Annotated in this window: 52 protein-coding genes and 1 pseudogene (2 of these 53 cut by a window edge); 14 read left to right on the top strand and 39 right to left on the bottom strand. The window is 61.8% G+C overall.

Annotated elements, in window-relative coordinates; genetic code table 11:
• Together ABD742_RS07795 and ABD742_RS07790 are read left to right on the top strand one after the other, a co-directional pair.
• Positions 1 to 963: the 3' portion of a hypothetical protein gene (locus tag ABD742_RS07795; protein WP_234752263.1), read on the top strand. 336 nt of this gene lie to the left of the window's left edge; the window shows 963 of its 1299 coding nt (coding positions 337-1299); its start codon lies beyond the left edge, outside the window; it ends in the stop codon at positions 961 to 963.
• A gap of 510 nt (positions 964 to 1473) precedes the next feature.
• A complete protein-coding gene (locus ABD742_RS07790; RefSeq protein ID WP_344787596.1) occupies positions 1474 to 2085 on the top strand; it encodes a hypothetical protein in 612 nt (203 codons plus the stop codon).
• A 305-nt stretch (positions 2086 to 2390) separates the two neighbouring features.
• Here the strand turns inward: ABD742_RS07790 and ABD742_RS07785 are convergent, their stop codons facing one another.
• From ABD742_RS07785 to ABD742_RS07775, 3 genes are all read right to left on the bottom strand, one after another.
• The gene (locus ABD742_RS07785; protein ID WP_234752259.1) at positions 2391 to 3842 is read right to left on the bottom strand and encodes a DEAD/DEAH box-containing ATP-dependent helicase; all 1452 of its coding nucleotides are present in this window, start codon (positions 3840 to 3842) and stop codon (positions 2391 to 2393) included.
• Entirely contained in the window at positions 3835 to 5607 is a 1773-nt protein-coding gene (locus ABD742_RS07780; RefSeq protein WP_234752257.1) for an ATP-dependent nuclease, read from the bottom strand. The genes ABD742_RS07785 and ABD742_RS07780 overlap by 8 nt, the downstream gene beginning before the upstream one ends.
• 1532 nt (positions 5608 to 7139) lie before the next feature.
• Positions 7140 to 7718 carry a TetR/AcrR family transcriptional regulator gene (locus ABD742_RS07775; RefSeq protein WP_234752255.1) on the bottom strand — a complete coding sequence of 193 codons (579 nt, stop codon included), beginning with the start codon at positions 7716 to 7718 and terminating at the stop codon, positions 7140 to 7142.
• A gap of 124 nt (positions 7719 to 7842) precedes the next feature.
• On the opposite strand from ABD742_RS07775, the gene ABD742_RS07770 reads away from it, so the two are divergent.
• Complete coding sequence (locus tag ABD742_RS07770; protein WP_234752253.1) at positions 7843 to 8592, top strand: SDR family oxidoreductase; 750 nt, start codon at positions 7843 to 7845, stop codon at positions 8590 to 8592.
• A 355-nt stretch (positions 8593 to 8947) separates the two neighbouring features.
• Here the strand turns inward: ABD742_RS07770 and ABD742_RS07765 are convergent.
• The 3 genes and pseudogenes from ABD742_RS07765 to ABD742_RS07755 all read right to left on the bottom strand — a co-directional run bounded on the left by ABD742_RS07765 (position 8948) and on the right by ABD742_RS07755 (position 11188).
• A pseudogene (locus ABD742_RS07765) lies at positions 8948 to 9600 on the bottom strand (cation:dicarboxylate symporter family transporter).
• Complete coding sequence (locus tag ABD742_RS07760; RefSeq protein ID WP_234752251.1) at positions 9564 to 9947, bottom strand: cation:dicarboxylate symporter family transporter; 384 nt, start codon at positions 9945 to 9947, stop codon at positions 9564 to 9566. The pseudogene ABD742_RS07765 and the gene ABD742_RS07760 overlap by 37 nt, the downstream one beginning before the upstream one ends.
• A gap of 74 nt (positions 9948 to 10021) precedes the next feature.
• Positions 10022 to 11188 (bottom strand): mandelate racemase/muconate lactonizing enzyme family protein, encoded by a 1167-nt coding sequence (locus ABD742_RS07755; protein WP_234752249.1) that lies wholly within the window; start codon positions 11186 to 11188, stop codon positions 10022 to 10024.
• Positions 11189 to 11414: 226 nt separating this feature from the next.
• Here ABD742_RS07755 and ABD742_RS07750 point away from each other — a divergent pair, with 226 nt between their 5' ends.
• Entirely contained in the window at positions 11415 to 12116 is a 702-nt protein-coding gene (locus tag ABD742_RS07750; RefSeq protein WP_234752247.1) for a GntR family transcriptional regulator, read from the top strand.
• Positions 12117 to 12202: 86 nt separating this feature from the next.
• On the opposite strand, the gene ABD742_RS07745 is transcribed toward ABD742_RS07750, so the two are convergent.
• The 5 genes from ABD742_RS07745 to ABD742_RS07725 form a co-directional block, all read right to left on the bottom strand.
• Positions 12203 to 13663 (bottom strand): MFS transporter, encoded by a 1461-nt coding sequence (locus ABD742_RS07745; protein WP_234752245.1) that lies wholly within the window; start codon positions 13661 to 13663, stop codon positions 12203 to 12205.
• Positions 13660 to 13875 carry a hypothetical protein gene (locus ABD742_RS07740; protein WP_234752243.1) on the bottom strand — a complete coding sequence of 72 codons (216 nt, stop codon included), beginning with the start codon at positions 13873 to 13875 and terminating at the stop codon, positions 13660 to 13662. The genes ABD742_RS07745 and ABD742_RS07740 overlap by 4 nt, the downstream gene beginning before the upstream one ends.
• Positions 13876 to 14190: 315 nt before the next feature.
• The gene (locus ABD742_RS07735) at positions 14191 to 15510 is read right to left on the bottom strand and encodes an MFS transporter (protein WP_344787591.1); all 1320 of its coding nucleotides are present in this window, start codon (positions 15508 to 15510) and stop codon (positions 14191 to 14193) included.
• A gap of 573 nt (positions 15511 to 16083) precedes the next feature.
• Entirely contained in the window at positions 16084 to 16638 is a 555-nt protein-coding gene (locus tag ABD742_RS07730; RefSeq protein ID WP_234752239.1) for a VOC family protein, read from the bottom strand.
• 15 nt (positions 16639 to 16653) lie between these two features.
• On the bottom strand, positions 16654 to 17331 hold the full coding sequence (locus tag ABD742_RS07725) for a GntR family transcriptional regulator (RefSeq protein WP_344787589.1): 678 nt from the start codon (positions 17329 to 17331) through the stop codon (positions 16654 to 16656).
• A 150-nt stretch (positions 17332 to 17481) separates the two neighbouring features.
• On the opposite strand from ABD742_RS07725, the gene ABD742_RS07720 reads away from it, so the two are divergent.
• The 4 genes from ABD742_RS07720 (at position 17482) to ABD742_RS07705 (ending at position 24355) form a co-directional block, all read left to right on the top strand.
• A complete protein-coding gene (locus tag ABD742_RS07720) occupies positions 17482 to 19698 on the top strand; it encodes an alpha-ketoacid dehydrogenase subunit alpha/beta (RefSeq protein WP_234752235.1) in 2217 nt (738 codons plus the stop codon).
• Between the two features lie 26 nt (positions 19699 to 19724).
• Positions 19725 to 21038 (top strand): dihydrolipoamide acetyltransferase family protein, encoded by a 1314-nt coding sequence (locus ABD742_RS07715; RefSeq protein WP_234752233.1) that lies wholly within the window; start codon positions 19725 to 19727, stop codon positions 21036 to 21038.
• A 58-nt stretch (positions 21039 to 21096) separates the two neighbouring features.
• On the top strand, positions 21097 to 22782 hold the full coding sequence (locus ABD742_RS07710) for a thiamine pyrophosphate-dependent enzyme (RefSeq protein WP_234752230.1): 1686 nt from the start codon (positions 21097 to 21099) through the stop codon (positions 22780 to 22782).
• A gap of 70 nt (positions 22783 to 22852) precedes the next feature.
• Complete coding sequence (locus ABD742_RS07705; protein WP_234752228.1) at positions 22853 to 24355, top strand: NAD-dependent succinate-semialdehyde dehydrogenase; 1503 nt, start codon at positions 22853 to 22855, stop codon at positions 24353 to 24355.
• Positions 24356 to 24469: 114 nt separating this feature from the next.
• Here the strand turns inward: ABD742_RS07705 and ABD742_RS07700 are convergent, their stop codons facing one another.
• Positions 24470 to 25009: a nuclear transport factor 2 family protein gene (locus tag ABD742_RS07700; protein ID WP_234752226.1), complete on the bottom strand. Its 540-nt coding sequence runs from the start codon at positions 25007 to 25009 to the stop codon at positions 24470 to 24472.
• Between the two features lie 233 nt (positions 25010 to 25242).
• A complete protein-coding gene (locus ABD742_RS07695) occupies positions 25243 to 25959 on the bottom strand; it encodes an NADPH-dependent F420 reductase (RefSeq protein WP_234752224.1) in 717 nt (238 codons plus the stop codon).
• A 153-nt stretch (positions 25960 to 26112) separates the two neighbouring features.
• Here ABD742_RS07695 and ABD742_RS07690 point away from each other — a divergent pair, with 153 nt between their 5' ends.
• Complete coding sequence (locus ABD742_RS07690; protein WP_234752222.1) at positions 26113 to 26463, top strand: ArsR/SmtB family transcription factor; 351 nt, start codon at positions 26113 to 26115, stop codon at positions 26461 to 26463.
• A 2-nt stretch (positions 26464 to 26465) separates the two neighbouring features.
• On the opposite strand, the gene ABD742_RS07685 is transcribed toward ABD742_RS07690, so the two are convergent.
• The 7 genes from ABD742_RS07685 to ABD742_RS07655 all read right to left on the bottom strand — a co-directional run bounded on the left by ABD742_RS07685 (position 26466) and on the right by ABD742_RS07655 (position 34333).
• Positions 26466 to 26993 (bottom strand): NUDIX domain-containing protein, encoded by a 528-nt coding sequence (locus tag ABD742_RS07685; protein WP_234752220.1) that lies wholly within the window; start codon positions 26991 to 26993, stop codon positions 26466 to 26468.
• A 35-nt stretch (positions 26994 to 27028) separates the two neighbouring features.
• The gene (locus tag ABD742_RS07680; RefSeq protein WP_234752218.1) at positions 27029 to 27568 is read right to left on the bottom strand and encodes a flavin reductase family protein; all 540 of its coding nucleotides are present in this window, start codon (positions 27566 to 27568) and stop codon (positions 27029 to 27031) included.
• Between the two features lie 74 nt (positions 27569 to 27642).
• Positions 27643 to 28392: an SDR family NAD(P)-dependent oxidoreductase gene (locus ABD742_RS07675; RefSeq protein WP_234752215.1), complete on the bottom strand. Its 750-nt coding sequence runs from the start codon at positions 28390 to 28392 to the stop codon at positions 27643 to 27645.
• Positions 28393 to 28649: 257 nt separating this feature from the next.
• On the bottom strand, positions 28650 to 30350 hold the full coding sequence (locus tag ABD742_RS07670; protein ID WP_234752213.1) for a flavin-containing monooxygenase: 1701 nt from the start codon (positions 30348 to 30350) through the stop codon (positions 28650 to 28652).
• A 246-nt stretch (positions 30351 to 30596) separates the two neighbouring features.
• Positions 30597 to 31745 carry an FAS1-like dehydratase domain-containing protein gene (locus tag ABD742_RS07665; RefSeq protein ID WP_234752211.1) on the bottom strand — a complete coding sequence of 383 codons (1149 nt, stop codon included), beginning with the start codon at positions 31743 to 31745 and terminating at the stop codon, positions 30597 to 30599.
• Complete coding sequence (locus ABD742_RS07660; protein WP_234752210.1) at positions 31742 to 33868, bottom strand: acetate--CoA ligase family protein; 2127 nt, start codon at positions 33866 to 33868, stop codon at positions 31742 to 31744. Before ABD742_RS07660 ends, ABD742_RS07665 begins: the two co-directional genes overlap by 4 nt.
• Positions 33869 to 34333, bottom strand: coding sequence for a VOC family protein (locus ABD742_RS07655; protein ID WP_234752208.1), 465 nt, complete (start codon positions 34331 to 34333; stop codon positions 33869 to 33871).
• Between the two features lie 249 nt (positions 34334 to 34582).
• Here ABD742_RS07655 and ABD742_RS07650 point away from each other — a divergent pair, with 249 nt between their 5' ends.
• Entirely contained in the window at positions 34583 to 35404 is an 822-nt protein-coding gene (locus ABD742_RS07650) for an IclR family transcriptional regulator (RefSeq protein WP_234752206.1), read from the top strand.
• Here ABD742_RS07650 and ABD742_RS07645 read toward each other — a convergent pair.
• The 5 genes from ABD742_RS07645 to ABD742_RS07625 form a co-directional block, all read right to left on the bottom strand.
• Positions 35390 to 36916, bottom strand: coding sequence for a CocE/NonD family hydrolase (locus ABD742_RS07645; RefSeq protein ID WP_234752303.1), 1527 nt, complete (start codon positions 36914 to 36916; stop codon positions 35390 to 35392). The two genes, ABD742_RS07650 and ABD742_RS07645, sit on opposite strands and share 15 nt — an antisense overlap.
• A 76-nt stretch (positions 36917 to 36992) precedes the next feature.
• Positions 36993 to 37478, bottom strand: a complete 486-nt coding sequence (locus tag ABD742_RS07640) for a M24 family metallopeptidase (RefSeq protein ID WP_344789308.1) — start codon at positions 37476 to 37478, stop codon at positions 36993 to 36995.
• Positions 37370 to 38248 carry an aminopeptidase P family N-terminal domain-containing protein gene (locus ABD742_RS07635; protein WP_344787582.1) on the bottom strand — a complete coding sequence of 293 codons (879 nt, stop codon included), beginning with the start codon at positions 38246 to 38248 and terminating at the stop codon, positions 37370 to 37372. Before ABD742_RS07635 ends, ABD742_RS07640 begins: the two co-directional genes overlap by 109 nt.
• Positions 38249 to 38271: 23 nt before the next feature.
• Positions 38272 to 38400 (bottom strand): hypothetical protein, encoded by a 129-nt coding sequence (locus ABD742_RS07630; RefSeq protein WP_268819298.1) that lies wholly within the window; start codon positions 38398 to 38400, stop codon positions 38272 to 38274.
• A gap of 95 nt (positions 38401 to 38495) precedes the next feature.
• Positions 38496 to 39332, bottom strand: a complete 837-nt coding sequence (locus ABD742_RS07625) for a crotonase/enoyl-CoA hydratase family protein (protein WP_234752202.1) — start codon at positions 39330 to 39332, stop codon at positions 38496 to 38498.
• A gap of 172 nt (positions 39333 to 39504) precedes the next feature.
• On the opposite strand from ABD742_RS07625, the gene ABD742_RS07620 reads away from it, so the two are divergent.
• Positions 39505 to 40380, top strand: coding sequence for an isocitrate lyase/PEP mutase family protein (locus ABD742_RS07620; protein ID WP_234752200.1), 876 nt, complete (start codon positions 39505 to 39507; stop codon positions 40378 to 40380).
• A gap of 168 nt (positions 40381 to 40548) precedes the next feature.
• On the opposite strand, the gene ABD742_RS07615 is transcribed toward ABD742_RS07620, so the two are convergent.
• The 12 genes from ABD742_RS07615 to ABD742_RS07560 all read right to left on the bottom strand — a co-directional run bounded on the left by ABD742_RS07615 (position 40549) and on the right by ABD742_RS07560 (position 51849).
• Entirely contained in the window at positions 40549 to 41364 is an 816-nt protein-coding gene (locus ABD742_RS07615; protein ID WP_163163285.1) for an enoyl-CoA hydratase/isomerase family protein, read from the bottom strand.
• A gap of 207 nt (positions 41365 to 41571) precedes the next feature.
• Entirely contained in the window at positions 41572 to 43194 is a 1623-nt protein-coding gene (locus tag ABD742_RS07610; protein ID WP_234752198.1) for an FAD-dependent monooxygenase, read from the bottom strand.
• On the bottom strand, positions 43191 to 44111 hold the full coding sequence (locus ABD742_RS07605) for an SDR family NAD(P)-dependent oxidoreductase (protein ID WP_234752195.1): 921 nt from the start codon (positions 44109 to 44111) through the stop codon (positions 43191 to 43193). Before ABD742_RS07605 ends, ABD742_RS07610 begins: the two co-directional genes overlap by 4 nt.
• Complete coding sequence (locus ABD742_RS07600; protein ID WP_234752192.1) at positions 44104 to 44733, bottom strand: nuclear transport factor 2 family protein; 630 nt, start codon at positions 44731 to 44733, stop codon at positions 44104 to 44106. The genes ABD742_RS07605 and ABD742_RS07600 overlap by 8 nt, the downstream gene beginning before the upstream one ends.
• Positions 44734 to 44736: 3 nt before the next feature.
• Positions 44737 to 45927, bottom strand: coding sequence for an acetyl-CoA C-acetyltransferase (locus tag ABD742_RS07595; protein ID WP_308193866.1), 1191 nt, complete (start codon positions 45925 to 45927; stop codon positions 44737 to 44739).
• A gap of 42 nt (positions 45928 to 45969) precedes the next feature.
• Entirely contained in the window at positions 45970 to 46713 is a 744-nt protein-coding gene (locus ABD742_RS07590; protein WP_234752190.1) for an NADPH-dependent F420 reductase, read from the bottom strand.
• A 77-nt stretch (positions 46714 to 46790) separates the two neighbouring features.
• Entirely contained in the window at positions 46791 to 47714 is a 924-nt protein-coding gene (locus tag ABD742_RS07585) for an SDR family NAD(P)-dependent oxidoreductase (protein WP_234752188.1), read from the bottom strand.
• 43 nt (positions 47715 to 47757) lie between these two features.
• Positions 47758 to 48516 (bottom strand): SDR family NAD(P)-dependent oxidoreductase, encoded by a 759-nt coding sequence (locus tag ABD742_RS07580; protein ID WP_234752179.1) that lies wholly within the window; start codon positions 48514 to 48516, stop codon positions 47758 to 47760.
• 17 nt (positions 48517 to 48533) lie between these two features.
• A complete protein-coding gene (locus ABD742_RS07575; protein WP_234752177.1) occupies positions 48534 to 49484 on the bottom strand; it encodes an isocitrate lyase/PEP mutase family protein in 951 nt (316 codons plus the stop codon).
• Positions 49481 to 49999: a cupin domain-containing protein gene (locus tag ABD742_RS07570; protein ID WP_234752175.1), complete on the bottom strand. Its 519-nt coding sequence runs from the start codon at positions 49997 to 49999 to the stop codon at positions 49481 to 49483. Before ABD742_RS07570 ends, ABD742_RS07575 begins: the two co-directional genes overlap by 4 nt.
• A 35-nt stretch (positions 50000 to 50034) precedes the next feature.
• Positions 50035 to 51237 (bottom strand): LLM class flavin-dependent oxidoreductase, encoded by a 1203-nt coding sequence (locus tag ABD742_RS07565; RefSeq protein ID WP_234752170.1) that lies wholly within the window; start codon positions 51235 to 51237, stop codon positions 50035 to 50037.
• Between the two features lie 75 nt (positions 51238 to 51312).
• On the bottom strand, positions 51313 to 51849 hold the full coding sequence (locus ABD742_RS07560; RefSeq protein ID WP_234752168.1) for a flavin reductase family protein: 537 nt from the start codon (positions 51847 to 51849) through the stop codon (positions 51313 to 51315).
• Positions 51850 to 52108: 259 nt separating this feature from the next.
• Here ABD742_RS07560 and ABD742_RS07555 point away from each other — a divergent pair, with 259 nt between their 5' ends.
• Positions 52109 to 53155: an AraC family transcriptional regulator gene (locus ABD742_RS07555; protein WP_234752167.1), complete on the top strand. Its 1047-nt coding sequence runs from the start codon at positions 52109 to 52111 to the stop codon at positions 53153 to 53155.
• Here ABD742_RS07555 and ABD742_RS07550 read toward each other — a convergent pair.
• Positions 53152 to 54945: a glycoside hydrolase family 15 protein gene (locus tag ABD742_RS07550; protein WP_234752165.1), complete on the bottom strand. Its 1794-nt coding sequence runs from the start codon at positions 54943 to 54945 to the stop codon at positions 53152 to 53154. The genes ABD742_RS07555 and ABD742_RS07550 overlap by 4 nt on opposite strands.
• A 68-nt stretch (positions 54946 to 55013) precedes the next feature.
• On the bottom strand, positions 55014 to 55163 hold the full coding sequence (locus tag ABD742_RS07545; protein WP_234752161.1) for a hypothetical protein: 150 nt from the start codon (positions 55161 to 55163) through the stop codon (positions 55014 to 55016).
• A gap of 328 nt (positions 55164 to 55491) precedes the next feature.
• Between ABD742_RS07545 and ABD742_RS07540 the strand changes: the two genes are divergently transcribed.
• Together ABD742_RS07540 and ABD742_RS07535 are read left to right on the top strand one after the other, a co-directional pair.
• Complete coding sequence (locus ABD742_RS07540; RefSeq protein ID WP_234752159.1) at positions 55492 to 56538, top strand: AraC family transcriptional regulator; 1047 nt, start codon at positions 55492 to 55494, stop codon at positions 56536 to 56538.
• 283 nt (positions 56539 to 56821) lie between these two features.
• Positions 56822 to 57671 carry the 5' portion of an MFS transporter gene (locus ABD742_RS07535; RefSeq protein ID WP_234752157.1) on the top strand. Its footprint extends 602 nt past the window's final position, so 850 of the gene's 1452 nt are visible here — the first part of the coding sequence; its start codon is at positions 56822 to 56824; the stop codon falls past the right edge of the window.

Raw genomic sequence — 57671 nt, 5'->3', positions numbered from 1 at the left:
AAGCTCGAGATAAAGAGCGTCGGGTCATGGCAGAGCCCAAAGTACGAGGCACACTGGGCGCGTCATTTCCCTGATGATGTCCACGAGCGCCCGGTCCCGATTCCCGACTCAGTGGGTAAATATCACCCGGTCGCCAAAGTTTTCCGGGACGGCACACCGGGGGTGTCCAAAGAGCACGTCGCCCGGGCAGCCAAACTGCTGCACGCACTGGCCACGGAAAGCACGGCCCGCGGTTATGAAGTCACGCTCCCGTCGAGCCACAAACGCACCGACACTCGGAGACCCACAACCCTGGATGGCGACATCGCCATCACGATCGGCTCAACCACCGTTCCGTTGGAAATGCGGGAACTCCCACCGAACGGCGGAGCCGCAAAGCCATACAACCCCAAATACAACTCCCGCAACCAGTCCTGGACACTTGTAAACAGCACCGATTTCGTATCGACGGGGCGGCTCCAGCTGGAGTTGACAGAAAAATACTCAACCCACGGGCGCCAGGAGCGGTTTCGCGACGGCAAGCGACAGCAACTCGACACCGCCCTGCCGGCCATACTTCGCGAGATCGAAATTCAACATCTAGAAAATGAGTGGAAGCGCGAGCAAGCACGCCTCAAGGAGGAGGAAACGCAGCGACGGTGGGAAGCAGCCATGGAGCGCGCCCGCATACGAATCCAGGACCACCACAAGGCCCAGCAGCTGAAGATTCAGGCGGACGCCTGGGCAGAAGCCGGCATGCTGCGCAAGTACGTGGCTGCCCTGGAGGCGAGGCTGTCCTCCGAACGGGATGTAGAGCTGGTCAATCGCGGGCTTGCCTGGCTGGCATGGACGCGCGACTACATCGACGCCAAGGATCCCCTGCTCCGCCCCATCGAGGTTCCCGTCCTGGCAGACTATCGGGATGAAGATCTTGTGCCGTTTCTCGACGGTTGGAGCCCGCATGGTCCACATGGGATGAGGTAGACGCTTCATCGCTTTTGGTATGCGCTGATTTCTGCCGGTTCCCGGCCCTCCCAGGACACCGCACTTGACCAACATCGTGCCGCCGCCCTGCGGACTCGTGCGAGTCAGTGACCAGGTAGATGCCCTGGGCATCTCCTGATCCCTTACCTCAAATTCACGCTTCTATCGGTCAGGAACTGAGCCGGAGGTCAAAGGTCGCGGCCGCGGGATTCAACCGAATGGGCCGGAAGCGGCTTAGCATTTTCCTGTGCCATATGACCTACATGCGGAAACGCTGTCTGACCGCGACCTCACCTTGATGAAGCAAATAGTCATCGGCCTTGTGCCCGAAGCAGAGAAGCTGACGCGCCTCTCAGCAGGCCAGGCCACGAGGGAGGACTGCCGGGCACAGCAGTTTCAGGATGACGTACTCTGTCAGGCACATCCAACAGCCGGCACGCATCTGCAGCATGCTCAACACGCTGTTTTGGCTTCTACGCCACCGCGGGCTTCGACCATATGCGGGCGTTCGTGACGGTGCTCAAGACCGGGCGTCACATCTTCCCGCTGGCTACCTTGACCAGGGGTGCCGTGGAAGCCTTTGCGAAAGCCAACTATCTGCTCGGGTCTGCGTCTGCCGCGGACCTGCTCCTTAGATACGTGGGCCTCGCATGTTCCGAGCTGCGCTTTTCGGTGCGGCACAGTGACTTCGCGCTCCTCGACGGAACGCAGGTCGACGGCAAGGCTCACCTCGAAGCACTCAGCGGGCTGCCCGCTCAGTTTGGCCTTGGGCAAGCAGCACAGGCATCCCTGACAAACTTGGCATCGGACTTGCTCAGCGAAGGCGCTCCCGGTGTATCCGGCCGGGAATTCTACTCGCAGCTCTCCTCGGTGGCCCATGGAGAGACCTCAGGCGTGACGATGTTTATCGACGCCGGTTTCGAAGAAGGACTCCGGTTTTTTCACAGGCGAGAAGTCCTTGTCCCGTACGCGGGCATGCTCTTCGCCACTTGCCGGACTGTCATGAACAAGGTGGTCGACCATTTCGGAATAGAGCAGGACCACCGCGACAGGTGGCGCGGAGTGACAGAACGGGCCGAGCTGTGGATCGAAGAGCTGCGCAACTCTGACCCACGCCTTTAACCGTCGTCATCCCGACAGAGGGATCAGTAAGCTTTGCCGTGGCCTGTTGAGGGAACTGCGGGGCCTTGCGCTCCGCTCTGAGTCGACTGAGGTCGACACTAGACACCCCGTCGTCGCCGTACAGTCTGGAGTCGGGAAGCTCCCACTCCGTTGTGATCAATGGTTTCCAGGGGAAGGCTTGCTGATCGTCGACCCCGTCAAAAGGTCCGGCCTTCGTGGAGTTCCGCGACTTACCGTCTACCACTTCATAGGTGCGACCTAGGACGGCTGCGCGTTCACCAAGCCACAGGCCATCACGTTGCGGGTTACTGGGTTGCTGCGCTTGTAGCCATCTTGGCTGACGGGAGGATCACGGAGTCGCTGATAACCGTGACGGACTTCGACCCCCTGGTGAGCGCAACGTACAGCTCTTGGGCGCTGTAACTCGCTGGATTCAGGATGACGACGTGGTCGTACTCCAGGCCTTTGACGAGCAACGGTCGTGACACCACGCGTGCCGATTGCCTGCGTCCGACGACTCGAGCGTGGTTTCGCGTTCGCTGGAGCGCATCAGACACCGTGCAATCGTCGGAAATGGCAGTGGCAATTGAGCGCGTGATCTCGTTCCACGCCTCACGGCAGTGGATGGTCACGCCGGGCAGCGTGGCCAGGAGGCTGAACGCGTTACGCACAGCATGTGGTTTAGGCGCACTTCGCACCAGAACGATAGCCGCGTAGGCAGGCTTCAGGACGTCATTTCTCGTCGTAAACGACTTGCCTTCACCGAGCTGCTTCCGCTTGGTGGCAGAGATGTGACTTGCGATGCCGCTGCTGCATTTGACGGCGAAGTCGACGATGGCCTCCGCGACTTCTGGGCCACTTTTTGAGTCAATCTTGGCGGCCAAGATCAACGGCACCCTCTCGTCAATAGCCTCCATGACTGTGTATGAGCCGCCCAGGCTGCCGGCGGCGTTGACGCAGTCCGGTCGGAACTGCCCCAGCACGGCAACCGTGCCGTCGAGTTTCAAGGCGGAGTAGCAGACATTGACGAAGGTCCGCTGGTCACGCCTCTGCACCCAGCGGACCGGCGTCGCGGTGAGATCGATCGGCAGGCCGCCGCGGAGGTCATCCCGGACGCTCACAAGCCATGCGCCAAGGTCTTGATGATTCGGGTCCCACCTGCGCGGCCTGTGCGATACATCGACAGCGGGGAAACTCGCCGAAACGTCCACATCCCAGTCGACCGGCTGGTTCGTGCCGAAGTTGAACAGGCTCTGCAACGGATCTCCGAGCACCACCGTGGGCAGGACAGCAGACAGGGCGAGCGCGAGCGCGTGCTGGTCGATCAAGCAGTCCTGATACTCGTCAATGAATAGGTTCGTGTAGCTGACCTTGAGCATTCGTCCCACAGCCTTGGTGCCCACGGAAATAGCCGCGGCACGATGGTAGTCCCCGACCTTGCTCCAGTCAGGGGTAGCGGAGACAGTAATCCCCGCCAGCGTCGGAAAGTGCGCGATGAGATCGTATGACCACGAGTCGATCGTGCGGACGACGACCTGGTCACTCGAGACACCGAACTTCTTCATGCGCCGCCGGAGGACGTCTACGCCCGCGTGCGTGTGGGTCAGCACAAGGCTCACGCCTCCCTGATTGGCGACCTTGGCCACGGCGGCGGCAATGAGCTCCGTCTTGCCTGCGCCCGCCGGGAGTGTCACCGAGCACCGCAACGAGCTGAGCACCGCCTGAACGGCGTCCTCGACGCGGGGGTCTTCAGTCATCTGCGGCCGGTTCCCCCGGTTCGGATTCCATTGGGTCGGGCGCGGTCGGGTACGCGAACGCCCTAAGCTGACCGATCACCTTCATCAAGTGGGTCTCTTCCAATCCGGCCCAATGGGCAATGACTACGGTGGCCAGCTCCTCCCCCCGATCTTCGCGCTTGAACCACTCGTTATGTTTGGTCTTGGCAGCGCCCGCTATTGCTGTACGGATCTTCTGTGCATCGATCCCGGTTTGTGCCTGCCAGCGGTCGACAACGATTCCCGTGAGCGGCGAGTGCCCGAGCTTTGCTCCCACCGTGGCCAGAATCGATTGCGCGCCTCTGATTTCCACAGCAAGGTCGACAACCGCTTGCAGGCCCTCGGCCGGCAGGGCGCGCACTACCTCATCCTCGAGTGCGCTGCCGGACGTCCAACGGCACACCTCGACGCCAACGGCTTCGGCGTCCTTGACCGAGTGGTCAATGCTGCGGTCGTCGTTGTCGATGAGCATGCAGGTCGGGTAGCCAAGGTTCCGAAAGATTTGGGCACGCTGCGTTGATTGGGTCCCGCCGCCACCATTTACTACAACGGTGCCAATTGCCGCCGAGGGTGCCTGGTCGGCGGCAATCCGCTCTGAGTCCCAGTGGCGGAGCAGGCCGCGGAGGAAGCCCACCTCGGTAGCGCCTTCCCCTACGAGCACTCGCCGGCCAAGGAGTGCTTCGGGCGCACTGCGGAACGTCCCTTGGACGGTGTCGAGATCGTCGGGGACGGGGTAACAGGTCGTGGCTCCGGCACCATCAGCATGTACAACGACGAAATCGCCCGCGCTCAGGGATTTCACCGTGATGGGCGAGTGAGTCGTCATGATCACCTGCAGGCCATCAGCGCTGGTGCGCTTCTTGAGGTGGTGCAGCGCCTGCGCCAGCCGGTGCGGCTCGAGCCCGTGCTCGACCTCGTCTATCGCAATGATCGAGCCGTCCTCCGTCGCCTGATCCTGAATAGACAAGCTCGTCAGCCGACGAGTGCCCAGCCCGAGGCTCGACAGCGGCACTTCGCCATCGTGGAGCACCAGAGCGTGCGCGGACGTTGCAGAGCTCGGCTCTAGGCCTGGACGTAGTTTGCCGAACTTCGCTGCACCAAAATTTCCCGCCGCCCTCTGCGCCGTCGCGGCGGCCGCGTGCAAAGCGTTCGGCTGAGTGTTGAAAACCGCTGCCCGAGCTTCTCGATGCGCACCGAGAATAACGGAAGCCGCACCATTGCCGCCATCTATCAGGTTCGACAGCGCCGATCCACGTGCCCAGCGCAGATGGAAGTCTGGTAGATCGCCCAAGCGGAAGAAGCCGAGCTGTCGTCGTTGGCCGGCGGTGATAGGGCGCGCATCGTCAGATTCAGGTCTTACGACTTCCCACGTCGGCTCGAGCTCCGGTGTCACGGTAAGCCGGACGACAAGGCATTCCTCGGCTCCATCGACAGGATCGTGTACGAGAGTTCCGTCAGGCATGATCCCCGAGCGGTCCTTGCCGAGCTGGCTCTCCTTAACGAGGTTGTCCGGGAGGTCGCTGATCGCCGCCTCGATCACGACGTTCTTTGTCAGGTCGAGGCCAAAGAAGTCAGCATCCGTAAACTGCGGGCTGTAGTTTGGGTTGAGCACTAACCCGATCGCGTCGAGCAGTGTTGTCTTAGTGCTGTCGCCCGCACCCACCAGACCGATCAAGCGCCGGTTGATCGTCCATTCTGCGGACTTGATGCCACGAAAGTGTTCGATCCGAAGTCGCCGTAGCATCATGAAACAAAACCTCACTGTCAAGCCTCTGGTGTGTGCGTGCAACCTAGCCTTCAAGCAACGCTTGCCTTCACAACTGTCCGAACCAGCATGCCACTAGCAAAGGTACAGCCAACGGAGATCGCACCGTGGCGCAGCGCCAATGTCACAGCAGGGGCCAGGTTCCATGACCTTCGAGGTGCCATATTGGCATTCGGCGAACAGGCGCTGCTGCCTCCGGTGAATGTCCCGCCCATATTTGACGGCGAGTCGGAAACCCATTTATGTGTGGCTTCAAGCATCCACCGTTAAGGACATAGACCCGGGGGTGTATGTGAGGGGTATGTTTTCGCTCTTATACGAGGAGACAAGATTCCTGCTAAATCAGCACAAGCAGCCCCATCTCACTGCGATCACCACATGTTCACTAACTGTCGAGCTCCGACAGCACACGCCGGCCAAACTCGCCGTCGAGGGCGAAGGAAAGAGTTGGTGGTGCATCCGCGTAGGTTCCTGGAACTGAAGGCTCGTCCCTGGTTCGCCGCCGGTCGGACTTCAGTGGTCACAGGAGGCCAGCGGGCAGAGCGCTCCGACGCCGTTACCCGAGGTTTTCCACATACACCAAGACTCCCCTACCAGCAGCCGGCCGTTGATGCTGCACTGGACCCATGCTCAGCTACGAAGACATCATCCTGCTCGGAGAGGAACGAGTTTTCGTCATCCAGGAGCACAAGGATGGCCGCTGCTGGTGCGGCGAGACTTGGGATTGGCCGGCACCGCCGAGTCATCCAAGTGTTTAGGTTCGTGGCCGCTTCCCAGCACGGTGCTGGTCCGGTCTAAAGCAAACACCGTCGATGCGCGGCCAGAGACGGACGGGAATGTCGATGATCAGGAAGTCCAGAGGTCCATGATCGTCGGGACACGTGGGTGGCGGCGATCGCTAGGCCCTGTGTTGTAGCGAATCCCTCCGTTCACTTGGGATCGACGAGGTCCTGCAATGCCCGCTCGATGGCTCTACCCAGCGCCGCGTGTATGTGCCGGATCCAGGTGGTTGCCTCCTGGGCATCCGCATCCCCGGTTTCAAGAACCCGAGAAGCCTGGGACTGTCATACTCCCGCTGGTAGTGGAAAATCTGATTGCGAAAGCGGCTCAAATCATCGACACGGTCATCGCCAAGGAGCTCATCGATCTCCGAATCGGAGATCCCTGCATTGCGCCACCCTTGGATCACAACGTAGACCGTCGCGTACCAGAGACTTAGGGCGATCGAGTCGTCCATCGAGGTGGCGAAGTCGACCTCGGCCGGAGACTGCTCTCGATTTATCGGGCGCATGAACACTCCCGTGACTACGGGATCCGGGAGAAGGTCTATCAGTACCTGCTCCACGCAAAACTGGAGTGAACCGCTTCCCTGCCGGCGGCGTCGTCGTGCCGTAGCCGTCGCAGCCGTAGGTTTACGGAAGGTCCATTATCGTCTGAAAGGTAATCTACGCCGAAAATCGCGGAGCCAACCTCGAGAACCCTCACGCTGTCGTCGCAAGGCTGGTAATAGTCGGTTACGGATTGGGTGCACCAGCGCGCAGCCCGTCCATGACGAGGTCCAGGAGCCAGGTCAACCGTGGTTGCCAGTCCGTGTGGGCGTCGAGTTGCCACAGGCCGGCGACGGCGAGGAAGAAGTCATCCGCTGTGACTCCGGGGCGGATGGTGCCGGACTGCTCGCCGGCGCGCAGCAGCCGGTCGGCCGCGGCGAACATCGGGGCGTATCCGGGCTTCTCCCGGCTGCTCGGTGCGGAGGTGGCCTGGCGGACCGCGTCGGCCAGGCCGGCTTTAGCGATGGCGTACCGGGCGAGGTGATCCATCCATTCCCGCAGGGCTTGATCCGCCGGTCGGGTTTTGAGCAGGTCTGCCGCGACGTCTGCGACCTGTTCCATCCCGTGGCGGTAGACCTCCAGTATCAGCGCCTCACGGTCCGGGAAGTGCCGGTAGATCGTGCCCTGCCCTACGCCTGCCTTCTTCGCGATCACGCTGAGCGGGACGTCTGCCGAACGGGTCAGCTCAGCGTATGCCACTTCGAGGATGCGGTCACGGTTCAGTTGTGCATCCGAGCGTATCGATGCGTCTTTCGGCTCCGGCACCAGACCTCCTTCACGAGGGTTTATTACAGTCAACCTTGCTAAGCGGACAACTGTCCGCTAACGTCATCTCCGAAACGGACAGCTGTCCGCTTCATCGAGAATATCTTAGCGAGAGAACAACTCAATGAAAACTACGGGAAACACAATCCTGATCACCGGCGGCACCTCGGGCATCGGGTACGGCCTTGCCCGACGCTTCCACGAGGCCGGCAACACGGTCATCGTCGCTGGTCGGCGCAAAGAGCTGCTGGACCAGATCACTACCGAACACCCCGGTATCGAGGGCATCATCCTCGACGTCGCCGACCCTGCCTCGATCACCCGGGCCGCCGAGACCCTTGCTGCCAGCCACCCGCAATTGAACGTCCTGGTCAACAACGCCGGCATCATGCTGCACGAGAACGTGTTGGACCCAGCCGCGCTGCAGATCGCCGAGGACCACATCACTACGAACCTGCTCGGCGCCATCCGGATGACCTACGCCTTCCTGCCGCACTTGGTGACCAAGGACGACGCCGCCGTCTTGAACGTCACGTCCGCGCTGGCGTTCGTGCCGTTCCCAATCACCCCGACCTACAACGCCACCAAAGCCGCCCTGCACTCCTTCACCACGAGCCTGCGTGTCCAACTCGCCGATACCGCAGTCCAGGTCATTGAGGTAGTTCCGCCCGGCGTGCGGACGACGCTGCTGGGCCAGCAGGACGACGAGAACGCCATGCCGCTGGACGAGTTCCTCCTGGAAACTATGGCCCTGCTCAACGCCCGGCCCGACGCCAAGGAAATCGTGGTGGAACGCGCCAAGTTCCTCCGCGACGCCGAAGCCGAGGGCCGGTACGAAAACGTCCTCGACATGCTCAGCGGCGTTGGCGCCTGAGCCTCCTCAGCACCGGCTGCTACAGGTGCTTACGGTGTTGACCCTGGGCGCCTGCCGGGTCGCCAGGACGAGTGGAGGCCTTGGTGTCCGGCGAGCAAAGTCCGGCAGCTAGGTCGACTTTGAGCCTTCAGTTGATTCGTCGAGGACGAGTGCCAGGAGGCCGGGAAAGCGTCGATCGAGTTCTTCGCGGCGGAGCCAGTTGCGGTGCCTGTTTCCCTGCACCTCCTGCTTGATGAGACCTGACTCGCGCAGAATGCGCCAGTGGCGCGTGAGCGCGGACTTGGAGACAGCTGGGTTTAAGGTTTGCGCTGCTGGCCCGCCGCGGGGGTGCGCGGCGGCCCTGCCCGATGCGGTGTTAGTGGACGTCGACCTCGTCCGCTTCCACGGTGGTGGGTGTCTTTGATTCGATTTCGTTCCTTTTCTGGCCTGCGGCCTGCAGGGCTTGGCGGGCCTGTTCCGGGTCGAAGTCCCTTTCCCATTTGCCGACGACGACGGCTGCCATCGCGTTTCCGAGGACGTTGATGAAGACGCGGCCTTCGTTCAGCAGCCGGTTGATGCCGACGATGAGGGCGAGTGCGGCCAGCGGGATGCCGCCCACGGTGCTGAGTGTGCTGGCCAGGACGGTGAACGCGCCGCCGGCGATACCTGCAGTGCCTTGCTGGTGAGCATCATGACGCCGACCATGACCAGCTGCTGTTCCCAGGAGAGGTCCATGCCGACGGCCTGGACCAGGAACACGGAGGCCATGGTCAGGTAGACGGCGGATCCGTCGAGATTGAAGGAGAATCCGGAGGGGATGACGATGCCGACGGTGGATTTGCCGACGCCCATGTTTTCGAGCTTCTTGATCAGCTGCGGGAGGAGGACCGCTTGGCTGGAGCAGGTGCTCAGGGCAATCAGCAGTTCTGCCTTGAAGTAGCGCATTAGAGTGAAGATGTTCAGTCCGCAACTACGGGCGATACTGCCCAGAACTACCAGGACGTAGAGGATGCAAGTGCCGGTGAACAGCAGGACGAGGTAGCCGAGTTGCTGCAGGCTTTGGGTGCCGTAATTGGCGACGGCGGCCAGCCGGCTTTGCGCAGGCTGTCCATCGAGGCGATGCCAAGGGACCCGACGCAGAACACCACGGGAATGACGATCATCTTCACCAGAGCGATGAACCAATCGCTGAGCGGTGTGAGCTGTTTACCGACGGAGGGCAGGAGCAGTCCGACGGCGATGCCCAGGACTGCGCCCAGGACGACTTGGAACCAGAGTTCGCGCAGCAGCCGGCCGAACCGGGATCGCTGCTTGGGCGGGCGGAATGGTGCGGGTTCTGCATGGTATGGCTCGACATCTTGGGTGCTCCTTTGCACGACAGACAGTGAAAATTCGAGAGGTGCGGTCCCGGGCCGTGGTGCTGCCCGGGACCACGGCACTGCGGAATTGGTTAGTTGTGCAGTGCGCGCAGGACCTTGTAGAACTCGGCCTTGCCTTCGAGGCCGATGCCGGGCAGGTCGCTGGGGGCAACCCGGCTGTTGACGACGACAGCGTCGTCGGTAAAGCCGCCGGTGGGCTGGAACTCGCCCGGGTAGGACTCGTTGCCGCCCAGCTTGAGGGCTGCTGCGATGTGCAGGGAGAACTGGTGTCCACCATGAGGGATGCAGCGGCGTGAGGACCAGCCGTGCTGGGCGAGCATGTCCTGGATCCGGCGGTATTCGGTCAGGCCATAGCTCAGGGCCGGGTCGACCTGGATGAAGTCGCGGTCCGGGCGCATCCCGCCGTAGCGGACCAGGTTGCGGGCGTCCTGGAGGGAGAACAGGTTCTCTCCCGTGGCGATCGGGTTTTTGTAGTGCTCGGACAGGGTGGAGTTCAGGGCGTAGTCCAACGGGTCGCCGACTTCCTCGTACCAGAACAGCCCGTAGTGGTCGATGGCTTTGCCGTATTCCAGCGCGGTCTCCAGGTCGAACTTGCCGTTGACGTCCACCATGAGGCGGGAAGCGTCGCCGTCGAGGACCTCGACCACGGCTTCGATGCGGCGAAGGTCTTCGACGAGGTCGGCGCCGCCGATCTTCATTTTGACCACGTTGTAGCCCTTGGCGAGGAAGCTGCGCATTTCGTTCTGCAGGTCTTCGAGGCTCTTGCCGGGGGCGTAGTAGCCGCCGGCGGCGTAGACGAAGACGTCCTTGTCCGGGTTGCCGTCACCGTAGTGGTCCGAGATCCACCGGTAGAGCGGGACGCCGGCGATCTTCGCGGCGAGGTCGTGGAGGGCCATGTCGGCCACGCCGACGGCGACGGAGCGTTCGCCGTGTCCTCCGGGCTTTTCGTTGGACATCATCAGGTCCCACGCCTTTTCCGGCGAGAGCTGGCCGTCCTCATCAAGAAGGTCTTCGCACGGGGCATCCATGATGCGCGGAAGAATGCGGTCCTTCAGGATGCCTGTCGCGTTGTAGCGGCCGTTGGAGTTGAAGCCATAGCCAACCAGGGGCTTGCCGTCGACGAAGACATCTGAGACTAGCGCGATGATCGTGCAGTCCATCTTGGTGAAGTCAATGAAGGCGTTCCGGATCGAGGAACTGATGCGGATGGTGCCGACATGGGCGGAAACGATTTTCATCTGTGATTCTCTCTTGGGTGGTGTCTTATTTCTTATAAGATGCAGGGCCGGGATCAACCCGAGGCGCAAGGGGACAAGCGCATCGCTCGATCGAATATCTTATAAGATCTGCGTTCAAGGCTAGCGGGGCGCGACGGGGCGCACAAGTCTTCTGGTTGAATTTCTTATAAGATGTTCCGAGGGAGCGGGATTGGCCGCACATTCAGTAAGAGATTCGGAGCGTCAGATGAGCACCACGAACGTCTTTTCCAGCAAGGGCAGTCTGGCGTACAGCGAACTCCGCCAGCTGATCCTCTCCGGCGGCCTCGCCCCCGGCTCACGCGTCTCCCAGTACGAACTGGCGGACAAGATGCAGATGAGCATCACTCCCCTGCGCGAAGCGATCCGCCGACTCTCAAGCGAAGGCCTGATCATCATGGATACCCACCGGGACTCCCGTGTGGCTGACGTGAGTGCTTCGGAGGCCCGCGAACTGCTTGAAGTCCGCCTCTCGCTGGAGCCCTCAGCGACCGAGTTGGCAGCACACCGCCGGACCGAAGCTGACATCGTCGCCATGAGGACCGCAGCGAAGAAACTGCTTCCGGTCACCCGGGTCTGGGGCGAGGACGCCATCACGGCACACCGCGATTTCCACCGGGCCGTCTACACCGCCTCCCACAACGCCAGCATGATCAAGCTCCTGGACGACCTGTGGGACAAGTCCGACCGCTACCGCCGCCTCGGCCTGGAACTCCCATCCGGCGATGAACCCCGGACCATAGACCTGAACCAGCACCACCAGATTCTTGAACTTGTAGCCTCCGGCGATGGTCCCGGCGCAGCCGAACTCGCACGGACCCACATCGCCAACAGCCTCACAGCCTCAGTAACCGGAGCCCTGGAGGAACGCGAGAACGTCCAGCCGGGAACCACGGAGAAAACCGCCTAGTATCCGGCGCCACGGATTCCAGTATCCGACGGAGCCTCGGCCGCGGTTCGATATGACATGTTCGCAGAACTATGGAGCCAAGCGTCCTAACCATGTGAGGAGAACGCATTGGCCTCGGCCGATGCCTCGAGAGTGTTGCTCTCGTCGTCAACCGCGGGCATCGCGATAACGGCGACAACAGTGAGTATGGCACTGACCAGTACGGCCACGAAGACAGCAGTAGTCGCAGACACAATTGTCTGGGGGTCGGAATCGCCGCCGGGGACGCCGGCATATATCGAGTTAGCTACTGCCCCGAAAACGGCGACGCCGATGGAGCTTCCAATCGAACGGGCGAAGAGATTAGTACCCGTGACTACGCCGCGCTCATTCCATTCGACGCTTGACTGGGCGGCAATGAGGATCGGGGTCGCCACCAGCCCCAGTCCCAGTCCGACGACGAAACAACACACCGCCACAACCGGAACGTTGGGAGAAGAGGCCGTGAGCGTAAGGACCGATGTACCGATGACAGCGACCATGACACCGATAAGTGCCGTCCTCCGATAGCCAATCCGGAAATAGAACCGGCCAGCCTGTGAAGCACTGATCGGCCAGCCGATGGTCAATGCTGCCACGGCGAGCCCTGCCAGAACCGGGGAGGTCGAGAGGGATCCTAAGAGGAACGTGGGCACGTAGGAAGTAAGGCCGAACATGATTGCACCAATGCCGAAAGAAATCATCGACGTCGTGGCCAGCAGACGCCGGGACACTACCCACGGCGGCAGCACTGGCTCTGCTGCCCTCCTCTCGACCAGAACGAACACCGCGAAGAGGAGTGTCCCGACTCCAAACACGGAGATGCTGGTGAGGGAGTTCCAAGCCCATGCCAAGCCGCCCTCGAGAGCCCCGAGGATAAGCAGGCTGAGGGACAGAGTTAGCAGTACCGCCCCTAAATAGTCCACCCGGTGCTTGGCGCGCTCGATACGTTCGTGGAACGCTCGGATCAGCATCCACCCGGCCAAGAGGCAGAGCGGGATGTTTAGAAGGAAGATCCCACGCCAGATGCCGACCGACGCGAACAATCCGCCTAACGTTGGGCCAGTGACTGACGAAAGTGCCCACACACTGGCAAGATAGCCTTGCACTTTAGCCCGTTCAGTCGCCGTGTAGATATCGCCGACGATGGTCATAGCCATCGGCAGGACTGCTCCCGCGCCCAGGCCTTGGAGCACGCGGAACGCAATGAGGGCCGGCATGCTCCACGCCACTCCGCAAAGGATCGAACTGAGCAGGAAAAGAGCGATACCGCTAAGGATGATCGGCTTACGGCCAACGACGTCCGAGAGTTTCGCGTAGACCGGCACGGAGACAGCCTGCGCCAACAGATAGGCCGAGAAAAGCCATGGAAAGGATGTGAAGCCGCCAACGTCTTGCACGATCGAAGGTACAGCCGTCGCCACAATCGTCGAATCAATCGCCACCAGGCCTGACGAGACCATTAAGGCAATAAGAATGGGGCCCCGCCGGGACCGAAACCCGACTCCGTCGGCAGTCGCTGTCGTCACCGCCAGCTCAATTTCTCCATGGTTGTGCCGTACGGGACTTTTTCACTCAGGCTGACGGTAAAGGTCTCCGGGCTGCTACGCGTCACCAGCATGCCCTGCTTCCGCGTTTTCGCATTCTCAAGCCGTTTGCCCACCGCATTGTCGAGTCGCTGCTCCAATTCGGCGCGCTTCTGGACGGTCAAAGTGATGGAATTCTCCGAACTGTAATTCATTGCCGTCGAAATACCTTCCAAAAGTGATGTTGCTCTTCAAACCGAGCATGGCGGGTTATGGCAGAACGGACAAAGGTGGAGCACCGGATCCTGGTCAGCCCCACAACAAAGCCCGGCTTTGGTGGCAGTGCGATGGTTGTCCCGCTAAGCCTCGTTCTCATATAAGGCTAAAAGCGACGCGCCCGGGCCGCTCATAGCCATCCACGCCAACAACACCCGAAAATACGCCACTTTGTGCCACACCGATCCGCTCCTGGTCCGGGTTCTGCCCGCTCCCAGCGGGAGCGCGCAGAGCCGGCGACAGGTGACAGAGGGTCAGTGTGTCAGGTCTCGCCCCGCTGTTTCGGTCAGGAAGAATACGCTCGCTGCGGTAATGAGCCCGGCGATGACGAGGTAAATGGCGACCGACCAGGAAGCCAAAGTTGCTGCATACAGGCCGGTTGCGATCAGGGGGGAGAACCCACCCCCCAGGGTCTGCCCGAGCTGATAACCCATCGAGGCACCGCTGTAGCGGAACTTGGTGGCAAAGAGCTCACTAATCAACGAGGCCAGCGGACCGTAAATCATGCCGCTTAGGGTCAGGGAGACGGCCATCGCCACCACGATGAGTACGGGACTCTTGGTGTCCACCATGGCGAACATCGGAAATGCCCATACCCCGTAAGCAATTCCACCAGTGAGGATGACCGGGCGTCGGCCTACCCGGTCGGAAATCGCAGAGCTCACCCAGTCACTGATGCCATAGAAAACATAGCCAATTACCAGGGCAATCAACCCCAGGCCCGCACCAACCTTGAGGTCCACAGCGGTGTAGCTCAACAACCAACCCAGCACGACGTAGTTGAGGGTGCCAAATCCGAAACTGATTCCCGCGGCCAGGAGAAGTTGCTTGGGATTGGTCTTAATCACTTCGAGGATGGGTTTACGGGTGGTTTTTCCCTTTACCTCTGCGTCTTTGTATACCGGCGTCTCTTTGAGCCGAAGCCGAATGATGAGCCCAGTCACGACGAGGATAATCGATAGCAGGAACGGGATTCTCCAGCCCCATGCCTCGAAAGTTTCCGGCGGCAGAAGACTCACGGCGAAAAGTACTACAGTCGAAAGCAGGCCACCGAGCGCTGATGATGCCGGTATGAACCCTGTGTAGAAACCCCGCTTTTCCCGAGGGGCCGTCTCACTCACCATCAAAATGGCGCCTCCGTATTCGCCGCCGAAGGAAAAGCCCTGCACGAAGCGCAGTATGACAAGGAAAATCGGCGCCCAGATCCCGATGGCAGCATAGGTCGGAAGAAGCCCGATTGCGGTAGTCGAAATGCCTGCGATGAGCAACATGGCGACCAGGACGCGCTTCCGGCCATGAAGGTCCCCAACGTGCCCGGCTACCAGGCTCCCGAGCGGGCGCGCAATAAATCCAACGGCCTGCGTCGTGAACGCGGCAATCAGGGCGACAGTCGGGTCGAAGCTTGGAAAAAACAACTTTCCGAAGATTAGCGCGGCCGCTGATGCGTACAGAGCGAAATCGTACTGCTCCAGGATGTTTCCTACAGCGCTGCCCGCGATGGTCCGGCGCAACAACTTCCTCTGCTGCGGCCCAAACTCCGTGGGTGTTGCCGGGGATAAAACGGTGGTATCCATGTGTTGCCCCGTGATCGGTTCAACAGCCTTTACGACCTGCGACTTCGTTGTCCGCATGTGTGCTCCTGGGTGCTCGCGCCGGCGCCAAGGCTGCCGGGTTACAGGTGACATCCCGCCCGAGGTTTCTTCTTGATCTGTCCGGGTCGGTATGGCGACGCTACTTCCCTGGTGGTGCGTGCGTCAAGGAAAACTTTCGCATCACTTAGCAAGCGTTCGTAATGTGAAAGTTTGCGTTCTTGCAGACGTGCGAACATTCTCATTAGTGAGCACGGGAAGGTTGGACCATCCGCGACATCCTGGCGCACGGAGTCATCGACTACCACCCCACCCCCGTAGGCACGGCGGCCGTTACGGCGGACCACATGCAGGAATGGTTCGAGGCGGGGGCAGTGGATGGTTTCTGGGTATCGGTGGACATCTATGAGGATGGAATCGACACTTTCGTCGACGAGGTTGTTCCGATACTGCAGGAACGGGGCCTGCTGCACTCCGACTACGAAGGCAGAACCTCCGCGCACACCTCGGCGTCCCTGAACAGTACGGCCTCGACCCGAGATTGCGGTAGCGGCTTCTCTAGGGCATCCAGAGCCGCAGTGGGGTTTGCGATTCGTACGCTTTTCCTTGGGGAAAGGACACGAGTTCGAATTGCATTCCCCACGGCGCCAGGAAATAGACCCAGCGCTGGCCCTCGCTGGCTACTGAACTCGAGGTCGGTTCCCCAAGCACCTGGATCCCGTGGTTTTTGAGATGGCAAACAGCTACGTCGAGGTCCTCGACGTAGAAGGCGAGGTGATGACCGCCAATGTCACTGTTGCGGGGCTGTTCTCGCCGCTGATCCGGGGACGAGTAGTTGAAGACCTCAAAATTCGCCCCGTTGAAGCAGCGGTAGAAGCGTATCTCCGCCAGTGTTGCCTCCGGGTGGACGTTAAGCCTTGTCTGCATCAACTCGGGGTCCTGCGGGTACGGCCCCAGCGAGTAGACATGCTGGCACCCTATGACGTTGACGAAGAATTCGTGGGCTTGCTCCATGTCGGGCACTGTGAACCCGATGTGGTCCGTTCCACGGATACCCGGCAGTCCACGCCGTTCCCTGAGGGCAATGTCTTGCTGTTCAGCGTCCTGGTTCATGTGGTTCTCCAGCAACTATTTCTGGCGATCGAATATCTCAGGGTGATCAAGCAGGGCCATGCGTGTTTTGCGGACATGCATGGCCAGCAATTCCTCAGCAGAACGGGTGTCACGACGGCGGATGGCCGCCACGAGGAGCCTATGCTCCAAATGCGTGTCGGCCAGTCCATCGGGACCGATCAGCTGCACGTACGCGCGCCGGTAATGCTGGGTGGTGTTCCAGAGCCGCTCGACCATCTCCAGCAAGGTCGGCATGCCCGCATCTTGAAAGCTCAACAGGTGGAATTCGCGGTCCAGTTCGACGAAGTCCTCCACCACGCGGCAGTTCTCCATCTCGCTGGTCAACTGAACGAGCCGATCCAAGGTTTCAATGCCGACGTTATCGATGGCCTGTCCCAGCGCGAGCGGCTCAAGCCGTTCGCGGATCAGGTACGTCTCCTGGCACTCAGCGAGGTTCATGGAGCTGACCCAGGCCCCGGAGGACGCAACAAGTGTGACGAGCCCGTGCGATTCAAGGATTCGCAAGGCTTCACGGATCGGCAACCTGCTGACGCCGAAGTCTTCTGCGATCTGCTCCTGTCGGATCCTCGTGCCCGGCGCAAGGTCCCCGTCCAGGATCCTCTGACTTAGTTCGTCTGCGATGCGCTGGCTGGCAGCGCCCGATTTCTTCAAAAGAACAGCTTGGGTGGACATACCTAAAGCATACCGACTCCGGCCGAATGGATCCATTGGTGGACAGTTGGGCGCACAAAAGGGGGGTGAACTCCTTGCATTGGATCCATTCCCCCGCTTATGGTGGAACGAACGCAAAAACGATGCACGTACGCCCCATGGGAGCCAAAGATGTCAACCACTACGCCCTTGACCTACTCGACTGAGTGCACAGAGCTGCGCGCAACGCGCGACGACTGGGACGCAGCAGCTCCGGAGTTGCTCGAATCCATGCTTGTGCAGATGCACACCATCCGGATTTTTGAGGAAGTTGTCCTGCAGCTGGCGGCAGAGGGTTTGGTACACGGCCCCGCCCACTCCAGCATTGGCCAGGAGGGAGCAGCGGTGGGATCCGTATTGGCGCTGCGGGGAGCCGACGGCGTGAACGGCACCCACCGTGGCCATCACCAGTTCCTGGCAAAGGGTCTTGCCTATCTGTCCCCGCACGGCATGTCCATCATCGACGGGATAAAAAACGACCAGGTCACGGAATTCATCCGACGGACGATGTCCGAGATTTTGGGTCTCAGGGCCGGTTTTAGCGGTGGCCGGGGCGGGTCGATGCACCTGCAGTGGCTTGAGGCCGGAGCGCTGGGCACCAACGCCATTGTGGGTGGCGGAGTGCCGCTTGCCGCTGGCAATGCTTGGGCACAGCGCCATGACGCAGAAATCCAGGACGACGGCGGCCAGGCAGATGGGATGGGGGTCACCGTAACCTATTTCGGTGACGGCGCCTCGAACATCGGGTCAACGCTTGAGACCATGAACCTGGCCGCTGCATGGCGCCTGCCGCTGTGCTTCTACATCGAAAACAATCTCTACGCTGTCTCGACCCACGTATCCGACGTAACAGGGGAACCTCGGCTGGCGGCTCGTGGGCCCGGCTTCGGCATCAGGTCCTGGCGCGTGGACGGCATGGATCCCCTCGCGGTCTACCTTGCCCAGAAGGCAGCCGTGGATTACATGCGCGCTGGCAAGGGAACAACCCTTATAGAGGCGGAAACCTACCGTTATTTCCACCAGAACGGCCCCTTCCCCGGCAGCGCCTTCGGTTACCGGACCAAGGAGGAGGAGAAGCAGTGGCGTGAACGCGACCCCTTGGCCAAACTGGCCGCAGAGATGACCCGGCGCGGACTCCTCACGGACGAACAATTGAGTGATCTCACGTCGCACATCACCGAGCAAATCACCCGGATTGTGGACGAAATCACGGAGAAGGACCCGGAAAGCGCGAAAGGCGCCCGCCGGATCCGCCCCACTCTTTGGCCGGATCCGGCTGCCGTGGATACCGACATCAGGAGCGAACCGGCATTGACCGGCACAGAACCCGGCGAACCAACCGAAGACGGCACCGTGGAGCGCCGCTTCGTTGATGCCATTGCAGATGTCCTCGGCCGCCGGATGGACGTGGACCCGGGCGTGCTGGTCCTCGGCGAAGACGTGCACCGGCTCAAGGGCGGCACCAACGGGGCTACGCGCGGGCTGAAAGATGCTTATCCAGACCGGGTCCTGGGCACACCAATCAGTGAAAACGCCTTCGCGGGCCTGGCAGGCGGCCTGTCCATGACCGGACGATACAAGCCGGTCGTGGAGTTCATGTACTCCGACTTCCTGTGGGTAGCCGCTGACCAGATTTTCAACCAGATCGGCAAGGCCCGGCACATGTTCGGCGGCCAGTCCTCCATGCCTGTGGTGCTCCGGTCCAAGGTCGCAATGGGAGCCGGCTATGGCTCGCAGCATTCCATGGATCCGGCAGGGATCTTCGCCAACAACCCGGGCTGGCGCATCGTAGCGCCGTCAACACCGCAAGACTATATCGGGTTGATGAACACAGCCTTGGAACTCCAGGACCCGGTGCTCGTTCTTGAGCACGTAGACCTCTACGGGACCAAAGGAAACATACCCGCGGAGAATCTCGACTACCAATTGCCGGTGGGCAAAGCGGCCGTGCGGCGGGCGGGCGAAGGCGTCACTGTCCTGAGCTACCTGAACATGGTGGATGTATCGCTTCAGGCCGCCGAGCGCCGTCTTGATCTCGATCCCGAAGTCATCGATCTGCGGTGGCTCGACAGGGCATCCCTGGACTGGGAAACCATCGGCGCCTCAATCCAGAAAACCAACAACGTCCTGATCGTCGAACAGGGTGCCCGCGGCACGTCATACGGCGGCTGGCTCTCTGACGAGATCCAGCGCAGATTCTTCGATTACCTCGACCAGCCCATCCAACGCGTTACGGGCAAGGAAGCCGCGCCGAGCATCTCGAAAGTCCTTGAGGCTGCAGCCAACGCCGATCTCAACGACGTCCTTGCCGGCTTCGACGAAATAGCCCGCAATCTCGGCCTTTCCTGAACCGGATCCATCAAAGGACATTCATCATGGCAACCATCATCACCATGCCGGCCGTCGTCGCAGACGCCACCGAGGCAGCTCTCCAGGACTGGCTCGTAAAAATAGGCGACACCATCGCAGCCGGTCAACCCATCGCCGAAATTGAAACTGAGAAGGCCACCGTTGAACTGCAGGCTGAGTTTCCCGGAACTGTCGGGAGACTGCTGATCCGGCCGGGAACCTCCGTAGGTGTCGGCGAGCCCATTGCCGTGCTCGTCGAAGCAGGCGAGGATGAAGCGTCCATCGACAAGCAGATAGCCTCCGCCGGCGGTGCTTCGCACAGCCTTGCAGAGCATCCCGTGCCCGAGGATACTGAAGCACCAACAACCAGGCGGGATACGCGGCCTGCGGCTCTGGACGCGGGCCTGGAGCCGTCCAGCCATGCTCAGGGACGGGACTCGCGGGTATTCGGGTCACCCTTGGCCCGGAAGCTCGCTAAAGAACTCGGCCTCGACCTTTCATCTTTAACGGGCTCGGGACCCAACAGCAGGATCCTTCGCCGGGACGTCGAAGCCGCCCGCAGGAAACACGCAGCAAGTCCGGAACGCGTCTCCAAAGCTGAAGAACTCCTTCCCGCTGCCCCAACCGCTGCGTCCCTGACTGCCGGCGTGCAAAACTTCCAGGACGAACCGCTCTCGGGCATGCGCAAGGCCATCGCACGACGGCTTACTGAGTCAAAGTCAACCGTTCCCCATTTCTATGTCTCCATCGACGTCGAGATGGACGCCCTCCTGGCTTTGCGCAAGGAAATTAACCAGGGCGCGCTCCCTTCGAACCGGAAGGCAACAGTCAATGATCTTGTCCTGAAAGCCCTGGGAGGAGCACTTGTGGACGTGCCTGCCGCAAATGCTTCCTGGCAAGGAGACGCCATCCGCCACTATTCAACGGTGGATGTCTCCGTGGCCATCGCCACCACGGACGGCCTGCTGACACCCGTGGTTCGCGGCCTGGAAAACCTCTCCCTCAGCTCCCTGGGCAGGACCATGGGCGACTACAAAGAACGTGCAGCCGCGAACCGGATCCGGCAACAGGAACTCGACGGCGGGTCCTTCAGCCTCACGAACCTGGGAATGTACGGGACACGGGAGTTCTCGGCCATCCTCAACCCGCCCCAGGCAGGGATCCTGGCCGTCGGGGCGGCCGAGCAGCGCCCGGTGGTGCGCGACGGCCAGCTGGCAGTTGCCACGGTCATGAGCTGCACCCTTTCCGCAGACCACCGGGTCATCGACGGCGCAGTGGCAGCACAATTGCTGGCCGCTTTCAAAGCGCGCATCGAGAACCCGCTGAGCATCCTCCTGTAATCGCATCTCCTACTGAATCCTGCTGCGCAAAGCGGCCTCCAGCGAAAAGGCTTTATCCATGACTCAAGTAACAGCCGAGCAAGACGAGTTGCCAGGGGATCTGCTGCCGATATCCCGCAAGTCCGCCGGGCACGTCATCGTTGATACGCTCGCCGCCCACGGCATCAAGCGGGCCCATGTAGTGCCGGGTGAGAGCTTCCTTGATGTCCTTGACGGACTTCACGGCTCGTCAATCGAGACCATCGTTTGTCGCCATGAAGGTGGGGCGACTTACATGGCCGAAGCTGACGGCAAGATGAACCAGCTGCCCGGCATTGCAATGGTTACCCGCGGGCCCGGCGCTGCCAATGCCCACGTAGGACTTCACACCGCATGGCAGGACTCCACCCCCATGGTGCTGTTCGTGGGGTTGATTCCCTTCGCCCACAGGGACCGCGAGGCCTTCCAGGAGTTCGACATCAAAGCCTGGTTCGACACCGGCGCCAAGCGCGTGATGGTCCTGGACCACGCCGCGCGTGCCTCCGAAATCGTCGCTGAAGCCCTTTTCGCGGCTATGAGCGGACGGCCGGGTCCTGTCGTCGTTGGCCTGCCCGAAGACGTCATCCGCCAACAGATCCCCGCCGAACTACATCCTCCCATCCCGGTCGCCACGGGTGGGATGACCACTGTGGACGCGGCCGCGCTGGCCGATGCCCTGGCCGCATCAAGCAAGCCGTTGTTCGTCACCGGCGGCAACGACTGGACGCAAGAAGGGGCGGACCAGCTCACACGCTGGCTCGAGAAGCACCACATTCCTGCAGCGGCCGAGTGGCGCACCGAAGGCACCATCCCGTTCGATTCCCCCTCTTATGTTGGCCCCATAGGCTACGGCCGTCCGCGGCCCACCTATGACCTGCTCGAAGAAACTGACCTTCTGGTTTTTGTGGGCACAGTCCCTGGGGACGTGATTACCGATGGATTTCTTTGCCGCCAGGACTGGTCAAAAAGGAACTTCCTGGTCACTATCGACCCATCGCTTCGTGGCCGCTCGGGACCCGTCTCCTACCAAATTGTCGCCAAGCCCGATGTTTTCGTCCGCGACCTCGCGAAGATCGAGCTTCCCGTCAAAGATGAGTGGATGAGTTGGACGGCAAAAATGCGTGCGGAGCAGGCAGCCTTCGCCGCCCTTCCCTCAGCGACGCCGTCCGATGGTCCAGCCCGGATGGACACCCTGATGGCCAACCTCGTCCCCACCCTCCCGCATGACGCCATGATCACACTGGGCGCAGGTGAGCACACGAATTGGGCCCACCGCTACTTTCCCACCCAGCGCTACGCCTCGATGATCAGTGCCCGCAACGGCTCCATGGGCTACTCCGTCCCCTCCGCCATCGCAGCGTCTCTGGAATACCCGAGCAGGCGCGTGGTGACCATCGCCGGCGACGGCGAATTCCTTATGAACGGACAGGAGCTTGCCACCGCCGCCCAATACGGCGCCACTCCCCTAGTGGTCGTAATGGACAACCAGGAGTACGGGACCATCCGCACGCATCAAGAACGGCATTACCCCGAACGTGTTTCGGGCACCCAATTGAAAAACCCGGAGTTCGCGCTCATGGCACAGGCCTTTGGGGGTTTCGGCATCAAGGTGGAACGCGATGCTGACATTCCTGCCGCTATCTCAGCGGCGCTGAGAGCCATCGACGAGGACCGCGTCTTCGCGCTCATCCATCTGGTGGTTGAGCAGCGGGTCAAAGCCTACTAGCCCTCCCCAACCGCCCCGCACCTGTGGTTGAGCATGTCGAAACCCCTACAACTGTTAAGGACTTCCCTTTATGACTGTCTCCGCACTTTCCCCTGCCGTTTCACCCGAGCGTGAGGCTGCCCTGCTCGCCGCTGTTCCTACCGGCCTTTTGATTGGCGGGCGGTGGCGGGACGCATCCGACGGCGGCAGGTTCGACGTGCAGGATCCCGCAACCGGAGAGGTACTTGCCACCCTCGCCTCCGCTAGCAGTGACGACGCCATCGCCGCCCTTGACGCCGCCGATGCTGCGCAGACGTCCTGGGCGCGAACAGCACCGAGGGTGCGGGCCGAGATCCTTCGCCGGGCTTTTGACCTGGTGACCGAACGGGCCGAGGACTTCGCCCTACTGATGACCCTGGAGATGGGAAAGCCGCTGGCCGAAGCCCGAGGCGAGGTCACCTACGGTGCCGAGTTCCTGCGTTGGTTCTCAGAGGAAACCGTTCGCGATTACGGCCGCTACCTCACCACCCCCGAGGGCAAGAACAAGATCCTGGTCCAGCACAAACCCGTTGGCCCGTGCCTGCTCATAACCCCCTGGAACTTTCCCCTCGCGATGGCCACCCGCAAAGTAGCCCCAGCCGTCGCCGCCGGCTGCACCATGGTCCTCAAACCCGCCAAGCTCACCCCCCTTACAGCGCAGTACTTCGCGCAGACGATGCTCGACGCCGGCCTGCCCGCCGGTGTCCTGAACGTCGTTGCCTCCTCCTCCGCCTCCGGGATCTCCGGGCCACTGTTGAAGGACTCCCGGCTGCGGAAAGTCTCCTTTACCGGCTCCACCTCCGTCGGCAAACGCCTCATGGCCGACGCCGCCCAGAACGTGCTCCGTACCTCGATGGAACTCGGCGGGAACGCACCGTTCATCGTGTTCGAGGACGCAGACCTGGACAAAGCTGTCGAGGGAGCCATGGCCGCCAAGATGCGGAACATGGGCGAAGCGTGCACCGCCGCCAACCGCTTCCTCGTCCACGAAACCGTCGCCGCCGAGTTCACGCAGAGGTTTGCCGCCGCGATGGGCGCCTTGGCCACCGGCCGCGGCACCGACCCCGCCACCCAGGTAGGCCCGCTCATCGACGCCGGCGCACGCGACGACGTCCACGCCCTGGTCAGCGCCGCCGTCGACGCCGGGGCTACCGCCTTTACAGGTGGCGGGCCAGTGGACGGACCCGGCTACTTCTACCAACCCACCGTCCTGGGCAACGTGCCCAACGACGCCGCTATCCTGGGCCAGGAAATCTTCGGACCCGTGGCCCCTATCACCACCTTCAAAACTGAGGACGACGCCATCCGGCTGGCCAATGCCACCGAATACGGCCTCGCGTCATACCTCTACAGCCGGGACTTCAACAAGCTCCTGCGGGTGGCGGAACAGATCGAGTTCGGCATGGTCGGGTTCAACGCCGGCGTCATCTCAAACGCCGCAGCACCCTTCGGCGGCGTCAAACAATCCGGCCTGGGACGCGAAGGCGGATCAGAAGGCATCGCCGAATACACCACCACCCAATACATCGGCATCGCAGACCCCTACGCCGGCTAATCCCATAACAGCCAAAGGCGCCTGCCGGCCCCGTAAATGGGGCCGGCAGGCGCTTCACTGTTGGCTCGGGAACTGTTGCTGGGGAACGGAACGCGAGCCGCTGCAGGTGTAAGGCTACCGGGAGAATTCCGTCGGCGGGCTGTCGATCCAGTCGAGGTAGATCGGGTCCTCAGGATGCCAGGCTCCCCAATGCGAGACTCGAGGGACATTCACGACATCCCAGTCCGAGTTGACGGGCCGAACGTCCATCCAGTCCCAGATGCAGGTGCGGTGAAGGATCTTCCACACGCCGTCGCGCTTTTCGCACAAATCGCGGTAGCGGCCGGCCTGGAACATTGTCACCTCGGGGTCCTTGAAGGGGACCACACAGATGAACGTGCTTTCGCGCTTGGCACGGTTCCCGTCAATCTCGGACAGGACGTTGGAGATGTGGTGGCTGCAGCTATGGATCTTGTCGTGCCAGGTCATGGCTGCATCAGCCCACTCCTGACCGTTTCCAACATAGCCGCCGTGATCATCAAATGAATCAGGCCAGTACGTGGACTTCATCAGCTCGCGGTCGTGCCGGTCCGCGCCCCTCGCATACAGCATCAGGTTGTCGTGGAGGGCTTGCTTGTCATACAACTCAGTCAGTTGAGCATGTGTGAGGGACATATATCCAGACTTTCTACTCCAAACGCCAGGCAGCTTCCTTGCTGCCTCGTAAGAAACAACGCTAGAAGCTGGAGTTGCTGGACGGGTAGCATCTTGGGCGCCATGCATTTAAGAAGCAACGCCACGTGCCGGGTACGAAGGACCGCCTCCATCGGCACGTCCTAGGGGCCGCCCGCTGGCCTTGGTGCCGCCCTCAAGAGCGCGCTCCTAAGTCCAGCTGGCTGGAACCGTTCTTAGAAGGTACGCGCGGCAACCCGCACCGGTTCGGCACGCTTCAGTGCGTCGCTTAGACGCTCAGCGGACACAGGTGCGGCGGGAGCTTCGAGCATGGTGTCGTCCGGGGTGGCGGGGTCCGCCAGGTAAAGCCTGGTGTAGGCAGCGGCTTCCGGCTCGAAACGCCAGCTTTCAGCCAATGTGCCGGCGTCCACAGTGTCGAAACCCAGTTGCTCGATAAGCCCCACGACCTTCGCCTTGGCGGTAGCGTCGTCGCCTGCCACGGGAACGGCGGTGCGGTCGGGTGCGCCGGCGGGGCGCGCCAGCTGGGGGATGTGGTGGGCCAGGATGTTGTTGAAGGCCTTCGTCAGGCCGGCTCCCTGGAAATGCTGCAGGACGAGCTCGCTCGTAGTCAGCCTTTCCTCGTCGAGCTCAGCCACCCTTCCGTCCCGGAATGGGTAGTAGTTGGTGGTGTCGAGTACGGCCTTCCCTTCAAGCAGGGATGCGGGAATGGCGGTATGCGCGGTGAGCGGCACGGACAGGACAACAACGTCTCCGGCCGCCGCGGACTGTTCGATGGTGCCGGCGGAAGCCAGGGGTCCCAACTCTGAGACGAGGCCGGCGAGTGTCTCCGGGCCGCGGGAATTGGACAGCACTACAGGGATGCCGGCATTTACGGCGAGATGAGCGATGGCACTACCGATGTTTCCGGTGCCAATGATTCCAAGTGTGGGCATTTTCTTGTTTCCTCAGTTGGGAGTCGTGGATGGAGCGGGAACCTGAAAGCTACGTCCCGTTGATGGCACGCACTGGTGGGTGGGCCTGGCGTTAACCGTATCCTATGTTCGCGTCAACGTAAACATAGGCGGTTTCAGCGGTAGACTGGACACATGGCCAGCCGAACTTCCAACCCACTCACGCATCCTGACCTCAATGAACTGGACCTGTTCCGCCTGATGGCGGCCGTGACTGACCCGGTGCGGCTGGGGATCGTCATCAAGCTGGCTGGCAGCAGCGAAGACATACCGTGCACCGATTTTGCCCTGCCAGTGACAAAGTCTGCCGGGACCCGCCATTTTCGGGTGCTCCGTGAGGCGGGCGTGATCCATCAGCACGATGTGGGCGTCCGCCGCATGAGCCGGCTGCGCAGCGATGACCTCGAAGTCCGCTTCCCCGGCCTGCTGAAACTGATCCTCCAGGAGGCTGCCCCCTTCAAGCACGGGGATCGTCAAGCCTCCTGACGTTAAGCGGCACCCAGGCTCCGGCCCGGGGATGCCCCGGGCCCAGGTGCCGGAATGGTACGCGGGACATGGCCGGTCGCATCGAGCACGTTGTCCAGCCAGTCCACGCGGTTAGCGAAACGCTTGGCCTTGTGGGCAGCGGTCCACCTGTAGGCGTCGTTTTCCCAATTGATCGTCAGCCGGCGTCGGGACGTCAAGGCGGTGAAGGTATGGATGAGCCACGGATTGCCCAAGCCGTCAGCCACCACTAAGTCCGGTCCCGGCAGGAGTCCCAGAAGGTCTTTGGGTTGCAGACCCGCTTCTTCAAACAACTCTTCAAGGGTCTGCTGTTCAGGCGTGGCCCCGGCTTCCATGAAACCGGTAATGCAGTGCCATAGGCCACTGTCGTCGCCAAGATTTCCACTTCTTCTGAATAGGGCAATCTTGTCCCGCCACTGGATGACGGCCGCTATCACGGTGCGGTCCGCAGGGATGTCATGCGCAGCGCGCGAGGGAACCCCCTCGCCGGACGCCGCCTCAACGACGCTCATAGTGTCCTTCCAACGCACAGCAACCGCTCAGTCTGCTACACGACGTCGATCGACTGGGCATTGACAAGCTCGCGGAACTTGGCACCGTGCCAAATGAGCGGCTCGTTTTCGCCCACTCCGAGCTTCGTCACCTCAAGCAGCACCATCCAGTGATCGCCGGCCTCTGAAACCTCGTGGACCGAGCACTCGAGCCACAATGCCGCATCTTCTATGAAGACTGCCCCGTCCTCACCGACGTCGATAGCCACCTGCTCAAAGCGTGTGGCACGGTCCTTGCCTGCGAGCTTGCGGGTCAGATGTCCCTGCCCCTTGCCAAAGATCGAAACCCCGAGTGAGGCGGCATTCTTGATCTGCTCCCATGTCTCCGATGACTTCTGCACCGCTACCGCGACAAGGCACGGTTCGAGCGACACGCCGACCATGAACGATGACGCGACGAGTGCATGCTTCTCGCCGCCGGCTTCGACCGCGAGCACCGCCACTCCTGACGGAAACTGTGCGAAGGTGCTTCTCACCAGCAAGGGGTCGTTGCCGAATGCACTGACCTTCGGCCGGGTCATAAACTTTTGGGTCATAGGTTTTCTTCCTCTCGGTGCCCGCGTGGGAGTGGTGTTCTCTGACCACATCCGGGCCGAATAAGTCTGGACAGTTAAGCAGCGGTCTGGCCGCCGTCGATAGGCAATGCGACGCCGGTGATGTACGAGGACTGCTCACTGGCGAGGAACAGGACGGCATTGGCTACTTCTTCGGCTGTCCCAACACGACGTGCCGGAACCAGATTGATGAGATAGTCCGCGGCGGCAGGGTTTTCTGCCAAAGCTTCTTCCATCATTGGAGTCCTGATGGGGCCAGGGCAGATGGAATTCGCGCGGATATTCTGCGCCGCGTACTCAAGGGCGATGGTGCGGGTCAGCCCGAGGAGGCCGGTCTTGGCAGCGCTGTAACTGCCGTACAACGGCGTTCCCATCAAGGCTGCAGCTGACGCCACATTAACTATCGATCCCCCGCCACGCTCGAGCATGGCCGGAATGGCAAACTTCATCGTGAGGAAAGCACCCCGGAGATTCACGTTGATCATCTTGTCGAAGTCGGACTCCAGCGCCTCATGGTGCTGGACCATTGGAGCATTTGCCCCGGCAATGTTGCACAGAATGTCCAGTCCGCCGAATTCGCTGACGGCCAGGCTTACCATTGCCTTCGCGTCTGCGGTGTTTGAGATGTCAGCTTGGATGGGCACGGTGCGATTTCCGAGCTCCACAGCCGTTTTCTCCTGGGCCCCCGAGAAATCCGCCAACACGATGTTCGCGCCCTGCTGATGAAACAGGCGGGCAGTTGCCAAACCCATGCCTGAGCCGGCACCAGTGATGATGGCGGTCTTGCCTTCGAGTACGTTGCTCATCGTTTTTCCTTTATGTCCTTGCGTAGGCTTCTTTGCCAATTTCGCCCACAGTCAACGCTAAGAGCGGGTGGGGCTGCACCGGGATGGCCATCAACGCCAATAAGGAAGGAAACTGCGCCAAAGTGTTTTTCAAGAGAGCAGCCCATGTGCCCTTCCGCTGCGCCTCGTCCAACAGATGGCCCGCAAGAACAAAAGGCTCCCCGGAAACCTGAACTGGATGACCAGTCCGGCTTCCGGAGAGCCCCTTGGCTGTCTATCTACTTTGCCGCAAGGATCGCGTCAAGGCCCCGACTTTCGGTCGCGCTTTGTCCCGAATTGCCAGGGGCGAAAGCCTTCGTGAAAACGAAGCCGCGGTAGCCGTCGGCGACAACGTCTTCGACCTTCTTGACGTACTTGTCGAACCCACCGGCATACGGAATGAAATAGCGCGAGCCGTCGTATTTGTTGACGTGGACCATGTAGTTGTCCACGGCACGGCGCAGGAGTGGCGCCGCGATCTCGTTGCAGTGGTCGCCCCACTCTCGCTCTGCCTCAAGGCTGGCCTCAATGCGGACGGCGCCCTTCTTTTCGGCGTGCGCAATGATATCCGCCACAAAGTCAACGTGCTGGTTGTTCCCCACGAAGAAGTTTGCAAGCACACTTGGGCTTTGCGCGCCGGTGAGCATAAACAGGTTGGGGAATCCATGCGTCATCACCCCCAAATGGGTCTGCGGCTTATGCTTCCACCGGTCGCTCGGCTGCTGGCCGTGCTCGTTGCGGATGTTGGCCTGGTCCAGGGCACCCGTAAAGGCTTCGAAGCCGAGGGCAAAGACGATCAAGTCAACCTCGTACTCATTGTCCCGGGTCTTAATCCCCGTCTCGGTGATGCGCTCGATCGGGTCACTTCTCAAGTCCACGAGACTGACATTGCTTTGATTGAAGATCGGGTAGTACCCGGTATCAATGCAGAGGCGACGGATGCCGATCGGGTAGGAGGTGGGCATCAGCTTCTCGGCGGTCTCTGGATCGTCGATCATGTCGCGGATCTTGCCGCGGACGAACTCAGCGACGACGTTGTTGACATCGATGTTCGTCCCCTGGTCGGAGAAAGTTCCGAGCAGGGTCTGGCCCCCGAACGCCCATCTGGACTCAAGAATCTGCTGCTGCTGTTCTTCCGAGAAGTCTGAAGCCTTGCCGGCGAAGCCCTGCATGACATAGCCAACCGGGGAGTTGTATGACTCGTCGCGCAGTTGCAGAACCTTTTTATTGAGGCGCGCCTTCTTCCTCCTGTCCGCCGGCCCGTTGTGTGCAGGAATCGAGTAGTTCGGAGTCCGCTGCAGGACATAGAGGTGCCCCGCGGTCTTGGCGATCTCCGTGGCAGCCTGCACCCCCGAGGATCCTGTTCCGATGAGGGCCACGCGCTTGCCGGCAATCTCAACGGGTGTCTGGGGCCAATGAGAGGTTTGGTGCCATTCCCCCTCGAAATCATCGAGTCCCGGGAAGTCCGGCTTCCGCGGCTTGGAGAGCTGTCCCGTCGCCATCACCAAATAGCGGGCCCACACCGTCCTGCCGGTATTGGTCTTGATGAGGTACTTGTTCTCGCGGGGCCGCCAGTCCGCGGACGTCACCCAGGTGCTCAGCGAGAGGTTGCGGCGCACACCGAGGCTGTCCGCCACGTAGTTCAAGTACCGCAGGATTTCGGGTTGCGCGGCGTACCGCTCGCTCCAGTCCCATCCCGCGTAGAGCTCGGGATCAAACATAAAGGCGTAGCTGTGGCTCTCCAGGTCCACGCGGGCACCGGGGTAGGCATTGTGATACCAGACGCCCCCGACCCCGTCTGCTCCCTCGAAGCCGTGTACGTCGTGTCCCAGGTCTGCAAACCGGTGGAGCGCATAAATGCCCCCCATGCCCGCGCCGATCACAACGACGGAATATTCCTCAGTCTCACCCGCGGGGTTCTGGATGTGGTTGTTTGACATGGCTTCGCTTCCTGGACGCGCGTCTTCACTGGTCACTGGCGTCACCGCTCGTTGGATGGAGCAAGCCATCCTGGTTCCGTACTTTTGAAAAGCCCACCGGATCTCCTTTGATGTCAGTGCATCGGCAACTTTGCCGATCTTTGTTCACAAATAACGCTAAGAGCCGCCGGGTCAGGACCGGCATGGCAATGGACGCCAATATGGCGGGAAAAAGCGTCAGCAATCCTCGCTCAGCCCGTACGCGGGTCAACTGCTCCGGGTCTCGGCCAGTGAGACGACCGCAACGGCACTCGTGGTCTCGACGCCCAGCTGGTTGATGGCCTTGACCGTGACTTCAGCGCACGCTCCGTGGGCCTCGTCCCGGAAGACGCGGGTAACCTCGCCCCCGATCCACTGGGTGTCGCCGAAGACACCGGGCTGCTTAATCCGCACGGAAAGCGAGACGAGATCCGCATCGTCCCCCATCCAGTTGGTCACGCAGTGTGCCATCCACGAGACGCGCTGGTTGCCGTTGTCGTACGCGCCCGGCATGCCGATCGCGTGTGCCATAGCGGCATCCTGGTGCCCCAGGCTCGGGAAGGGCTCGGAGAGGAAGTGCTCGGGACCGAGGTTCGTTGGCGCGCTTGGGTCCCCGTTTCTCACCCGCTCCTGCTGGCGCACGCGGGTCTCCACCCCGCGGTAGCCGGCGGTACCGATCGCTCCGGCATAATACGCGGTCATGGTGATGAGGTCGAGTGGACCCTTGACTACCTGCGGTACAACATCGCCGACAGACACCGTCTCCGCGAAGCGCGTGCGCTGGCCGCGGATCTCCTCAGCCAGGATCGCGGCCCGGATCTGTTCCTTTTCCTCGTCCGTGTAAACATGGGGGTCGCGCGGTTCGTGCATCCGCTGGCCCCCCGAACTTCGAGCCACGCAGACGATTGTGTTACGGACGATCCCGACAAGTTCCTCGCCTACGAAGTAATCGGTGCGGCCCACCTGCTCCACCAGGCGGCCGGAGCGGCGGCCCACGCGTTCTCGAACGTCCTCCACAAAGGCTCGGGCGCGGACCCGCTCGCCCAGGCGGATCGGCCGGCGGAAGTCGAGGTCTGCGCCGAGGTGGATAGCCTGAATGCCCTCCGACATGCCCATCGCGACTTCGGCGTCGCACACGGAGTAGAGGAAGGTGGGGGGTGCGATCCGGGTGCCGTACCGCGTTGTCTGCGCGTATGAATCCAACAGCCACAACGGGTTCTCGTCACCGATCCCCCACGCATAATGGCGAATTGAGTCGGTACTGGCCTCCTCGTTCCATTGCACGACGACGGCTGACTCGCCGATGAAGCTCTTCATGTAGGCGACGTCTTCATCGGTGATCTGCTTTGCCGGTACTCCGGTGGTGGCGGCGGTCATAGTGTTGGTCCTGGCGAGGTGCTGTGGACCGATACAACAGCGTCGACCACCGTAACGGTTGCTGTTGCCGGGTCCGCCAGGATCGGATTGAACTCGAACTCGTGGATGTTCCCGTGCTGTTCCGCCCAGGCGAGAATGTCCATCACCGTGGTGGCGAGCGTGTCGAGGGTCTTCCCGCCGGCCTCCCCCCGCAGGCTGGCGGCCACCACGCGCGCGTCAGAGATGGCTTGGCGGACCTCGGGCCGGGACACCGGCAGCGGAAGGATACTGATATCGTCAATTGCCTCAGTCATCCCGCCTCCCGCGCCGATGACGAGGACCGGACCGAACTCGGGATCCCGCCGGAGCCCTACGAGGACTTCGGTCTTCCCTGGCGCCATCGCCTGGACGGAGATCGTCGCGGCCTCCCCCTGGATGGAAGTGAGCTGGGAGGCTGCCGCACGGGCGCTGTCGGCGTCACTGACGCCGATGAAGACGCCCCCGGCGTCGGCCTTGTGAAGGATCTCGGCATCATCGATTTTGATCGCTACAGGGAAGCCGATCTCCTCGGCAGCCCGGACGACACCGTCGACATCACGGACGGCGCGGCTTGCCGGTACAGGAACTCCGGACTTGGCCAGGGTTTCGGCCACCTCGCGCCAGGTCAGGTTGGACGTCCCGCCCGTTGTTACCGCCTTCAGCGCCGCCCCCACCAGCTCACCGCGGTTGGCACGGGCGCTTTGGACCTGCGCCCAGGAGGATGCGGCCGCGATGGCATCCAGTGCCCGCCCGGCTGTGGGCAGTGAAAGGACTCCCGCCTTGCGCAGGATTCCTGCCTGAGCCGCAGTGACCCGGTCGTCCTCGGACAGCGGGACCACCATGACACGTACTTCTGGCGGGATGGTCATGGCGGCGATACCGGCCGCCAGCTCATCGAAGTCGTGCGCAAGCCGGGTCGCCGTCACGATAACCCATCCGCCCGACGTCGTGCTGAGAACCCGCTCAACGATGCGCAGGTAGTCGGCAGTTGTTGACTGTACTCCGACGTCGATGGGATTGCCGAGGTGGTCGCTGCCCACCGCCTCACCTATCGAGTGGAGCGCTTCGGGTTCAAGATCGCGGAAGGTCAGGCAACGGTCGTCGGCCAGGTCGTTCCACAGCCCAACCTGGGCGCCGGAAGTGGTGACGACGGTCAGCTCCTGGTCGCGGCCCGAGAGCCGCCCGTGGAAGACGTCGAAGGTCTCGGTCAGGTCAAGGAGTTGCTCCGGCGAGGTGCAGACCATTCCGAAACGGTGGCGGAGGACGCTCACAGCGACGCGGCCGCTGCCGGCCAGTTTGCCGGTATGGGACTGGGCACTCATCGCGCCGCGGGTGGACCGGCCCAGCTTCAGGACGATGACCGGGATACCGCGATCCCCCGCAGCGGTTGCAGCGGCCTCAAGATCATCGTTTGCGCTGAAGCTCTCGACGATGCAGGTGAGGACATGCGTGTCCGGATCAGCGCCCAGCCACTGCGCCCAGTCGGTAAAGCCCGTCGAAATCTCGTTCCCGGAACTGGCCCAGGCGCTCAACCCGCTCGCGCCGCGTGCCGCGAGGGACTGCATGAGCGCGTTTCCCAGCCCGCCGCTCTGGCTGAACATCGCCACGTGGCCGGTCGGAATTGCGCCACGTTGCAGGACCGATGAGAAGGTTGCGGTCAGCGACCGGCCCACGTGCATAAAGCCGATGCAGTTAGGGCCGATAAGGCGCGTGGTGCCCTTGGCCAATACCGCACGGAGCAGCTCATCGCGGTCATGTCGGCCGGTCTCACCGAAGCCGGCAGCGAACGCCACCGCGAAGGGGACGCCGAGCGCCACGCACTCACGCAGATCCTCAATGACCCTGTCAGCGGGTCCCACGAGGACGGCAACGTCAGGCACCTCGGGGAGGTCAGAGAGCGTCTCCACCGTGGGTACACCGAGCACTTCCTTGTGCACGCCGCTGACCGCATAGAACCGTCCCTCGAATCCGAGGCGGGCGAGGTAATCGAGTGTCCGCCCCGAGGTCTTCCACGGGTCCCGGGAAGGGCCAACCACGGCCACGCTCTCAGCTTTCAACGGGTTATCGATGCGCACGGGGCTCAAAACAGCCTTGCTATCCAACATTTACATTCCTCCAGTGCGTCGCACGGTCGCCGGCCTTCGGATGGCCGGAATTTCTATTGCCTCGACCACCACGCCGAGGTCGCGGTCGGTGTCAAAGTAGGCGAATCCGCCGTCGCCGCCCTGGCCATAACCGCGCGCGGTTTGCGTGACCCGGTATCCGGCCCCCTCCATCAGCGTGATCGCGGCGTCCAGGTTGTCCACGAATACACCCAGGTGGTGCAGGCCGTTGCGGCCCTGCTCGGTGAACTCGTGGTAGATGCTTGGGCCGGCCAAGGGCTGGATGAGTTCGATCTGGGGATTGGAACCGCCCATGGCGAGGCGCATCGCGAAAGCGCCTTCCTCGGCGCCAAAGCGGGACCAGGGCATGAACTCCTGGTCGTAGTGGTAACAATTCCACTCTTCGATGCCGAAGGCGCGTCCGTACAGGTCGATGGCCTCGTCGAGGTCGGGCACAAGGATCCCCACCTGCCCCACGCTTCCGATCGGAAAAGGACCTGCGGGATGGACCTCCGGGTGGCTTCCAGCGTCCTCCGCAACACGGGGAGTGGCACCATTGCCGCTATCCCCAAACTCTCTCTTTGTGATAGTTGCTTTCATAATATAATAACTACGCTACCCTTCTGGCTGCTGTCAACGGTAAAGTACTGCCTGCAGGCAGGGACCCTTCTCGTGGGCCTGGTGGCCCTTCTTTCGCCATGTGCATATGATTTCCGCATGGCAAGTACAGCTAAGACAGCCGATAAACCGTCCACCGACCCTGAAGCACCCAAGGACCTGGTCCAGTCGGTTGCCCGCGCGCTCAACATCGTTGATGTGGTTGCGGCGTCCAAGGAGCCGATGCGGGCTCAATCCATCGCGAGCGCAGTAAACCTGCACATCGCGACGACGTCGCATTTGCTGGCGACACTTGTACATGCCGGTTACCTGGAACGTAACGAGCGCACTTACAAACTCGCTGCCGGGAAAATTCTGGATCTGAGTTCGCGCGTGGAAGAAGACTGGCGCCCCTCGCCCCTGGCACTGAGTCTCTTGCAGATGGTGGTCGAGGCGACCGGCGAAAGCGCGTACCTTTCTGCCTGGCAGGGACGCACGGTCACCGTGGTTGCCGTGGAGGAAGGCAGCCACGCGGTCAGAGTGGCGGACCTCCGGGTGGGTGTTTCCGGCGACATTCATGCACGCGCTTCCGGGAAGGCCCTCCTCGCTTTCGGTCCGGAATCTCAACTGGAACGGGTCCGGTCCGTGGACGGTGAACTCGGACGACGAACCGAGCACACGATCACCACCCTCCCGGAATTTCTGGCCGATCTTGAGTTGACCAGATCGCGTGGTTACGCACTGGACCACCAGGAATACGTCCTGGGCGTCTGCGGCATGGCAGTTCCAATCTTCGAAGGATCACAGCGCCCCCGCACCGCCTTGTCTATAACGGTCCCGCTTCATCGCTTTACCAACGAGGAGTACTTCCAGAGGTGCCTCGATGCCCTGATGGAAGCCCGCCGCCTGGATAATGAAGAAGGCAACTCAACCCAGGCGTAGTACGTCAAGTTCCAGTACCGGCCCCTCGTCTGCACAAACGTTCAAGGATGTCCGGGTCCCGTCCTCCAAGCGGGGGAAATCCGATGTGGCAACGTAGGCGCACAAACGCATGCCTTTCGCCACCCGGACCGCAGTGGAACCAAGATCCACGCTGATTGACTCCGCGTTTTCAGCGCCCGTCCTGCTGTATGACGATCCCTCGCACAGCAACTCAGGAGTACCAGTACTGTCGAGCGTTGCCAGCTTGACGACGACCGGCGTCGGGCCAGCTGCGGTCACCTTGAGCCGGCACGTAACCGTGCCCAGGATTTCGATATCGCCGGCCAGTGGCTCCGAAGCGAAGGCGTGCACGTCATGACGGGCACGCAATGCCTCCAACAAGCGCGGACCTGAGTTTGCACCCACTTTGTAGCCGGGGAAAAATGTCCGCCCGCCAATCGTGGGGACGGGGGAATCCAATAACGACACCGTCAGGTCATCCATACTGGCCGTGGGGCGCTCGATGGTGCTGGGGCGCAGTCGAAGTTGCACTCGACCGGCGCCTTCAGGTGGCCAGCTTGAAAAGCATCGCCATTCATCGGCCCCCATGGCGAACACCCTTACGGGATAGTCCGGTTGGTTGAGACCATCACGCACTTCCTCCAGCCAACCGAGCTGGAGCGACGTCGGGTCGAGGCTGTCGAAGGAGGATGCCGGCCCGAACGAGCGGGCCGGGAACCAGCCACCCATAAGCCCATGCGCCCAGGGCCCGACCAACAGGCGATCATGGGCATTCCTCGTGCCGGCGGACTCCCGCCGAACAAAACTGGCAACCGTTCCTGGAAGGAAAATGTCGAACCAGCCTCCGATGACGAAGGCAGGCACTTTAACCCGCCCAGCCAACTCTGGATCGACCAGGGAACGGCTGCGATCCCGCCAGTCCTGCAGATAGGGCGCGAATTCCCCTGCTTCCTCGACCAGCTGACGGAAGGTGCGGATGCGCCCCTCTGCGACATTCCGCTCCAGGGCTGTGATCCGCGGTCGGCTTTCCTCATCCATTCCACTGCTGGCCAGGAGAATCGATACCCAGTGTGCAAGGAATCCCAGCACCACGTTGTCGTCCTCATAAAGCCAGCCGGAATGGACGTCGTCGGCGGTCACAGCCGGGACAATACCAATGAGGCCTTCAGGATTCCTCGCTGCCGCCAACCATTGGCTGATACCAACATACGAACCGCCGGCCATACCCACGTTGCCGTCAGACCAGGGCTGTTCGCGCACCCACTGGATAGTGTCGACACCATCATCGGCTTCATTCACAAAAGGTACGAACCGGCCCTCGCTTCGGAAGCGGCCCCGTACGTCCTGAACCACCACCACCCATCCGCATTCCACGGCGCGCAGGACATTAATCCACGTGTTGGCATGCGCTGGGTCATCTTTGCAATAAGGCGTCCGTATCAGCACTGTGGAGCGGGGTTCCCCCTCACTTGGCCGATACACATCTCCGGAGAGAGTAACGCCGTCGCGCATTGCGATAGGGACGTGCTTTTCAACTATGAGGTTCATGGCAACCTTCGCTGTGTTGCTTTCGCATCGGCTGGGATGCTCACCCGGCGGTTTGGACCATGTCGAGGCGCGGGTAGTGGTCAAGCAATTCGGCGCCATTGGCCGTGACCACGACGAGGTTCTCGAGACGTACACCTCCGACCCGGTGCTCCCCTTCGATCCCTTCGATGGCAATGACCATGCCTTCTTTGATCTCCTCAGGATGGGCAAGCGACCACGAACGGGTGATAGTCGGAGGGTTGTAGTGGATTGCCCGCGATCCTGCGTTAACGAGTCCGATGCCGTGCCCGAGTTCGATGCTGAAGCATTCCGCCTCGGACGGAAAGCCGAGGTCTTCCGCGGGTGCAAGGACGGCGGCCACGTCAGCTGTGCTGGCGCCTGGTTTCATGAGCGACATCGCCAGATCCAGACGGTCCGTCAGCTTTGTGTAGGAGGAGCGCTCGGCTGAGGTTGGAGCACGTCCGACGACGTACTGGCGGTATAGGCACGCCGTGTACCCCATGTAGGAAGTTCCGCAGGTGAGCAGGTACGCGAGATCGCCATGCTCAACGATGCGGTCTCCGCCGCTGATCCCCGGGGGAATGACAGTGGTCCTGAAAGCAGCCGGGCCGCTCCCACTTCCGCGCCGGCATCTTCGATGGCGCGACGGGCCATCAAGGCAATCTGGGCCTGCTTGGTTCCGGGCCGCAATGCGGCCCGCGTCGCCTCGAACCCTGCAGTACTCAGGCTCGCCGCCATCGAAATACAGGAGATTTCATCGGCCGTCTTGATCGTTGAGCATTCGAGCATCAGCGGGAGCCCCGGGATCGTCTCAATTCCCGCATCGGCCAAAGCATTCATACCTGGCTCATCAATCTCGCTGACAGCCAGCCGTTCGCCCGCGAGGGAACGTGCGGCAAGCTCATCGCGAATCTGTGCCGCAAAAACAGCTGACAGTTCGGCAATGGCAGAACTGGGCGCCACACCGCCAAGCCAGGAGATGGCTGGGCGCCAGTGCTTGATCCAGGGCGCCTGGTCGGGCATCTGCTGGAGGGATCCCGCCGGTGCGAACACAATTGGTTCGTCGTCTGCGAAGAACAGTGCGTAGCCGACCTGGAGCGAGAATTCCCCCCACCAAAAACCGGTCAGATAACGTACGTTGTCCGCGCCCGTGAGCAACAGGGCCGGTATACCCTTCGAACGCATCAGTGCCCGCATACGGTCAGCGCGCTCACGGCGCATCCGCTCGAGATCAACGCCTACGTGCAGTTCTGTACGCGCCGGTCCAAAGTGCAATTTCTGGTGGTTTTCGGGCATCGTTGCCTTGGCCTTTCATGTTTTTATACTGATCCGTGGTCCGCGGCTGTCGGGGCGTCGTCCGCGGCGATGCGGTCGGGCCGTCCGGGAGCTACGGGCATCCCGTAGAAGTTCGGGAAGCCCACCGGGTGTCCGTTGAGGTCAGTGATCATCCGACGTTTGTTCTGAGATAACGCTAAGAGCGGGCGGACCTTGAGCGACACGGCATAGGACGCCAATGACGTAGGAAGCCATGCCAGAATCCTGATTACGGTGCTTCAGGGGCCCGCGTTGCATGTGCAGCGATGACCCAGGCCGGGTCGCGCCGTTCCACAAAAGCCAACGCACCCTCACGTGCTTCCGGTCCGCTTCGTAACGGTGAAACGATTTCTTCCTGGGCAGCGAAACGCGCCTCGGTCGCCGCATAGCGCGACTCCGAGATGATGCGCTTGGCGGTCTTCATGGCAACGGGTCCGTTGAGCTGGATTTTCCCGGCGAGTTCGAGCGCGGTATCGAGCGCTTTGCCCGGGGCCGTCAGCCTGTTGATGAGGCCGAGCTCGGCGAGGCGTGCCGCAGTGATTGGCTCCCCCAGCAGCGCCAGCTCCATGGCGATGTGATAGGGCATACGGTCCGGCAAGCGGAGCAGCCCGCCGCCGGCTGCGATGAGTCCCCGTTTTACCTCCGGCAGGGCAAACGACGCCGTTGAGCTGGCGACGATCAAGTCGCATGCAAGGGCAAGCTCAAAGCCCCCTGCGTAGGCATAGCCTTCGACGGCGGCAATGACAGGTTTCACCGGCGTCCGGCGGGTGATGCCGGCGAACCCGCGTCCCTCGATGACCGGGACATCCCCCGCTGCAACCGACGCGAGGTCGGCGCCGGCGGAGAAATATCCGCCAGCGCCGGTGAGGATGGCGATACTTGCAGAATCATCGGCATCAAATTCATCGAACGCGGCCGCAAGCGCCAGGGCAGTGGGACGGTCAATCGCGTTGCGCTTGTGCGGACGGGTGATCGTTATGACGCGAACTCCCCCCGAGTTGCTGACGTGAACGCTTGGCTCACTGACGTTGTTGCTTACTGCGTCTTGGGGCTTGGTCTGTTGCATGGTCATCCTTTAGGTCGTACTGATGAGGAGAAAGCAACACGATGCTGACTCCCTTGTCGGCCACTTTTCAAATAGTGAATATAGTTACCGTGATACGATAGTAACACTGCTACGTTCCGCGAAAACTCTTTCCGTCGTAGCCATAAACTCCGACGAAAAGAAGGGAAAGCCCATGAAACCCGCCCAAAGACTCCGGGAACTGCTTGCGGACTCCAAGATGATCATCGCGCCGGGTGCCTACGATGCACTCTCGGCGAAAATGATTGAGCAAGCCGGCTTCGACGTCGTGCTCATCGCCGGCGGCACCTACTCCAACTTCCACTACGGGGTGCCGGATAACGGCTTTATTTCCCAGGGAGAACTCATCGAGGCCGGCAGGCGCATCACGGCAATCACCGATCTGCCACTCATTCTCGACTTCGATGATGCAGGAGGATCACCTCTCCAAGCATTCCGCGGCGTCCAACTTGCCGAGCAAGCCGGCGTCGCAGCCCTGCTGGTCGAAGACATGGTGCCCGCAACGAAGCACTTTTGGACACCCAAAGACGGCGGAGAGCGCTGGAAGCCGCAACTCAAACTTCGCAGCGTCGATGAGATGAGCAACATCATCCGTGCCTGCGTGGAAGCCCGGACGTCCCCGGACACGGTGATCGTTGCCCGCTCGGATGCCAGCCGCTTTGGCTTCGACAATCTCGCTGAGCGCATGGCCGCCTATTCTGCCGCCGGCGCAGACATGCTCTATCCGTGCGGCTACCCCCTTCTCGACTTGCCCAAGCTCTCGGCAGTCGTCCCTGGCAAGTACGTCATGGTGACCGTGAAGAATCCAACCCTGGAGGAGCGCCAGGAACTCGAAGACGCCGGTGTGAAGATGCTGCTGGTCATCAACACCGTGAACGGGGCCGTGGCAGGCTTCCGCGAGAATCTGTCCCTCCTGGCGCGTGGTGAGTTGCTCGAGGGTGAAGCAGAAGGCGGCGCTTACCTGCCCATCATGGAAGCAATCGATGCGGCAGAGTGGGCCCGCCGGGCCCGCCATTTCGGTTATTCCTGACAGATCTTCCAGACGCAACCGTTCCTGGCCGGGCTTTGGTTCGTGCCAGGAACGGTTTCGTCGTTTACAGCGATTCGCGTGGCGAACATCCAACGCCCTTGGTCAGCGCAGTTTAACCAGAGCAGAAAGCGCCGACGACATCTCAAGTCGTCGGCGCTTTCGTTTGCGTCAGGCGGGAGTCTTGACCCCTGCAGCGAGTTCCGGTCCGGTGAGCGGAGTCGGATTCCAGCCTTCGCCCATTGCAACAAGACCTTCGGTCATCATTCCGTGGCTGACCGCGTCATTCATGGTCTTCTTGAGCTCGTTCACCATAAGCATCCGGGTGGAACGCAGCGTCAGCGTAGGCTTCGCAGCCAGCATCCGCGCGAGTTCGTATGCCCTGGCAACTACCTGATCCTTGGGCACCACCTCGTTCACAGCACCCCATTCGTAGGCCTGCTGCGCGGTGATCTCCTGTCCGGTGAGGTGGAAGTACCGGCCGCGGTTCAAACCAATAACCAGCGGCCAGATAATCTGCATCCCGTCGCCCGGAATGTTCCCCTGGGAGAAGTGTGCATGATCGGCGAAAACGGCATCCTCGGAAGCGATGACGATGTCGCAGAGCAGCGCCTGCTCGTTGTGATACCTTGCGGGACCGTTCACTGCCGCGATCATCGGAACTTCGATGTCGAGGTGGCCGAGCACAAGGCGCTTGGCGTCGTGATGGAGGCCGAGCCAGATTTCGGGCGTGACCCAGTTCTTGTTGTCAATCGGGGCTTCCTTGTCGATGAAGGTGTCGCCCGCCCCGGTGATGATGACAACCCGGTTTCCCCGGTCCCTGCTGATGTCATCCCAGAGCGATGAAACGTTGTCATGGACTCCTACACCCCAGACCACGTCGCTGCCATCCGTGTGGAACGTGACCAGCAGGATGCCGTCTTCGTCACGTTCCAGTTTGATGTGCTGGTACTTGTCCTTGTAGTCATCAAACGTTATCCACGCCATCGTGAATCTCCTTATTTCTGTGATTGGGCAATGAGTTGCGGCTGCATCACGACTTGTCCGGCCGCCGGCCAAACTATCGTAATATGAACCCTATGTACAAATAGCGCAAATTCTCAATAGTAAAGATAGAAATTAGCGCCGGGAATAGCGATGTGTTCGGGCCGTGTCACCTATTTACCGGCGGCGGCAGGTCGAGTTCCGCCGGAATCATGGAGCTGCGCTCCGGCCCGCGTAAGCAAGAAGGGCGCGGTCCACGGCGCCGGGCTCATTGCCGTCCAGGCGGGCAAGGACGTGGCCGTCCGGCCGAACAAGGATGGCCTCGTCCCCGATAACCCGGTAAGCAGCAGCCCACTCGGCCTCGGCACCAACGAAATCCCCCAAGTGCCCGAACGTCACCGAGCGGTGTGGAATGCCGAGGCTATCTGCGCGCTGGGCTGCCTCCAGTGCAGGTTCCGAGCCGGAGCGCGCGAGGATGGTCAGTTCACGTCCGAACAAGTCCAGCGTTGAGACAGTGCCCTCAGCGTTGAGCCAGACATGCGGTGCGCGTTCACCCACGGCAGCCGTGGGAGTGAAGGTTCCTACCGGCCAGCCGGAATCCGGCGATGTGGCTCCGGCAACTGCTCCACGGTCGTAGCGGAATCCGATGTCCAGGCCGGGGTGCACAAAGTTCTCCGGCCGGAAGGAGCGCGGGCCTTCCTCGGCGTTGCCCACAATGGACCGGAAGTTGCGGACAGCTTCGGCCATGTTGAACACCGCCACGGGCCGTCGCTCCACTTCGTAGGTATCCAGGAGGGCAGGATCCGCCCATCCCTTGAGGACCGCTGCAAGCTTCCAAGCGACGTTGTGGACGTCCTGAATGCCGGTGTTTTGGTTGAACCCGCCGTAAGGAGGCATGACGTGCACCGCGTCTCCGGCGAGCAGGATCCGGCCGGACTGGTAGCGGTCGGCGACCCAGGCGCCCACGGTCCAGGTGCGGGCGTCCATCACTTCCACCGACTCGTCAGGATCGCCGATTGCGTCGCGTATCTCCGTCGTCCAATCAATGTCCTCGAAAGGCATCCTGTCCATGACCAAGGGGCGGCCCAGCATCGCCACACGGTCGGTCGCGTCCACGGGAGCGATCACGACAGCCCCGATCGTGTCCGGATTATCCAGATAGATAAAGCTGGACGGATCGCCCGTGCGCCGCTGGATAACAGGCGAACGGAACAGGACGCTGACCGCCGTCTGCAGGTCCTGATCCCCGGTGGTCCCGATCCCCAAGGCGGTGCGCACCTGGCTGGCGGCGCCGTCGGCCGCGATCACATACTTTGCGGCGACAACTTCCTGGCCCTTGTCACTGGTGATGGACACGAGGACCTCTGCCCCTGTGTCGTTCACCGTCGATACCGTGCTTCCGAAGTCGATCGTGACGGTGTCCTCGGCCTGCGCCGCGTCAACGAGAATGGGCTCAAGCGCGTCCTGGGAGCACAGAACGACGTCCAGCGTCTCCGGACCGAGCCTGGTATCCGAGGGCCCATCCGCATGCGCGTCGCTGGTGACGACTGAACGCCATGGCGATACCGCATCGCTCCCGAGCAGGCGGCGCGGTCCGCCCGGAAGCGCCGCTGCACGCACTTCTTCGGTGACGCCGAGTTCTCGAAACACCTCCATGGTGCGGCAACTGACGGCCCGGGACCTCGGGTGGCGCGACCGCTCGGTCCGTCGCTCGACCACGAGTGTGTCGACGCCGAACCGTCCCAGGAGGATCGCCGCCGAAAGCCCGACCGGACCGGCTCCAATGATCAGAACGTCGACGTTGCGCTTCGCGGGTTCGTGCCGCTGGTTCACTGGCTGACTCCTGCAAACTCCGTCAGCTCGGGCTCCGTGATTCGGGAGTCCATGTACGTCAGTTGGCCGCACGGCTGCATCCTGGCCCGCAGCACGTCATCAAACGCCGCACTGACATCAAGGGGCGTCCATGTCTCGCGGGTGAGGGCGGAGTCGACGATGGCGGGGTGCGACAACAGCATCAGGTCATGCCCGTTGGCAAAGCGGACCACCTGGCCGTTCACTCCCTTGCTGAGGTCGGACAGGAGATACAGCACCACTGGAGCGTTTGTGGAAGGTGGCGGCGCGACGGGGTTGCCACCGAAGAACTTCGTGTACGCCTCGGTCCCTGCCGTCATCATCGGTGTGTCGGCGTGGGGCGCCATGGCATTGACCCGGATGTCTCCCCCTTCGGCGCCGAACTCGGTAGCCCAGGCGAAGGTCAAGGAGGCGATCGCTGCCTTGGCTGCGGCATAGGCGCTCATCATCCGGAGACCCGCAACCGCGCCCGAGGTCACGTTGACGATCGATCCCCGCCCCTCCATGGCGGCGAGGCCGTGGACTGACATGAAGTAGGTACCACAGACGTTGATGTCGACGTGGCGGCGAATGTGCTCCTGGGTCTCCTGCCCGGCAGTCACCGTCTCCAAGTAGCCGGCGTTGTTGACCAGGCCGTCCAGCTTCCCGAAGCGTTCCACGGCAGCAGCGACCAGCCGCTCGCAACTGTCCCAATCGGTGACGTCCGCGGCGACGGCTAATGCTTCGCCGCCCTCGCGGTTAATTGACTCGGCCACTGCCTCGGCGCTCTCGGCGTTAATGTCGGAAACGACCACGCGGGCGCCTTCCGCTGCGGCCGCGCGTGCATACGCCTCGCCGAGGCCGCGGCCGGCGCCGGTAATGAGGACGTGCTTTCCAGCGAGGATTTGATCGCTAGTCATGGAGATGCTCCTTTGCATTCGTAGTCTGGACCGGGGATGCTTTTCCCCAATCCGTGGCATAGGTCGGGTCGCGCGGATAGCGGTCACCGAAGTTGGACGTGGGCGGGATGCCGAACAGCTCGGCGACGTCCGCTTCCGGGGCGAGTCGTTGCGCCCCGTCCCAGACGCAAGTCCTCGCGAGCACCTTCCACTCCCCCTCGCGCCGCTCGCACAGGTCCCGGTAACGGCCAAACAGCAGATCGGTAGGGCCGCCGTCGGCCGGCAGGGCCAGGTAGATAAAGGCCGTTTCACGCTTTGCCTGGTTGCCGATCAGATCAATGAGTATGTTGGTCACGTAGTGGCTGGCCTTGTGGGCGGACTCCCGGCGCAGGGAATACACCCAGTCGCAGAAGTCATGGGACAGGCCCACGAACATGCCATGATCCTCAGTCGCCTCAGGCCAGTAGGTGGACTTCATCAGGTCAAGGTCCTTGCGGTCCACGCCCCGGCAATAGCGGATCATGTTCTCGTTCAAATCCTGCTTCGCAACAAGGACACGCAGTTGCTCCAGTTCGGAGGCCCACTCCGACGGACTGCCGTTGCTCGGCGCCGCCCCCTTCATGGGCTCAAATACTCCCGTCATCTGTCAGCCCAACGACAGGAGCAGTGCCTCGCCCTGCCCGCCCCCACCACACAGGGCCACCGCCGCCTTGCCCCCTCCGCGGCGCTGGAGTTCATACACAGCCGAGACGACGACGCGTGCCCCCGAGGCGCCGATGGGGTGTCCGAGAGCGATGGCACCGCCGTTGACGTTGACCCTTTCCATCCGGATTCCGAGCTGCGCCGCCGAGTGGAGCGCCACGGAGGCGAACGCTTCGTTGATCTCCACGAAGTCCAACTCCCCCGCCGTCCAACCTGCGACTCCGAGGGCCTTAGCAATGGCCTGGGCCGGTTTGTCCGGTAGGGATGTGTCCGGGCCGGCGATCTGGCCGTGGGCCGCAAGTACCGCCACGACGTCTAAACCGTGGGCTTCCGCATAGCCGCGCGTGGTCAGGACGACGGCGGCAGCGCCATCCGTGAGCGGCGAGGCGTTGCCTGCGGTCACGGTACCCGTCGGGGAAAACGCCGGCCGGAGTTTGCTGAGGGACTCCTCGTTGCTGTCCGGCCGGACACCCTCGTCGCTGGCTGCCAGTTCAGGCGCTCCCCGGCGGCGAGGCACTTTGACCGGAACTATTTCCGTATCGAAGTACCCTGCGTCTTGGGCAGCTGCTGCCCGCCGGTGGGAGTCTGCAGCGGCGTTGTCCTGCTCGGCCCGCCCGATGCCGAGCAGGTCGTTGGCACGATCAGTGTTGAGGCCCATTGACTCGTGGTCGAAGGCATCGGTGAGTCCGTCGCGGGCAAGGGCGTCTGTCAGCACGGCATCCCCGTACAAGTGCCCGGCGCGGGAACCGGGAAGCAGATGCGGGGCATTGCTCATTGATTCCTGTCCGCCGGCGATGACCACTTCGGCTTCTCCCAGCTGGAGCAGCCGGCTGGCTTCGATGATCGCGCTCAGCCCGGACAGGCACACCTTATTAACGGTGACAGCGTGGGCACTGAGTGGGATCCCCCCGGCTACAGCTGCCTGCCGCGCAGGGTTCTGGCCGGCCCCTGCCTGGATCACCTGGCCCATGACAACGGCGTCAACAGCATCAGCATTGATACCTGCCCTGTCCAAAGCGGCAGCGATTGCAATGCCGCCCAGTTCGACGGCGGAAACCGTGGCGAGTTGGCCCATCAACCTGCCTTGGGGAGTCCGGGCAGCTCCCAAGATGACTACATCTTCCTGGCGGTTCACTTCTGCTCCTTGGCCTGCGGCCGACGGTGAATTGTCACGGGTTCAGCTGTAGATGGCCCGATGCAGCCGGACAAGGTAGTCGGCGGTGACTTCCGAATAGTCCGGGAACCGTTCTGTGATGGCGGCCAGCGCGATGTCCCGTCGCTGCGGGAGCCGGACCTTATCGGCGGCAGCCAGGGCCCCGGGCAACTGCTGGCGCGTAAAGTCGGTGCAATAGCTGGGCGCTCCGGGCTGCTGGCGCCAGGAGTCCGCCAGGGACCCTGCGTCGACAGCGTCAAACCCGGTGTCTTCGACGAGGGCCATCGCTACCGCTTTGTCGCGATCGCGGTCCGCGGCCACGGGGATGGCGATCCGGGCTGGATCACCATCTTCTCTTCCATAGGCTTCGAAGGATCCAGCCGTGATGGCGTTCCAGGCCTTGGCAACCGGGCGCCCGAGCTGCTCGGTAATCCAGACGCTTTCGACCTTCCCGGCTTCCAGGGCTTCCACCCGCCCATCCCGCAGGGGGTAGTAGTTGGACGTATCGATAATGACGGTGTTGGCTGGCAGGCCGACGATGAGGGACTTGACCTCGGGCATCCGACTGAGCGGCATGGACGTGATGAGGACATCGATGTCAGTGACGGCATGGCTTGCCTCTACTGGTCGTGCACCTGATGCCACAATGTCGGAACTGATGGTTTCAGGGCCGCGGGAATTCGCAACCTTAACATCGTGGCCGGCGCCGCTCAGTTTGCGGGCGAGTGTCGCGCCTATCGATCCTGCTCCTAGAATGCCGATCTTCATGAGAATCCTTGTTTTGAGTTGAGAGCCAGTTTTGGCCGTGACATTTGCCGGTACGAGACGGTTATGCAGCGCCGCGGTCACCTCGAGACGTCTGCCGCGTTGGCGGGGAGGACATCGTCCAGTTCCGGCGCCAAGTACACCATCTGGTCACGGAACGACTCGCTCGCGTTGCGGAATGCCCGCAGCTCGCCGTCCTTCATGAGCGTCTCTCCGCTGTCGGCCCAGCTCTCGGGGGTGGGTGATTCGACCCTCATGCGAGGCATGCCGGCAATCGCGACGCGACCGGCTGCGACTCCGGCAATTTCAAACGTTTCCCCGAAAACTGTTGTGTCCTGGTGTGCCAGCCACGTTACGAAGGCAGACACCGAGCTTGCCGGAACAGTCGTGCGCATAGCGTCCTTGATGACGGGGTTCGGGAAGGCGTCCTCGGTCATCGGCGTCAAGGCCACCGGCATCAGCGTGGTGACTTGAACTCCCACCTCGCGGGCCTCGGCCGCGAGGGTGATACCGAGTCCCCAGATGGCGGCCTTGGCGGCGTTGTAGGCCGAATCCGTCGGCACACCCATGACCCCGTTCGACGAGATGTTGATAAGCCGGCCACTGCCCGAGGCAATGAGGTGCGGCATGGCTGCCCGCGAAACTCCGACGACGCCTTTGACGGCCACGTCGAAGATCCGCCACCACGTATCGGATTCCATCTCCCAGAAGCGGCCGAAGGCGTTAATCCCGGCATTGTTGACGACAATGTCGAGCTGCCCAAAGGAGTCGAGTGCGGTCTGGACAATCTCAGGCGCCTCAGTGACGACGTTATGGCTGTCTACCACTGCGGTGCCGCCCGAGTTGGTTATTTCGGCGACGGCCTCGGCCGCGTTCGCTGCGTTGACGTCGTTGACGACCACCCGCGCCCCGCGGGAGGCGAGCATCTTCGCGTGCTCGCGGCCCATTCCCTGTCCTGCGCCCGTGACGATTGCCACCCGGCCTTTGAAATCAAGATCGGTCATTTTTCAGTTGCTCCATTTCTTCTAATCCGGATGGCGTAGCCACTTACTTTCCGGCCAACCAGCCGCCGTCGACCGCCAGGGAGATTCCGGTAACCATGCGGGCCTGGTCAGAGCACAGCCACACAACGGCATCTGCCTGATCCTCGGGTTCGGCCAGCCCGCGCATCGGAATCGCCGACAGAATCCTTTCCCGGAATTCCGGCGGGTTCTGCTCGAAAGCGTTCTTCATCATGGGGCTCGTCGTCGATCCCGGTGTGAGGGCGTTGATACGGATGCCCAGGGGGCCGTAGTCTATCGCCGCGTTCCTCGTAATCCCGACAACGCCGAATTTCGAGGCGGTGTACGGGGCGTTGTTGGCGATACCGATCAGGCCCGCAGCAGAAGCAGTGTTGACAATCGCACCGCCTCCGGTCTTCAGCATGGCGTTGACTTCGTGCTTCAGGCAGTAGAAGGTGCTGTACAGGTTCACCTTCATGACCCGGTCCCAGGTCGCGCTGTCGGTCTCCCCGATGGGTGCGAAGACACCGTTCATCCCGGCATTGTTAAAAGCGAAGTCCAGCTGCCCAAAGTTCGACACCGTCGCATCGACAAGGGCCTTGACCTGCTCCTCGTCGCTGACATCGCACTGGAAGAAGACAGCCTTCCCACCAGATGCTTCGATGATCTCCACCGTTTCGCGCCCGGCTGCCTCATCGATATCGGACACCACCACGCGCGCGCCGTTCTTCGCGAACGCCAGGGCACCTGCCCGGCCTATACCCGAGCCTGCGCCGGTGACGAGTCCGGCTTTGTCTTTCATCATCAGTTTCTCCTCATTCATTAGTAGCTCTCTCCAACGTGGACGTTGTTGTCATAGTTGCGGCGCGATTCCTGCGGGAGGAACCTGTCCTCGGTTTCACGCACATAGTCGGTTAAAGGACGGCCGAACATGGCTCCCCAGCCGATGCTGTCGGGGCCATCGTTCAAGTGGTCGATGTACTCGCCGATCGGCGTGGCCTCGCCTGATTCCTTGACCTGCATCAGCAAGCGCCAAACCTCTTTGACCCCGGGAAGCACGAACGCCACAGGCTGAATCGCCTGGCCGATCGTTGTCATCTCGGCCACCGTCTTGCGTCCGATCAGCGGAACCCCGACGGCGTAGGCTGGCCCGGGTGTCTCCTTCAGTGCGACTTCGGCCTGCTCCCAGGTATGGAATCCCTCGTAGAAGATGACGTCCGCGCCGGTCTCGGCTTTGTAGAGCTGGGCGCGGCGGATCGCCTCGTCCACGCCGCCGCCGGCGGCACCGTAGCCGTCGGTACGGGCAACGATAACGAAGTCGCTGTCCAACTTGTCCCGGGCATCGACGGCGGCGTTCAGTCGTCCGATAGCCTCGGCGTCCGACACCAATTCGATCCCGGCGACACCACCCGATTTCTTGGGCTCCCGCTGATCCTCAATGTGGATTCCGGCGACGCCCGCGTCAATGAACTCAGACACTGTGCGCTGAACGTTGATCGGCGCGCCAAAGCCCGTATCGGCGTCGCAATAGATGGGAATGTCAGCGGCGCGGGCGGTGCGCTTCGCATGCTCAACCACCTCGGTCAGGGTGAGCCATCCCGTGTCGGAGACACCTTGCCACCAGGCCGACATGCCGCCGGAGAGCTGGAAGGCGTCGAAGCCGGCGTGCTGCGCCATCTGCGCATGGAGCGGCAAGGCACCGAACGGCACCAGCGCCGTCTCGGGACTGTCGAAGACTGCACGCAGCGCCTTGCCCGGTGAGGTCAGGCTCATGACGCGACCTCAGGGGTGTTGAAACCGACCGTGACCACGACGTAGACGCAGTCCTCGTCGTACGGGTTCTTCCAGGCATGGGGCACGCCGGCCATGACCAGCAGGTCTCCCGGAACCAGCGTGCGCTTCTTCCCACCGGGGAGTACGAGGTCCACCTTGCCCGAGATGACCACCTCGTAGTCGATGGTGTCGCTCGCGTGCATCCCGGCGTCGCCGTCGTCATCGGTGGCGCTCATGCTTTCGTCCAGCGCCGCGTCCACCTCCCCGGAAGAGTGCGCAGGGAAGCTGCTGATACCGAAGGTGGATCCATTGGGTCCAGCTAGGGCGACCTTGCTTGGCGGGGCACCGATGTTCGTTTTGCTGTGGCCCCCGTCTACAGCCCAGTAAAAGGCACCGGCTGCCACGCCGGGGAAGTCGAACTCGGCGGCCGGGCCGACTTCGAGGAAGTCGGCGTCGCCGGACTCGTTCGGTCCCGCGACGACGAGCTGGAATTTCTTGGGATCAGGAAAAGTCATCTGTGTTCACTCCTTCGTGGATGGACGCTTCGTCGTCAGGCGCGCAGGCCTGCCTCGCGCATCAGCGGGAAGACCTGCTCGTGCAGCCGGTCGAGGCCCTCGTCGTAGTCGACGAGGCCGGTGCAGATGCCCGTGATGCCCGAGGCCTGCAACTTCTGCAGCTCCTCGACGACCATCTCGGGGGTACCAGTGATCGGCATGAGTGCCGCGCGGCCAAAGGCCCTCACCGACTCGTCACGCTTGTAGTCCTCGGATTGCTTGTATTCATCCCAATTGAAGCTCTGGGTGCCGCTCCGGATGATCTCGCGATAGCGAAGCGCGCTCTCCCAGTCGGTGCTCTCAGTCACGTAGTCGGCGTAGGCGCGTGCTTCCTTCTCGGTGTCCTTGACGATGATGTGCGCGCCCGCCCACAGGCCGAGGTCCTCGCGTCCGGCTGCGTCGGCTTTCTGCCGGATTTTCGGTGTGAGCTCGCCGCTGTGCTCGACGCTGGCAACTGATGCGAACAGGACGTTTGCGTGCTTGAATGCGAACTCCTGCCCTGCGGGGCTTGAACCGGCGCTCATCACCATCGGGCGGGGGGACTGCACGGGCTTCGGGTGCGCCTGCGCACCCTTCAGATTGAAGAATTTGCCGTCGAAGTCGAACTCTTGCTCCTCGTTGGCCCACAGGCGCTCGGCGATCTCAATCCACTCGTCGGCGAGCTCGTAGCGCACGTCGTGCTCGGGGAGTTCCACGCCGAAGATGTCGTATTCGGGCTTGAAGTAACCCGCTGTTACGTTGAGGCCCATGCGGCCGCCGCTGATGTGGTCAATGGTGGTTACCATCTTCGCGCCCATTACAGGGTTGATGAACTGCACGTTGCATGTGGCGATGATCTGGATGTTCTGCGTCACCGCGGCCAGTCCCGCTGCCCAGGTGAACGTCTCGAACTGACGCCCCCAGGGCCGGTCGGGTCCCGCGAGCCCCTGCCAGCGCGCGATGGGAATGAATCCGTCCAGCCCGTACCGGTCCGCCTTCTGCGCGAGATGCTGAACTTCACCCCAGTTGCCAAGCTTGATGGTGTTGTCGGCGAAGTTCAGGCCGCCCTGCCCCGTGGACACGTTCGCGCCGAAGATCGCGACCTTGAAAGTGTTGTCGCCTCCAACCATCGGGCCGTTGCCACGCTCGACTGTGTAATCGGCGACAAAGTCGCGATCGACGGGATGCTCAGTGGAAGTTTCGTTGGATGCGATGCTCATAATCGCCGTCCTTTCGGGAAGATGGAAATTGGGTGTAGAACTAGTTGAATTTCTTACGACCGGAAGGGTCACGGTTTAGATTTGGGACGCATCCCCAAGGGCGTGCCAGCGCCGGTTGTGGTAGACCAGCGGATCTGCGGGTGCCGCGTCACCTGACAGGAACGGTGACGCCTGGAGCGCCTCGACGGCCACGATGGACGACCCCCCGGCGGCCATCGTGTTGATGATCCTGCCCCGGATCCAGACCTGGGCCTGCACGAAGTAGGGCTCGCCCGTCTCCAGGCGCGACCAGAGAGACCTGTCAGCAAAGCGGTCGATCCCGCTGGTGGCGCAGAGTTTGGCAATGTCCACTTGTTCAGCGCTCAGTAGATGCACGACGACGGTGTCTGCGCCGAGAATGGTCGGAGTGCTGGACGAAAATTCCGATACCGAGAATGCCAGGATGGCGGGTTCGGCACTGGCCGAAATGACAGACGTTGCTGTCAGGCCGACCGGCCCATTTCCCGCATCGGCAGTGATGACAGCGACACCACCGGGATGGTTGCGGAATGCCGCCTTGAATTCGTCAGCAGTGATGGCCGGTTCAAGTCTTTGGGTGATGGATAAGCTCACCGGATCTCCTTTGATATCAGTGCGCCGGCTTCACTGCCGGCCCTTGCTCAGGCTTCAACGTTAGGTGTGTAGGTGAGGTAAGCGGCATGGCAAGACATGCCAAACAGATGGGAAATCGCGTCAGGCCAGGGCCTCTTGTGAATACATGGCGTGGGATGCAAAGCTGGTGACGTGCTTCACATGCTGGGCCGCTGCGACTCCTCGCCCTGGGACCCTGAAAGCTGGAGCGCCTCTTCGTCAACGGTGAAAGGGGGCAGCAGTGAAACTAAGCTCTTACCAGAATCTGCGGCTACCTAACTTCAGCGTTCACGGACTCTGCGCAGTGTTGAAGGACGCAGATCTTGACTGGCAAACTGCGCTCAGAAACGCAGAAATCGACCCCGACGCGATTGACCGCCCGGGAGGCACTATTCCTGCGAAGAAGGAGTTGGCCTTCCAACTACAGTTCGTCGCTCTCACAAAAGATCGTGTCGATCTCTGGGTGAAGGCCGCCCGGGCCTACACACTGGGATCCTTCGGTATTCGCGGTTTGGCCCTGGCTACCGCGCCGACCATTGGGGCCTGGGTAGAAGCTGGCAGCTCAACAGACTATGCCCCCGGCCTGATGGAAATTACGCCTCTCCGGATTTCGGATGGCACGGTGACTGGGATGGAGTACACCTACCCCGATACCCCTGAAGAGCTCATCCCGTTCAGCATCTACCGCGATTTCTGCGTCGTTGCCCGAACTTTCACGTGGATGTACGGCAGCCCTTTCCCCTTCACCCGTGTCGAATTCCCCCTCGCAGAAGCCTCCCCCGAGGTCTTCCCCTACGTCCCCTGCGCCATCGACTGCGGATCCGACGCATTGCGGCTCTGGTGGGCTCCCGCAACATCGGAACACGAGCTCCCCTTCGGTAACGCCTTCCAACACGAAGCATGGCTCAAAGCGGATCACCAGATTCTTGACAACCTTCGGGCAACCGGCGATTGGCCCGACACTGTCATAAAGACCATCAGGGCCGCCCCCGAACTCAACCGCAAACTGGCAAATGTGGCCGCAACACTTCGCGTCTCCCCCCGCACCCTGCAACGCAAGCTCGAACTCACCGGTGACGACTTTGCCCAGCTCCGGGACAAGGCCCTGCGTGACCTCGCTGCCGATCTGCTCTCGAAGACGGATCACTCTGTCGCACGGATATCCCGCACTCTGGGCTACACGGACCCAACGAGCTTCACCATTGCCTTCAAACGATGGAATGGGATGCCGCCGACGGCCTACAGAGAAGCTTCCCGATACAAGAACAACGCACGGTCCAAGTTTTAGCCGCCCGCGCTGTGCATGGCGTCTGCGGCCCGTATCAGCGCAAGGTGGGAGAAGGCTTGTGGGAAGTTTCCCGCCATCCGTTTTTCGTTCATGGAATATTCTTCGCTGAGCAGGCCGAGGTCATTGGAAAGTCCTACCAGGGCGCCCATGAGATGCGTCGCGTCTTCCCGCCTGCCTGAGCGTGCGTACTGTTCCACCAGCCAGAAGGAGCAGGCAAGGAAGGGATGCTCCCCCGGCGCCAACCCGTCGACGCCGGTCTCAGTGCGGTAGCGCATCAGCAGCCCTTCAGGAGTGAGTAGCTCCTTCTCCAGCTGGGCGACGGTTCCCAGCATCCGCTCATCGTCGTAGGCGAGGAAGCCGACCTGCGGCAGGACCAGCAGGGCCGCGTCCGTCTGCTCACCGCCGTATGTCTGGGTGAAGGAGTTAAGGCTTTGGTTGAATCCAAGATCCTCTATCTCTGCGGCCAGCCGATCCCGATGCCGCTCCCAGTGGTCGAGCGGCCCGGGCAGTCCGTGGTCGCGCACAGCCCGGACTCCGCTGTCATAGGCAGCCCACATCATGACCCGGGAGTGGGTGAAATACTGCGGTGCGCCCCGCATCTCCCACAACCCCAGGTCTTTGTCTTCGAAGTGTTTGTCCACTGATCCAAGCAGGGCGCGCTGCAGGGCCCAGGAGAAATGGTCCTCCTTGCCCCCGGCGAGACGGAGCCTCTCAAGTACCACCATGACCTCCCCCACAACGTCTGCCTGATGCTGGAAGACGGCTGCGTTTCCGATTCGAACGGGCTTGGCGTCCTGATAGCCAGACAGGTGCGGGAGTTCCTTTTCCGTGAGGTCGCGTTCGCCCCCTACGCCGTACATTATTTGCAGATCTTCCGGATCGCCGGCGAGCGCACGCAGGAGCCAGCTGCGCCACTTAAGGGCCTCGGATTCGTAGCCGTGCGTCAACATGGCTTCGAGTGTCAACGATGCGTCGCGCAGCCAACAGTAGCGGTAGTCCCAGTTGCGGGGTCCGCCAAACTCCTCTGGCAGGGAGGTGGTGGGAGCAGCGACAATGCCGCCCGTCTCATAGTGGGTTAGGGCACGCAGGACCAGCAGTGAACGTTTGACCGCACGCTGATAGGGCCCCTCGTAGCGGCAATTGCCCGCCCACGTGGTCCAGTAGTGGATGGCGTCGTCCAGGGCTGCGTCGATGTTAATGGCTGGCGGCACGTCCTGGTAGGAAGGGAACCATGTCAGGTGGAACTCCACATTCCGTCCCTGCTGAACCGTGAACTCCCCCGCGTGCCGGTGGTCTTCGGCCTGCGGAAGAGGGGTGCCCCGCAAAGAAAGAGCGTCCGGACCGGACATGGCGAGAAGTATTTCCGCACCGGGGTAGATGCTGTCGCGGATCCTGCTCACCCAAGGCAGGACGGTGGCGTACTGGGGCCGAATCCTTATCTCGTGACGCATGGGGACTGTCCCGCTGAGTCCGGTGACCCGCCGGACCAGTGATGGCTGGGCGCCCCCTACCGGCATAAAGTCCGTCACCAGGACCTTGCCCGAATTGGTCTGCCACGTTGTTTGAAGAACGAACGTGGAGTCCATATAGTGACGATCCACCACGACGGCGTCAGCGGGGCTCGGGGCTAGCAGCCACCTGCCATGCTCTTCATGCCCGAGCAGGGAGGCAAAGACAGAGGGCGAGTCAAAACGGGGGAAGCAGAGCCAGTCCACGCTGCCCTGCCGGGAAACAAGTGGTCCGGTGTGGAGATCCGAAAGCAGCGCATAATCCTCAATCCGGGCAGCCATGCTTCACTCAATCACAAGATGAAGAATCTCCATAGACCTTGCGGCCGCAGCTGCCAATCAAGGGGCAATTACCGTGCTGGGGCGTTGCGTTGGCCCGGGGTGCAGACAAAGAACTGCGGCTGCGCGACCGGTGCAAACGGAACGATGAGCCACTGGCTTCCGTAGATCTCCACGTAGGAGTCGGAAGGGCAAAGTGTGAAGGCTTCTTCGCGTGTCATCTCGTTCCCTCTCCTTTTTGCGTTGTTTCGGCTCCATTGTGGAGCCTTGTTCAGCTTCAACGTTAGGAGCCTGCAGCGCTGGAGCGGCATGACAAGCAACGCCAAGTGGATGGGAAACTGCGCCAAATGTCCCTGTTTGTGCCTCGGGGATCCCCCGGGGATGCAAAGCTACCAACGTGACTTCACGAGCCTTCTGATACTCGGATTTGCCGAGGCGCTTTCGAGCAGGAGCCCGTCCCTCCACAAAGAAGAGGAGTGCGATGCATCCCCGAACTGGTCCTGGACCTTCTGAGGCGCCCCGCTATGCCTGCGGCAGAGCGGAGCAAAGGTGAAAGGCGGAACCTATCAGAACCTGCGGGTGCCAAACTTCAGTGTTCACATACTGCGTGGACTGCTTGAGGAAGCGGACCTGGATTGGCGGACTGCGCTGGCGAATGCGGAAATAGACCCTGACGCGGTCAACCGCCCGGGAGGTACTATTCCTGCCAGGAAGGAGCTGGCCTTCCAGCTTCAGTTCGTCGGTCTCACAGAAGACCGTGTTGATCTCTGGGTGCGGGCCGCGCGTGCCTACTCACTGGGCTCCTTCGGGGTCCGAGGACTGGCCTTGGCTACTGCGCCCACCATTGAGGCATGGGTAGATGTTGCAAGTACAACTGACTATGGCCCAGCTTTGTTCGAGCTGGCATCGCTGAGGACGACGGATGGCGCGGTAACGGGGATGGAGTTCACCTACCCCGATGCTCCGGAAGAGCTGATTCCGTTCAGCGTATACCGGGACCTTTGTTTTATTGCCCGGAATTTTACCTGGCTTTACGGCAGCCCGTTCCCCTTCACACAGATTGAATTTCCTCTCGCAGAAGCATCCCCCGAGCTTTCGGCAAACGTCCCCTGCAGCATCGACTGCGGCACCGAAACGTTGCGGTTGTGGTGGGACCCGGCAACGTCGGCACAGGAACTTCCTTTCGGCAATGCGTTTCAGCATGCGGCCTGGATTAAAGCAGATACCCAGATTGTGGACACCCTCAAGGCGACCGGAGACTGGGCGGACACTGTCGCGAAAACCATAAGGGCCGCACCCGAGCTCAACCGCAAACTGGCAAACGTGGCCGCAACACTTCGGGTTTCCCCGCGGACCCTGCAGCGCAAGCTCGAACTCACGGGGGACGACTTTGCCCAGCTGCGGGACAAGGCCTTGAGTGACCTCGCCGCAGATTTGCTCTCGAACACGGATCTTTCGGTGGCGCGGATATCCCGCAAACTTGGTTATACCGAGCCAGCCAGCTTCACCATCGCCTTTAAGCGGTGGAAGGGGATGCCGCCGTCGGCCTACCGGGAAGCCTCCCACTACAAAACCAACGCCAAATCCAGAGCGTAAGCCTGCCCCCGCGCCCCTCCTGACCCTGACGCACCTTGGCGTACATTCGCATGTGAACGGCGTTGAATGCCGTGCCGGACGGGGGGCGGCCCAACTTAACGTTGAAGCCTGCACAAGTCGGGCAAAGAAGCCGGCTTCTTCCGCGGGATACAACGCATGGCGTCGACGCCGTCGGCGCATCGCACCAACGGTGGGCGCCCGGTCCCTCAGATCTCATGCGCTGCTCGCCCCAGCCAGTAACGAACCCAGCGACTGCTGGGCATTAGCCAAAAGGTAGTCAAAGATGACACAAACAATATCGGTCGAGTCCCGCACCGGCCGCAGCATACCGATCATTGCTCTGCTCATGCTGAGCGGCATAACACTCGACATCCAGTACGGGATCCTCGCTCCGCTCATTGGGGTCATTGCTAAAGAATCAGGCCTCACGGGCTCAGAAATCGGCTGGGTCCTAAATGCGCTGATGATGGGCAGCGTAATTTCCGTCAGCCTGACCGCCCGCATGGGTGACATCTTCGGGCATCGCAAAGTCCTCATCGCGCTGATCTTCCTGGCACTGGTGGGATGCGCCCTGGGTGCAACCGCCAACGGCTTCTGGCCTCTGGTCGCGGGGCGATTCCTCATGGGCCTCGCGGTCACCATTCCGCTGAGCTGGGGACTCCTGCGTCCACGGGCTACGGCCCGGCAAATCCGGCTGGTCTCGCTGGTGCTCTCGACAGTGATGGCAGTCCTTGTACCGCTCGCACTTATTGCCGGCGGCCTCATTGTCGGATTGGGCTTGCCCTGGGAGACCGTCTTCTGGGTGACCTTCGCTTTGTACGGCGCCATGCTGATCCTGGCCTTGAAGTCCCCTGAGACACCTGCCGCCGCCCGTGCTGTGGTTCAGTTGGACTGGTTTGGTGCGCTGGGGCTCGGCGTGTGGGTCACAGCACTCCTGGTCGGCATTGCTGAAGGGCCCGGCCAAGGCTGGACATCCCCGCTGGTGCTTGGTGCATTCGTCGTAAGCGCGGTGACATTGGCTGCATGGACCATTCAGCAGCGACGCGCGCAGGAGCCGCTGGTGTCATTCCGCAACATGGATATCCGCCAGACGCTTATCGGATACTCCGGAATTCTCCTGATCAGCCTGGTTG

The sequence above is a fragment of the Arthrobacter ramosus genome (assembly GCF_039535095.1).
Taxonomy (GTDB): domain Bacteria; phylum Actinomycetota; class Actinomycetes; order Actinomycetales; family Micrococcaceae; genus Arthrobacter; species Arthrobacter ramosus.
The sequence above is the reverse complement of the archived record's forward strand: the minus strand, read 5'-3'. Positions and strand labels throughout refer to the sequence as shown.

Bases quoted from the DNA above. Each gene is read 5' to 3' on its own strand.
- ABD742_RS07785 (WP_234752259.1), bottom strand. From the start codon at position 3,842: ATGACTGAAGACCCCCGCGTCGAGGACGCCGTTCAGGCGGTGCTCAGC.
- ABD742_RS07780 (WP_234752257.1), bottom strand. From the start codon at position 5,607: ATGATGCTACGGCGACTTCGGATCGAACACTTTCGTGGCATCAAGTCC.
- ABD742_RS07770 (WP_234752253.1), top strand. From the start codon at position 7,843: ATGAAAACTACGGGAAACACAATCCTGATCACCGGCGGCACCTCGGGC.
- ABD742_RS07755 (WP_234752249.1), bottom strand. From the start codon at position 11,188: ATGAAAATCGTTTCCGCCCATGTCGGCACCATCCGCATCAGTTCCTCG.
- ABD742_RS07750 (WP_234752247.1), top strand. From the start codon at position 11,415: ATGAGCACCACGAACGTCTTTTCCAGCAAGGGCAGTCTGGCGTACAGC.
- ABD742_RS07740 (WP_234752243.1), bottom strand. From the start codon at position 13,875: ATGAATTACAGTTCGGAGAATTCCATCACTTTGACCGTCCAGAAGCGC.
- ABD742_RS07735 (WP_344787591.1), bottom strand. From the start codon at position 15,510: ATGGATACCACCGTTTTATCCCCGGCAACACCCACGGAGTTTGGGCCG.
- ABD742_RS07730 (WP_234752239.1), bottom strand. From the start codon at position 16,638: ATGAACCAGGACGCTGAACAGCAAGACATTGCCCTCAGGGAACGGCGT.
- ABD742_RS07725 (WP_344787589.1), bottom strand. From the start codon at position 17,331: ATGTCCACCCAAGCTGTTCTTTTGAAGAAATCGGGCGCTGCCAGCCAG.
- ABD742_RS07720 (WP_234752235.1), top strand. From the start codon at position 17,482: ATGTCAACCACTACGCCCTTGACCTACTCGACTGAGTGCACAGAGCTG.
- ABD742_RS07715 (WP_234752233.1), top strand. From the start codon at position 19,725: ATGGCAACCATCATCACCATGCCGGCCGTCGTCGCAGACGCCACCGAG.
- ABD742_RS07710 (WP_234752230.1), top strand. From the start codon at position 21,097: ATGACTCAAGTAACAGCCGAGCAAGACGAGTTGCCAGGGGATCTGCTG.
- ABD742_RS07705 (WP_234752228.1), top strand. From the start codon at position 22,853: ATGACTGTCTCCGCACTTTCCCCTGCCGTTTCACCCGAGCGTGAGGCT.
- ABD742_RS07700 (WP_234752226.1), bottom strand. From the start codon at position 25,009: ATGTCCCTCACACATGCTCAACTGACTGAGTTGTATGACAAGCAAGCC.
- ABD742_RS07695 (WP_234752224.1), bottom strand. From the start codon at position 25,959: ATGCCCACACTTGGAATCATTGGCACCGGAAACATCGGTAGTGCCATC.
- ABD742_RS07690 (WP_234752222.1), top strand. From the start codon at position 26,113: ATGGCCAGCCGAACTTCCAACCCACTCACGCATCCTGACCTCAATGAA.
- ABD742_RS07685 (WP_234752220.1), bottom strand. From the start codon at position 26,993: ATGAGCGTCGTTGAGGCGGCGTCCGGCGAGGGGGTTCCCTCGCGCGCT.
- ABD742_RS07680 (WP_234752218.1), bottom strand. From the start codon at position 27,568: ATGACCCAAAAGTTTATGACCCGGCCGAAGGTCAGTGCATTCGGCAAC.
- ABD742_RS07675 (WP_234752215.1), bottom strand. From the start codon at position 28,392: ATGAGCAACGTACTCGAAGGCAAGACCGCCATCATCACTGGTGCCGGC.
- ABD742_RS07670 (WP_234752213.1), bottom strand. From the start codon at position 30,350: ATGTCAAACAACCACATCCAGAACCCCGCGGGTGAGACTGAGGAATAT.
- ABD742_RS07665 (WP_234752211.1), bottom strand. From the start codon at position 31,745: ATGACCGCCGCCACCACCGGAGTACCGGCAAAGCAGATCACCGATGAA.
- ABD742_RS07660 (WP_234752210.1), bottom strand. From the start codon at position 33,868: ATGTTGGATAGCAAGGCTGTTTTGAGCCCCGTGCGCATCGATAACCCG.
- ABD742_RS07650 (WP_234752206.1), top strand. From the start codon at position 34,583: ATGGCAAGTACAGCTAAGACAGCCGATAAACCGTCCACCGACCCTGAA.
- ABD742_RS07645 (WP_234752303.1), bottom strand. From the start codon at position 36,916: ATGCGCGACGGCGTTACTCTCTCCGGAGATGTGTATCGGCCAAGTGAG.
- ABD742_RS07635 (WP_344787582.1), bottom strand. From the start codon at position 38,248: ATGCCCGAAAACCACCAGAAATTGCACTTTGGACCGGCGCGTACAGAA.
- ABD742_RS07630 (WP_268819298.1), bottom strand. From the start codon at position 38,400: ATGATCACTGACCTCAACGGACACCCGGTGGGCTTCCCGAACTTCTAC.
- ABD742_RS07625 (WP_234752202.1), bottom strand. From the start codon at position 39,332: ATGCAACAGACCAAGCCCCAAGACGCAGTAAGCAACAACGTCAGTGAG.
- ABD742_RS07620 (WP_234752200.1), top strand. From the start codon at position 39,505: ATGAAACCCGCCCAAAGACTCCGGGAACTGCTTGCGGACTCCAAGATG.
- ABD742_RS07615 (WP_163163285.1), bottom strand. From the start codon at position 41,364: ATGGCGTGGATAACGTTTGATGACTACAAGGACAAGTACCAGCACATC.
- ABD742_RS07605 (WP_234752195.1), bottom strand. From the start codon at position 44,111: ATGACTAGCGATCAAATCCTCGCTGGAAAGCACGTCCTCATTACCGGC.
- ABD742_RS07600 (WP_234752192.1), bottom strand. From the start codon at position 44,733: ATGACGGGAGTATTTGAGCCCATGAAGGGGGCGGCGCCGAGCAACGGC.
- ABD742_RS07590 (WP_234752190.1), bottom strand. From the start codon at position 46,713: ATGAAGATCGGCATTCTAGGAGCAGGATCGATAGGCGCGACACTCGCC.
- ABD742_RS07585 (WP_234752188.1), bottom strand. From the start codon at position 47,714: ATGACCGATCTTGATTTCAAAGGCCGGGTGGCAATCGTCACGGGCGCA.
- ABD742_RS07580 (WP_234752179.1), bottom strand. From the start codon at position 48,516: ATGATGAAAGACAAAGCCGGACTCGTCACCGGCGCAGGCTCGGGTATA.
- ABD742_RS07575 (WP_234752177.1), bottom strand. From the start codon at position 49,484: ATGAGCCTGACCTCACCGGGCAAGGCGCTGCGTGCAGTCTTCGACAGT.
- ABD742_RS07570 (WP_234752175.1), bottom strand. From the start codon at position 49,999: ATGACTTTTCCTGATCCCAAGAAATTCCAGCTCGTCGTCGCGGGACCG.
- ABD742_RS07565 (WP_234752170.1), bottom strand. From the start codon at position 51,237: ATGAGCATCGCATCCAACGAAACTTCCACTGAGCATCCCGTCGATCGC.
- ABD742_RS07550 (WP_234752165.1), bottom strand. From the start codon at position 54,945: ATGGCTGCCCGGATTGAGGATTATGCGCTGCTTTCGGATCTCCACACC.
- ABD742_RS07545 (WP_234752161.1), bottom strand. From the start codon at position 55,163: ATGACACGCGAAGAAGCCTTCACACTTTGCCCTTCCGACTCCTACGTG.